The organism is Vreelandella maris (genome assembly GCF_013371085.1).
GTDB classification, from domain to species: Bacteria; Pseudomonadota; Gammaproteobacteria; order Pseudomonadales; family Halomonadaceae; genus Vreelandella; species Vreelandella maris.
The window spans coordinates 112,440-170,110 of sequence record NZ_JABWCV010000009.1 but is presented as its reverse complement, the minus strand read 5'-3'; the positions used below and the strand labels follow the sequence as shown (position 1 = coordinate 170,110).

At 54.0% G+C, this 57,671-nt stretch carries 55 protein-coding genes (2 of these 55 cut by a window edge); 36 read left to right on the top strand and 19 right to left on the bottom strand.

Annotation, left to right across the window (positions count from 1 at the left end; genetic code table 11):
* Positions 1-225, top strand: the end of a protein-coding gene (gene flgL / locus HUO07_RS10145; RefSeq protein WP_176303457.1) for a flagellar hook-associated protein FlgL. Its footprint begins 1,068 nt before the window's first position; only the last 225 of its 1,293 coding nucleotides appear in the window; its start codon lies off the left edge, out of view; the stop codon is at positions 223-225.
* Positions 226-288: 63 nt separating this feature from the next.
* Here the strand turns inward: flgL and fliR are convergent, their stop codons facing one another.
* The 13 genes from fliR to fliF all read right to left on the bottom strand — a co-directional run bounded on the left by fliR (position 289) and on the right by fliF (position 11,838).
* The gene (gene fliR, locus HUO07_RS10140) at positions 289-1,080 is read right to left on the bottom strand and encodes a flagellar biosynthetic protein FliR (protein WP_176303456.1); all 792 of its coding nucleotides are present in this window, start codon (positions 1,078-1,080) and stop codon (positions 289-291) included.
* Positions 1,081-1,084: 4 nt separating this feature from the next.
* Entirely contained in the window at positions 1,085-1,354 is a 270-nt protein-coding gene (gene fliQ / locus HUO07_RS10135) for a flagellar biosynthesis protein FliQ (protein WP_101145845.1), read from the bottom strand.
* Between the two features lie 69 nt (positions 1,355-1,423).
* On the bottom strand, positions 1,424-2,140 hold the full coding sequence (fliP, locus tag HUO07_RS10130; RefSeq protein WP_176303474.1) for a flagellar type III secretion system pore protein FliP: 717 nt from the start codon (positions 2,138-2,140) through the stop codon (positions 1,424-1,426).
* A 104-nt stretch (positions 2,141-2,244) separates the two neighbouring features.
* The gene (gene fliO, locus HUO07_RS10125) at positions 2,245-2,688 is read right to left on the bottom strand and encodes a flagellar biosynthetic protein FliO (protein ID WP_176303455.1); all 444 of its coding nucleotides are present in this window, start codon (positions 2,686-2,688) and stop codon (positions 2,245-2,247) included.
* Complete coding sequence (gene fliN / locus HUO07_RS10120; RefSeq protein ID WP_176303454.1) at positions 2,685-3,209, bottom strand: flagellar motor switch protein FliN; 525 nt, start codon at positions 3,207-3,209, stop codon at positions 2,685-2,687. Before fliN ends, fliO begins: the two co-directional genes overlap by 4 nt.
* Positions 3,206-4,261 (bottom strand): flagellar motor switch protein FliM, encoded by a 1,056-nt coding sequence (gene fliM / locus HUO07_RS10115; protein ID WP_101145841.1) that lies wholly within the window; start codon positions 4,259-4,261, stop codon positions 3,206-3,208. Before fliM ends, fliN begins: the two co-directional genes overlap by 4 nt.
* Positions 4,262-4,282: 21 nt before the next feature.
* Positions 4,283-4,759, bottom strand: coding sequence for a flagellar basal body-associated protein FliL (fliL, locus tag HUO07_RS10110; protein WP_101145840.1), 477 nt, complete (start codon positions 4,757-4,759; stop codon positions 4,283-4,285).
* 175 nt (positions 4,760-4,934) lie between these two features.
* Positions 4,935-6,404, bottom strand: a complete 1,470-nt coding sequence (locus HUO07_RS10105; RefSeq protein ID WP_176303453.1) for a flagellar hook-length control protein FliK — start codon at positions 6,402-6,404, stop codon at positions 4,935-4,937.
* 19 nt (positions 6,405-6,423) lie between these two features.
* Positions 6,424-6,876, bottom strand: a complete 453-nt coding sequence (fliJ, locus tag HUO07_RS10100) for a flagellar export protein FliJ (RefSeq protein ID WP_176303452.1) — start codon at positions 6,874-6,876, stop codon at positions 6,424-6,426.
* A complete protein-coding gene (gene fliI, locus HUO07_RS10095) occupies positions 6,873-8,279 on the bottom strand; it encodes a flagellar protein export ATPase FliI (protein ID WP_217908852.1) in 1,407 nt (468 codons plus the stop codon). Before fliI ends, fliJ begins: the two co-directional genes overlap by 4 nt.
* A gap of 11 nt (positions 8,280-8,290) precedes the next feature.
* Positions 8,291-9,061, bottom strand: a complete 771-nt coding sequence (gene fliH, locus HUO07_RS10090) for a flagellar assembly protein FliH (protein WP_176303451.1) — start codon at positions 9,059-9,061, stop codon at positions 8,291-8,293.
* Positions 9,054-10,061, bottom strand: coding sequence for a flagellar motor switch protein FliG (fliG, locus tag HUO07_RS10085; RefSeq protein ID WP_101145835.1), 1,008 nt, complete (start codon positions 10,059-10,061; stop codon positions 9,054-9,056). The genes fliH and fliG overlap by 8 nt, the downstream gene beginning before the upstream one ends.
* A complete protein-coding gene (gene fliF / locus HUO07_RS10080) occupies positions 10,054-11,838 on the bottom strand; it encodes a flagellar basal-body MS-ring/collar protein FliF (RefSeq protein WP_176303450.1) in 1,785 nt (594 codons plus the stop codon). The genes fliG and fliF overlap by 8 nt, the downstream gene beginning before the upstream one ends.
* 253 nt (positions 11,839-12,091) lie before the next feature.
* Between fliF and fliE the strand changes: the two genes are divergently transcribed.
* On the top strand, positions 12,092-12,424 hold the full coding sequence (gene fliE, locus HUO07_RS10075; protein ID WP_176303449.1) for a flagellar hook-basal body complex protein FliE: 333 nt from the start codon (positions 12,092-12,094) through the stop codon (positions 12,422-12,424).
* Between the two features lie 4 nt (positions 12,425-12,428).
* On the opposite strand, the gene HUO07_RS10070 is transcribed toward fliE, so the two are convergent.
* Positions 12,429-12,797, bottom strand: coding sequence for a flagellar protein FlaG (locus HUO07_RS10070; protein ID WP_176303448.1), 369 nt, complete (start codon positions 12,795-12,797; stop codon positions 12,429-12,431).
* A gap of 327 nt (positions 12,798-13,124) precedes the next feature.
* Between HUO07_RS10070 and HUO07_RS10065 the strand changes: the two genes are divergently transcribed.
* From HUO07_RS10065 to HUO07_RS09935, 27 genes are all read left to right on the top strand, one after another.
* The gene (locus tag HUO07_RS10065; protein ID WP_176303447.1) at positions 13,125-14,813 is read left to right on the top strand and encodes an HD domain-containing phosphohydrolase; all 1,689 of its coding nucleotides are present in this window, start codon (positions 13,125-13,127) and stop codon (positions 14,811-14,813) included.
* Between the two features lie 203 nt (positions 14,814-15,016).
* Positions 15,017-15,433, top strand: coding sequence for a flagellar export chaperone FliS (gene fliS, locus HUO07_RS10060; RefSeq protein WP_176303446.1), 417 nt, complete (start codon positions 15,017-15,019; stop codon positions 15,431-15,433).
* 7 nt (positions 15,434-15,440) lie between these two features.
* Positions 15,441-15,851 (top strand): flagellar protein FliT, encoded by a 411-nt coding sequence (gene fliT, locus HUO07_RS10055; RefSeq protein ID WP_176303445.1) that lies wholly within the window; start codon positions 15,441-15,443, stop codon positions 15,849-15,851.
* Complete coding sequence (gene fliK / locus HUO07_RS10050) at positions 15,848-17,107, top strand: flagellar hook-length control protein FliK (RefSeq protein WP_176303444.1); 1,260 nt, start codon at positions 15,848-15,850, stop codon at positions 17,105-17,107. The genes fliT and fliK overlap by 4 nt, the downstream gene beginning before the upstream one ends.
* Positions 17,091-17,384: an EscU/YscU/HrcU family type III secretion system export apparatus switch protein gene (locus tag HUO07_RS10045; RefSeq protein ID WP_176303443.1), complete on the top strand. Its 294-nt coding sequence runs from the start codon at positions 17,091-17,093 to the stop codon at positions 17,382-17,384. Before fliK ends, HUO07_RS10045 begins: the two co-directional genes overlap by 17 nt.
* 106 nt (positions 17,385-17,490) lie before the next feature.
* On the top strand, positions 17,491-17,823 hold the full coding sequence (gene flhD, locus HUO07_RS10040) for a flagellar transcriptional regulator FlhD (protein WP_101145827.1): 333 nt from the start codon (positions 17,491-17,493) through the stop codon (positions 17,821-17,823).
* Positions 17,820-18,362 carry a flagellar transcriptional regulator FlhC gene (gene flhC, locus HUO07_RS10035; RefSeq protein ID WP_176303442.1) on the top strand — a complete coding sequence of 181 codons (543 nt, stop codon included), beginning with the start codon at positions 17,820-17,822 and terminating at the stop codon, positions 18,360-18,362. The genes flhD and flhC overlap by 4 nt, the downstream gene beginning before the upstream one ends.
* A 252-nt stretch (positions 18,363-18,614) precedes the next feature.
* Positions 18,615-19,484 (top strand): flagellar motor stator protein MotA, encoded by an 870-nt coding sequence (gene motA, locus HUO07_RS10030; protein WP_176303441.1) that lies wholly within the window; start codon positions 18,615-18,617, stop codon positions 19,482-19,484.
* On the top strand, positions 19,481-20,407 hold the full coding sequence (gene motB / locus HUO07_RS10025) for a flagellar motor protein MotB (protein WP_176303440.1): 927 nt from the start codon (positions 19,481-19,483) through the stop codon (positions 20,405-20,407). The genes motA and motB overlap by 4 nt, the downstream gene beginning before the upstream one ends.
* Before the next feature lie 52 nt (positions 20,408-20,459).
* Positions 20,460-22,562 carry a chemotaxis protein CheA gene (gene cheA, locus HUO07_RS10020; protein WP_176303439.1) on the top strand — a complete coding sequence of 701 codons (2,103 nt, stop codon included), beginning with the start codon at positions 20,460-20,462 and terminating at the stop codon, positions 22,560-22,562.
* Positions 22,559-23,056, top strand: a complete 498-nt coding sequence (cheW, locus tag HUO07_RS10015; RefSeq protein ID WP_176303438.1) for a chemotaxis protein CheW — start codon at positions 22,559-22,561, stop codon at positions 23,054-23,056. The genes cheA and cheW overlap by 4 nt, the downstream gene beginning before the upstream one ends.
* Positions 23,057-23,189: 133 nt before the next feature.
* Positions 23,190-24,479: a methyl-accepting chemotaxis protein gene (locus tag HUO07_RS10010; RefSeq protein ID WP_176303472.1), complete on the top strand. Its 1,290-nt coding sequence runs from the start codon at positions 23,190-23,192 to the stop codon at positions 24,477-24,479.
* Between the two features lie 58 nt (positions 24,480-24,537).
* Complete coding sequence (locus HUO07_RS10005) at positions 24,538-26,709, top strand: methyl-accepting chemotaxis protein (RefSeq protein ID WP_176303437.1); 2,172 nt, start codon at positions 24,538-24,540, stop codon at positions 26,707-26,709.
* On the top strand, positions 26,706-27,578 hold the full coding sequence (locus HUO07_RS10000; RefSeq protein WP_176303436.1) for a CheR family methyltransferase: 873 nt from the start codon (positions 26,706-26,708) through the stop codon (positions 27,576-27,578). The genes HUO07_RS10005 and HUO07_RS10000 overlap by 4 nt, the downstream gene beginning before the upstream one ends.
* Before the next feature lie 91 nt (positions 27,579-27,669).
* The gene (locus HUO07_RS09995) at positions 27,670-28,731 is read left to right on the top strand and encodes a protein-glutamate methylesterase/protein-glutamine glutaminase (protein ID WP_176303435.1); all 1,062 of its coding nucleotides are present in this window, start codon (positions 27,670-27,672) and stop codon (positions 28,729-28,731) included.
* Positions 28,732-28,798: 67 nt separating this feature from the next.
* Positions 28,799-30,490, top strand: coding sequence for a methyl-accepting chemotaxis protein (locus HUO07_RS09990; protein WP_176303434.1), 1,692 nt, complete (start codon positions 28,799-28,801; stop codon positions 30,488-30,490).
* 68 nt (positions 30,491-30,558) lie between these two features.
* The gene (cheY, locus tag HUO07_RS09985) at positions 30,559-30,948 is read left to right on the top strand and encodes a chemotaxis response regulator CheY (protein WP_009097747.1); all 390 of its coding nucleotides are present in this window, start codon (positions 30,559-30,561) and stop codon (positions 30,946-30,948) included.
* Positions 30,949-30,990: 42 nt separating this feature from the next.
* Positions 30,991-31,686: a protein phosphatase CheZ gene (gene cheZ, locus HUO07_RS09980; RefSeq protein ID WP_176303433.1), complete on the top strand. Its 696-nt coding sequence runs from the start codon at positions 30,991-30,993 to the stop codon at positions 31,684-31,686.
* Between the two features lie 104 nt (positions 31,687-31,790).
* On the top strand, positions 31,791-32,957 hold the full coding sequence (gene flhB, locus HUO07_RS09975) for a flagellar biosynthesis protein FlhB (protein WP_176303432.1): 1,167 nt from the start codon (positions 31,791-31,793) through the stop codon (positions 32,955-32,957).
* Entirely contained in the window at positions 32,954-35,041 is a 2,088-nt protein-coding gene (gene flhA, locus HUO07_RS09970) for a flagellar biosynthesis protein FlhA (RefSeq protein WP_176303431.1), read from the top strand. Before flhB ends, flhA begins: the two co-directional genes overlap by 4 nt.
* Before the next feature lie 59 nt (positions 35,042-35,100).
* Positions 35,101-37,305 (top strand): flagellar biosynthesis GTPase FlhF, encoded by a 2,205-nt coding sequence (gene flhF / locus HUO07_RS09965; RefSeq protein WP_176303430.1) that lies wholly within the window; start codon positions 35,101-35,103, stop codon positions 37,303-37,305.
* Positions 37,302-37,880: a hypothetical protein gene (locus HUO07_RS09960; protein WP_176303429.1), complete on the top strand. Its 579-nt coding sequence runs from the start codon at positions 37,302-37,304 to the stop codon at positions 37,878-37,880. The genes flhF and HUO07_RS09960 overlap by 4 nt, the downstream gene beginning before the upstream one ends.
* 25 nt (positions 37,881-37,905) lie before the next feature.
* Positions 37,906-38,334: a flagellar protein FlhE gene (locus tag HUO07_RS09955; protein WP_176303428.1), complete on the top strand. Its 429-nt coding sequence runs from the start codon at positions 37,906-37,908 to the stop codon at positions 38,332-38,334.
* Positions 38,335-38,360: 26 nt separating this feature from the next.
* Positions 38,361-39,062, top strand: a complete 702-nt coding sequence (locus tag HUO07_RS09950; RefSeq protein WP_176303427.1) for an RNA polymerase sigma factor FliA — start codon at positions 38,361-38,363, stop codon at positions 39,060-39,062.
* A gap of 40 nt (positions 39,063-39,102) precedes the next feature.
* Positions 39,103-39,924: a motility protein A gene (locus HUO07_RS09945; RefSeq protein WP_176303426.1), complete on the top strand. Its 822-nt coding sequence runs from the start codon at positions 39,103-39,105 to the stop codon at positions 39,922-39,924.
* Between the two features lie 5 nt (positions 39,925-39,929).
* A complete protein-coding gene (locus HUO07_RS09940; RefSeq protein WP_176303425.1) occupies positions 39,930-40,601 on the top strand; it encodes an OmpA/MotB family protein in 672 nt (223 codons plus the stop codon).
* Between the two features lie 22 nt (positions 40,602-40,623).
* Entirely contained in the window at positions 40,624-42,642 is a 2,019-nt protein-coding gene (locus tag HUO07_RS09935) for a diguanylate cyclase (protein ID WP_176303424.1), read from the top strand.
* An 11-nt stretch (positions 42,643-42,653) separates the two neighbouring features.
* Here the strand turns inward: HUO07_RS09935 and HUO07_RS09930 are convergent, their stop codons facing one another.
* Positions 42,654-43,256: a hypothetical protein gene (locus HUO07_RS09930; protein WP_176303423.1), complete on the bottom strand. Its 603-nt coding sequence runs from the start codon at positions 43,254-43,256 to the stop codon at positions 42,654-42,656.
* Positions 43,257-43,472: 216 nt separating this feature from the next.
* On the opposite strand from HUO07_RS09930, the gene HUO07_RS09925 reads away from it, so the two are divergent.
* A complete protein-coding gene (locus tag HUO07_RS09925; protein ID WP_176303422.1) occupies positions 43,473-45,584 on the top strand; it encodes an adenosylcobalamin-dependent ribonucleoside-diphosphate reductase in 2,112 nt (703 codons plus the stop codon).
* 75 nt (positions 45,585-45,659) lie between these two features.
* Positions 45,660-46,445 (top strand): ribonucleoside-diphosphate reductase, encoded by a 786-nt coding sequence (locus tag HUO07_RS09920; protein ID WP_176303421.1) that lies wholly within the window; start codon positions 45,660-45,662, stop codon positions 46,443-46,445.
* Positions 46,446-46,529: 84 nt separating this feature from the next.
* Here HUO07_RS09920 and HUO07_RS09915 read toward each other — a convergent pair whose 3' ends face one another.
* Together HUO07_RS09915 and uvrA are read right to left on the bottom strand one after the other, a co-directional pair.
* Positions 46,530-47,273, bottom strand: coding sequence for a Crp/Fnr family transcriptional regulator (locus tag HUO07_RS09915; protein WP_176303420.1), 744 nt, complete (start codon positions 47,271-47,273; stop codon positions 46,530-46,532).
* Between the two features lie 159 nt (positions 47,274-47,432).
* A complete protein-coding gene (uvrA, locus tag HUO07_RS09910; protein ID WP_176303419.1) occupies positions 47,433-50,279 on the bottom strand; it encodes an excinuclease ABC subunit UvrA in 2,847 nt (948 codons plus the stop codon).
* A gap of 204 nt (positions 50,280-50,483) precedes the next feature.
* Here uvrA and HUO07_RS09905 point away from each other — a divergent pair, with 204 nt between their 5' ends.
* The 4 genes from HUO07_RS09905 to HUO07_RS09890 all read left to right on the top strand — a co-directional run bounded on the left by HUO07_RS09905 (position 50,484) and on the right by HUO07_RS09890 (position 54,247).
* A complete protein-coding gene (locus HUO07_RS09905; RefSeq protein WP_176303418.1) occupies positions 50,484-51,863 on the top strand; it encodes an MFS transporter in 1,380 nt (459 codons plus the stop codon).
* A 73-nt stretch (positions 51,864-51,936) separates the two neighbouring features.
* Positions 51,937-52,566 carry a single-stranded DNA-binding protein gene (locus HUO07_RS09900; RefSeq protein WP_176303417.1) on the top strand — a complete coding sequence of 210 codons (630 nt, stop codon included), beginning with the start codon at positions 51,937-51,939 and terminating at the stop codon, positions 52,564-52,566.
* 53 nt (positions 52,567-52,619) lie between these two features.
* Entirely contained in the window at positions 52,620-53,510 is an 891-nt protein-coding gene (locus HUO07_RS09895) for a sugar nucleotide-binding protein (protein ID WP_176303416.1), read from the top strand.
* Entirely contained in the window at positions 53,507-54,247 is a 741-nt protein-coding gene (locus tag HUO07_RS09890) for a lysophospholipid acyltransferase family protein (protein WP_176303415.1), read from the top strand. The genes HUO07_RS09895 and HUO07_RS09890 overlap by 4 nt, the downstream gene beginning before the upstream one ends.
* A 91-nt stretch (positions 54,248-54,338) precedes the next feature.
* Here HUO07_RS09890 and fabB read toward each other — a convergent pair whose 3' ends face one another.
* Both fabB and fabA read right to left on the bottom strand, forming a co-directional pair.
* On the bottom strand, positions 54,339-55,556 hold the full coding sequence (fabB, locus tag HUO07_RS09885; protein WP_176303414.1) for a beta-ketoacyl-ACP synthase I: 1,218 nt from the start codon (positions 55,554-55,556) through the stop codon (positions 54,339-54,341).
* Between the two features lie 13 nt (positions 55,557-55,569).
* Complete coding sequence (gene fabA / locus HUO07_RS09880) at positions 55,570-56,085, bottom strand: 3-hydroxyacyl-[acyl-carrier-protein] dehydratase FabA (protein ID WP_008959204.1); 516 nt, start codon at positions 56,083-56,085, stop codon at positions 55,570-55,572.
* A gap of 282 nt (positions 56,086-56,367) precedes the next feature.
* Here fabA and HUO07_RS09875 point away from each other — a divergent pair, with 282 nt between their 5' ends.
* On the top strand, positions 56,368-57,671 hold the 5' portion of the coding sequence (locus tag HUO07_RS09875; protein ID WP_176303413.1) for a putative bifunctional diguanylate cyclase/phosphodiesterase. Its footprint extends 538 nt past the window's final position; 1,304 of the gene's 1,842 nt are visible here — the first part of the coding sequence; its start codon is at positions 56,368-56,370; its stop codon lies beyond the right edge, outside the window.

The following is a 57,671-nucleotide window of genomic DNA, read 5'->3' as shown; positions in this document are numbered from 1 at the left end:
GTCTTAACCGTGCGTGCGTCTGCGGGGGCGCGGCTCAATGAGCTTGATGTCGTTGATGCCGTTGGTAGTAACCGGATGTTGAACTACGAGCAAACGCTATCCGACTTGGTAGATCTTGATTACGCAGAAGCAATTTCTGAGTACAGCCTGCGCCAAGTAGGTATGCAGGCGGCGCAAAAAGCGTTTGTCGATATTAAAGGCTTATCGCTATTTAACTATATGTAACGAGCGCCTCGTTCTTACACGGTTTACTAAAAATCCCATGCTTTACAAAAAAGCGTGGGTTTTTTAGGTTAAGGGTGCCATTGTTTCGATTAAATTCTGAAGAAAATCTAATCCTTGAGTAAATAACCGCTGCAGAAAGCGGCTAATATCGGTCATTAATACCATCATCAATATCAGACCCACGATGAGCGAGGTGGGGAAGCCGATATTGAAGACGGTGAGCTGAGGGGCGGAACGGTTCAGTATGCCCAATGCCAAGTTGATAGTTAGCAGGGAGCCCACTAGCGGCAGTGCCAATAACATACCCGCCGCGAAAATCGTCCCCGCGTAGCGGGCTAGCAAGATAAACGCATCTGGGTTGAACGTCCCAATGCCAATGGGCAGTGTTTGGAAGCTCATAATCAGGGTTTCAAGCACCATTAAATGGCCATTCATCGCCAAAAACATGAGCAGTGTGATCATATAGAGAATACGCGATAGCACCATAATGTTGGTGCCGCTCGATGTATCAAAAAAGCTCGCAAATGCTAGGCCCATTTGTAGGCCGATAAAGTCCCCGGCTGCTTGAACAACCGCAAAAATGATATGCATGACGAGACCCATCGCCAAGCCGATCAGGATCTGTTCGATCATAATGCCGATGCCTGCCCAGGACATGACGGCGATAGCCGGCATGGCCGGTAGAATCGGCGCAATCACAATGGCAATGAGGGCAGCAAGGCCGACTTTGGCTTGATTGGGAACACTGGAGTGCCCCCAAAGCGGGGAGGCAGCCATAAAGGCAGTAATGCGCGCAAACGGCCATAAAAAAGCCACTAGCCACCCTTGTAGCTGTGCGAAAGTGACTTCGACCATCGGCTTACATCACCATATTAGGGATGTTGGTAAACAGGCGATGGGTGAAGTCAGTAATTAAGCCAATCAGCCAGGGGCCAGCAAACACCAGCACCGCAAACACGGCCAGGATTTTAGGAATAAACGTCAGCGTCATTTCATTTATCTGGGTCGCGGCTTGAAACAGACTAATGATAAGGCCGGTGAATAGCGCTGCCAGCAGCATGGGGCCAGCAAGGAGAAGCGTTACACGCATGCCTTGATACGCAATGCTCATCACCATTTCAGGGGTCATCGTAGGAATCCTCTGTGGCGTATAAAACGCCACGGCCTATTTGATATAAAAAGCTATCTCACTAACACGCTATATCATGTAAAAGCTTTCAGCCATCGAGCCAATAATAAGCTGCCAACCATCCACTAAAATGAACAGCATTAGTTTAAAGGGTAACGAGATTGTTATGGGCGGTACCATCATCATCCCCAGTGCCATCAGCGTGCTGGCGACGACTAGGTCGATGATTAAGAACGGAATAAATATAGTAAAGCCAATTTGAAAAGCGGTTTTCAGTTCGCTGGTAACAAAGGCAGGCAACAAAACACGCATAGGCAACTCTTCTGGCCCTTGCATAGGGCCTACATCCGCCAAGCGAACGAATAAAGCCAAGTCGGGCTCCCGGGTTTGGGCAAGCATAAATTCACGAAAGGGGTCTTGGGCAAGTAATAAAAACTCTTCAAAATTTATTGTTTCATTAGTCAGTGGCACCCAGGCGTTGTCATAGACCTGTGCCAATACCGGCGACATAATAAAAAAAGTTAAGAACAGTGCGATCCCCAAGAGCACTTGATTGGGCGGTGTTGCCTGGGTGCCCATCGCTGTACGCAATAGGCTAAGCACAATGATGATGCGTGTAAAACTGGTCATCATCAGCAGCATTGAAGGTAAAAACGCTAGCGAGCTCAGAAAGAGCAGGGTTTGCAGCGAAAGCGACCACTGCTGCCCGCCATCCTCTAATGGCTGCGAAATAATCCCGGGTATTTGCTGAGCATGCACTGGTGCGGCGATAAAGCATAGAGCCATCGCACTAATCAGCCATAGCCAGCGCTGACCATCGCGGTTAGAAATATAGGTTTTTGAAACAGACGGCTTAAAAAAACAGGGCCAAGAAAGGTGCATCCATTGCCTCATGGCGTCTTATGGGGATCGGAGGGAGCGGCTGACCCTTTGCGCTGGCTAGCGGCTAGCGCTTTCGATAATCGTCGCGCAAAGCGCGAAGACGGTGGAGATGCGGCGATGGGAGCGCGCTCTTCTGGAGCCGGGCGTTCGTGTAACTTAGTAATACGTCCCCCGCCAACGCCAATAACCAGCCACGTATCTTCCACTTCAACGATAACAACACGTTCACGATTGCCCACCGCAGTGCTGCCCACGACACGTAAGTGAGCGCCATGACGTGTGGTGTGGTTGCTCCAGCGCTTTAAAAGCGCCGTACAAATTAAAATGATCGCAATAACGAGGGCCAAAGCGGCGGCGGTTTTACCCAGCATAGCCATGCCCACTAATGACTCGCCCCCATTGCCTAGTGCATCAAGCGAGCCATTCTGCGCCGAGGTGGTAGTAACACTCATCGGTTCAATTTGTGAATTCGTTCGGAAGGTGTGACGATTTCAGTGATACGAATCCCGTATTTATCCTCAATAACCACTACTTCCCCTTGAGCGATTAAATAGCCATTAATCAAGATATCCATCGGCTCGCCAGCGAGCCCTTCAAGCTCAATAACAGAGCCTTGTGCTAACTCCAGCAATTGCTTAATGGTTAGCTTGGTACGGCCTAACTCCACGGTGAGTTTCACCGGGATATCCATGATCATCTCAAGCTCACGCGCCTGTGAGGAACCGTTGTCTGGGCTTAACGGGCGGAACACGTCATCACTCGCGGCTTTTGCAGCGGGCGCCTTGGGCTCTGGCTCAGCAGCAGATTCTTCTGAGCTCTCTTCGGCGGCTTCTTGCTCTGCCATGGCAGCTGCCCACGGATCTTCCTCTTCGCTGGCGGCGTCGGCGCTGGAGGCCGTCTCTTCTTGCTCGGACATGGCATCCGCCCAATCGTCTTCAGAGACGTTCTGATTAGGCTTATTGGGATCAGTCATGCTTTGGATTCCTTGGCTTTCTGTCGCGTAGGCACTTTAATAAAGTCTTTGGACGATGCGCTGTTCATAGCGGCATGGTCGATCAGATGTAAGACACGCAGCGCATGCTGTTGACGTTGGCTGCCGTACTCACACTGCATAACAGGCACACCATCCACACTGGCTGTAATTGAGCTTGGAATTTCTAGTGGGAGGACATCACCCTTCTTTAGCCCCATTACATGGGCGATACGGCTGGGTATCTGCGCAAACTCTGCCACCAACTCTACTTCTGATTGACGTAGCTCACTCGCCATACGGCGCGACCAACTGCCATCTTGGTCGTGGTTACTATCGTTGATCGGGTTGGCCAATAAATCCCGCAACGGCTCGATCATGGCGTAAGGCATGCATATCTGGAAATTGCTTGATAGATTGCCAACTTCAATATTGAACTTGGTATTCACCACGATTTCGTTAGGTGAGTTAGTGATGTTGGCAAATTTTGACTGTACTTCTGAGCGCAAAAAACTCACATCAAGTGGGTAAACGACCTTCCAGGCTTCTTGATAAGCATCAATTGCCAGATTGAGCAGGCGCTGGATAATACGTTGTTCAGTGTTGGTAAATTCGCGGCCGTCCGATTTAGTGACAAAACGACCATCACCACCGAAGAGGTTGTCAACCACCATAAAAACGAGGTTAGGTGGGAACACCACAAGCGCAGAGCCGCGCAGCGGCTTCATTGACACAATATTCAGGTTCGTGGGTACGGGAACATTGCGAGAAAATTCGCTAAAGCTTTGATAGCGTACCGACTCTACTGTGATATCTGCACTACGCCGTAATAAATTAAACAGCCCGTTACGAAAGTAACGAGCGAAACGCTCATTGATGAAATCCAGCGCATGCAAGCGCTCACGAATAACGCGATGCTGAGTCGCCGGATCGTAAGCGCGAATACGCGATTCATCTTGCGTTTGGGAAGAGGAAGGCGATGACTCATCGTCTCCGCTAACACCCTTTAGCAGGGCATCAATTTCTTCCTGGGACAGTAGATCGTCCTGTGACATGAACGGCTCCAGTTCCCGAGGTTATTGCACAATAAATTCAGTGAATAAAACTTCACGCAAATCAAGCGGCGGCTGATTTTCCGTTAACGGGACGTTTAGTCGGTCAACAATCGACTGAGCAAGCTGCTGTTTACCTTCCGTTGAGGTAAGTTCATCAGCCTGCTTGCCGGAAAGCAGCATTAATAAACGGCTACGCACTTGGGGCATATGTTCTTCAAGAATGACTTTGCTTTCCTCGTTCCCAACGCGAAGGGTCACGCCTGTATAGAGTAAACGTGAGCCATAGCCGTCATCGACGAGGTTGACGGTAAAGGGTTCAATGCGCATAAAAATGGGCGTCGCGCGCTCCATCGCCTGCTGCACTTCTGCCGTTTCTGTACCATCTTTACGCTGGTCGATTACCATATAAATAGCGACCGCTGCGCCTATCGACGACAGCAGCACCAAGATAATCATTATCCAGAGCAGTTTTTTTGACCCGCCGCTTGTTTCTGCCATTTGCGATTCCTGTGAACTCCATGCGTATCACTAGCAAAGTATTATGCCTAAAGCGCATGCTGGTGATGAAATGAACAGGCTTGTTTGGCAAGCCTATCTTTTGGTTTAGTTATCTCGTGTGCTCGGCACCAGAATAATCATACAGAGTCAGGCGACCCCTATTAAGCGTAAAGGGCTAAGCGTAAAGGTCGACTCGTCCATCGATGATCAGTGGGCTGCTTTCGGCACTTAACGAGAGTTTCTCACCCTCGCCTTCATCGCCACTGTCACTGCCTATTCCTGTGCCTCGTCCACCGCCTGATTGGGCAAAGCCCTGTGCATTAGGGTCTCGCTGTTCTCCTACCGATGTCTCGCCTAGCGAAATACCTTGTTCAGCCAATGCTTCCCTTAATTGAGGAATCGCTTGTTCAAGTACTTGTCGCACCTGAGCATGGGCGGACAAAAAGTGTGCTTGCGCCCCTTGTTCACCAAATTTTAAAGAGATAGATAGCGGCCCTAGCTCTGCTGGATTCAACTGCATTTGGACGTGTTGTTCGCCCCCACGCTGTGAAATCTGCACCAACTGTTGGCCAAGCTGTTGTGGCCAGGCAGGGCTTGTAAAGGGCGTTGTTAAGGCAGCGGGTGTCGGGGCGACTGTGGGAGTAAACCCTTGTGCAGAAGGTGTTGAAGCTAACGGACCACTGCCAGCGGCTAACGAAAAGCCTGTAGGTAAGTGCTCACTGGATTGACTTCCTTTTGGTGCTCCCTCAAGCGTCATTAGAGCCCCCATTAGGGCTTCGCTGCTGATCTGTGAGGTGGCGGCAGCGCTGGTATTAACTTGCGCAAAGAAAGTATCAGGTTGAGCTCGTGGAGCAGCCTGAATGTCCATAGCCGGTGCAGGAGCGCTGGTTAAGCGAGCTGTATCAACAGGCAAGGATTGATCGCTCTGACCACCCTGGCGTTGGGCAATCAGGCCATTTAGCGCGGAGACCAACTGTGCTGCTTCAACTTGGCTAATATTAAGCTGCTCGGCGACAGTCTCTAGCGCTAGAGAGGGGCTGCCATCCTGTGTAGAAGCAGTAGCTAAAGGCTGGGCGCTTTGAGCTTGGTTCATCAGGGAATTCAATGCTGCTGCAAGCTCGTTGACTTGATCCTGATTAATATTTAACTGTTCTGTAATGATCTCGAAGGCAGCCGGAGTCATTGGTGATTCAGGCTGTGCTTGAGGGCTACTTTCAGAAAATGAAGCCATTAGGGCGAGACGAGCAGCAATCTCGTCAAGGGGCGTGGCAGATTCCGCACCCTTAAGCTCCAGCGTGTCTACTTTGATCTTTGAATTCGGCAGTTCAAGCTGAGCCAGTAGATCAGATAAGTCGCTTTCACTGAGATCAAGCCCGAGTGCTTCAAGGACGGCGTTCAAATCCTCGCTATCCATTTCTAGCGCGTCAGATAAGAGGCTACCGAGTGTATTGAGCTGTGCTTGGTGTGAAGCTGTCTGTAACGAGCCATTCTCACTAAGCGTAGGTGCCGACAAGCGTTGCGCGGCAGAAGCTTGTGAAAACGCCTGCTGGAAAAAACCGTTGGGAGAATCTTGCCGGCTGAAAGTGCCATGAGACTGCGTCTGAGGCGAGCTTTGGCTGGCTGAAAGCAACTGGTGAATAGTCATGGTCAGTTCCCTGGCACCGCTAATGCGGAGTGTCGTTATGCTGACGAGCCAAACGGCTAGTCACCAGATCATCGTTAGTTTTTTGTTCATGACGCTCGCTGCGGCGGTGCTCTTCTAACAGTCGACGCGACGCCAGTGTATCGTAGGAAGAGAGCTTGCGCTGCTCTTGTTGCCAGTTCTTTTGACTCTGCTGAACGCTTGCCTGCTGTGCCGCTAACGCTTGCCGGGCACGGCTTAGGGCTGTATCCAGCGAGGCTAGAAATTGTTGATAGTTGTACATGGTGGCAGGGTCAATGCCATCGCGCATCGCTTTCTGCAATCGCTCAGCATACTCGGCTCGGTAACTCAGCAGCGACTGTAGTTGAGCGGTCGTTTGCTGCTCTGTTTGTCTCTCTTGCGCTAGTACTTTGCCCGCGTGATCGCGAGAGTCTCTGGCTAAGTCGGTTAGCATTTCGAGTTGCGATGTACTCATGTACGCCCTCCCACCAGTGAGCGCAACGCTTGACGAGAATCGGCAAGCGTTGCGCTCTCATTAATATTTTGTTGAAGGAAGTTCTCTAATGAAGGGAACCGTTTCACCGCCTCGTCGAGCTGTGGGTCGTGACCAGGGCTGTAGGCACCGACACTAATAAGGTCCCGGTTACGCTGGTAGCGCGAAAACAACTGCTTGAAAACACGCGCTTCCTGGAGTTGCTCAGGAGCGGTGATCGAGGTCATCGCCCGGCTGATGGACGCTTCTATATCAATGGCAGGATAATGTCCTGCTTCTGCTAACGTTCTTGATAACACAATGTGCCCGTCTAAGATGGCGCGAGCAGCATCGGCAATCGGGTCCTGCTGATCGTCGCCTTCCGTAAGAACTGTATAAAACGCTGTTATCGAACCGCCGCCGCGCTCAGCGTTGCCTGCGCGCTCTACTAAACTAGGTAATTTGGCAAACACTGACGGCGGATAGCCTTTGGTGGCGGGTGGCTCACCGATAGCCAGGGCAATTTCCCGCTGGGCCATGGCATAGCGAGTCAGTGAATCCATAATCAACAGGACATCACGGCCCTCATCGCGAAATCCTTCAGCCAGGCGCGTAGCATACGCGGCACCTTGTAAGCGTTGCAGTGGCGAGGTATCAGCGGGAGCCGCTACCACCACGGCACGCCGCCGCCCCTCTGGACCCAAGATATTATCGATAAAGTCCTGTACTTCACGGCCCCGTTCACCAATCAAGCCAACAACAATCACATCGGCCTTGGTGTAGCGCGCCATCATTCCCAGCAGCACCGATTTACCCACCCCAGAACCTGCAAAAAGCCCCATCCGTTGCCCTCGCCCTACGCTTAGCAGCGCATTAATTGCGCGGATGCCGACATCAATCTGTTCTTCAATAGGGGCGCGTGAAAGGGGATTAAGAGAAGGCGTGCTGAGGGTGGCACGAGGCGTTTCTTCTATGTTGTTGAGTATGCTTTCGCGATCATCAAGCGGGTTGCCGTTGCCATCAAGCACGCGGCCTAGCAAATCTTCGCCTATTGGGAATCGCCGTGCGCTATTGCTGCCGCCTTCATCCAAAGGGGAAACGCGTGCGCCAGGCATCAACCCAGAAACCTCTTCTAGCGGCATTAAAAATAGTTTGTCACCAGAAAAACCAACCACCTCGGCTTCAGCGTGCTTGTCACTGTCGGCTAGCCGACCATCACTACCAGGTAGTTCAATTCGGCATGCGCTACCGACGGCCACCCGTAACCCGACTACCTCGATCACCATCCCTGTCGCGCGAATGACGCGACCGCTGTTTCGGTAGCGCGGCAAATGGCTGACGCGCTGCTGCGTGCGTCGCACTGCCTTATTCCAGCGATGTTGATGGGGACAGGTGGTATCTGCCATAGCGTATGGGCCTAGGATGAAGGGACGTTAGAAGGTGGTGGTGAATTGAGGCCACGTTTGCGCGACTGAGCTTGAATTGCCTGCCAGCGATTTTCGAAAGTCGCGTCAATTTCGCCCTGGGCACTGGTTACCCGGCAACCGCCACGGGCAAGTTGATCATCGGGTTGCAGCTTCCAGTTGGCAGCCCTAAGTTCATTACCTAAGTGCTCTTCTACCAAAGTGTGATCATCGGGGTTGAGCCACAGGCGCTGCTGACCTACCAAGGGCGGCTCGGTGTGTAGAAGCTCGCGCACCATCGCTAAAATCTGCTCAGGCGTTTCCTGTATGGCATCACTGGCAAGCTGTCTGCCGGTCGCTAGCGCTAACTCAACCAGGTCATGGGCGATGGTGTCGTCAATGCGCTCTAGTGCATCAGAGAATTGCTTTGCAAGGCTTTGTAGCGGGGTAACGGTTAGCCGAATTTGCTCTTGTAACTCCACTTGTGCCTGCTCAGCGGCTTCTGACAAGCCTTTTTCCATTCCCTCTTTGTGGCCCTGTTCAAAGCCTGCCTTATAGCCTTCTTCTTCCGCTTCCAGGCGAATACGGTCATGGAGTTCCTGGCGCTCTTTCTCTTCACGCTGGCGCGCCAGTTCGGCTGCCTTTTGCGCCGCCTGTACCTTGCGTTGGTGAGCCGTGGGTTCCTCGCCATCAGCAACGCGCTCAGCCGTGGTGGCCAGCTCATCCATTTGCCAGCGGCGCCAATCGCCATGGCGATCAAATTTAGGCGAGTGAGTATTAGACATACTCATCATCTCCACCTGCTAGGACAATTTCACCTGAATCAGCTAAGCGCCGCACAACCTGCAAAATGGCTTTCTGCTCGGTCTCCACTTGAGAGACGCGGATGGGGCCGCGGGCTTCCATATCTTCGCGCACTAAATCGGCGGCGCGCTGCGACATATTGCGCAGGAATTTGTCCACCAAGGCGTCCTGAGCACCTTTAAGGGCCACCACCAGCGAGTTGGTATCGACTTCCTGAAGTACCATTTGAATGGCGCGGTTGTCGAGGTCGAGCAGATTCTCGAACAGGAACATTTCGTCGATGATTTTCTGTGCCAAATCTTCGCTGTGAGAGCGAACGGTTTCGATGGCGGTCTCTTCTTGAGAAGAGTTCATTAAGTTAAGAATCTCGGCCGCTGTTCTTACACCGCCCATTTTGCTGCGCTTGAGGTTCTGGCCGTCGAGCATGCTGGTAAGCACTTCGGTCAATTCTTGTAAGGCAGCGGGCTGAACGCCGCTAAAGGTGGCAATCCTGAGAACGACATCGTTGCGTAGTTTTTCTTCAAATAGCTCAAGGATATCAGCAGCTTGATGGCGATCCAGGTGGACCAGAATAGTCGCAATAATTTGTGGGTGTTCGTCGCGAATCAACTCAGACACCATGGAGGCTTCCATGAGATTGAGTGCGTCGATGCCAGAGTTGCCGCCCGTCGTTTCGAGAATATCTTCGATCAGGCTAGTGGCGCGTTCGCTGCCCAGTGCTTTGGTCAGCACCGAGCGAATGTGGTCGCTTGAATTCAGGTTAAGCGCTACAAACTCTTCGGTTTCTTTATGGAAAGCTTCGAGCACCGCTTTCATGTCGTCATGGGAGACCTGATTCAGACGGGCCATCTCCATACTAATTTCTTGCACTTCATTGGCACCAAGGTACTTAAACACCTCAGCGGCACTGTCTTCATCGAGTGCAAGCAATAAGACGGCGCTCTTGCGGGCACCGCTCATTTCAGCAATTGAACTACTCATTAGCATTCATCCAGCTACGAATGATCATCGCGACCATGCGGGGGTCTTCTTGAGCCATTTCACGCAGGTCATTGAGGTTATGCTCATAAAGTGAGGTCTTACGCCGCCGCTTGGGCTTAGCGTAGGCCTCATCGCCCTCATCAGAGGACTCTTCACCCTCTTCGCCATCTTCTTCGTCGCCTACGCTCGCGGCCAACGTACCGCCAGGTACTGCAGTTGCCATAACCGGGGATTGGGTATAGCGCTTAATTAAGGGGCGCAAAATCAGTAGGTAGAGTAATAAGATAGCCAGCGCAACCAGCAAGTAGCGACCTACAGTGGCGGCTATTGAAAGGGTGTTGGGTTGCTGCCACCACACGACGTCAGTGGTTTCATCAACACTGCGCGCGAAGGGTGAATTGACGACTTCTACCTCATCGCCACGAAGCTGCGAAAAGCCCATTGCTTGACGAACCAAGCGCTCAATCTGGGCAACTTCTTCATCGGTTAGCGCAACGTCGACCCACTCGCCTTCATCGTTCATTTCCGAGCGGTAGTTTACGACCACTGCGGCGGATAGCCGCTCGATCTGGCCGAGACGGTGTTGCACATGCTCAATGCTGCGATCAACTTCGTAGTTGATAACGTCGTCTTGGCGTAAGTTACGCAGCGCTTCAGGGGGCGCGTCCTCTTGCTGGTCGTCAACTTCTGGGTCGCCCTCTTCCGCTGGTTCATTAATAGGGGAGGGCAGGGTGCCTGGCGGTGTATTGCTTAGCGCACCTGGAATGCCAGTGGCCAATGGGTCTTCGCCATCGAAGGCAAGGCTGAGCTGACGGCTACGCACGGCGGCTTCGTTAGGTGGCTGATTGGGGCCGTAGCGTTCAGACGTTTCCTCGCGTCGTGAGAAGTCTATTTGTGCGGCAACTTGGGCACGCACATTATCGCGACCTAAAATGGGCGTTAAAATATGTTCAATACGCTGCTGGTAGGAGCGCTCAACTTCGACAATATACTCAAGCTGCGAACCATCGAGATCGTTTCCGCTGCCTGTTTCGGCAGACAGCAAGCGACCATCCTGATTAACCACGGTGACGTCTTCAGCGGCAAGGTCGGGAACGCTGCCTGAGACCATGTGGACGATAGCGCTAACTTGCCCTTCACCCAGCACGCGGCCGGGTAATAGGGTGAGCACCACAGATGCTTTCGCAGGTTCACGATCGCGAATAAACACCGATGGTTTGGCCATGGAGAGGTGGACGCGAACGCCTTCTACTGGCCCTAGTGATTCAATTGAGCGTGCCAGCTCACCTTCCAGGCCGCGCTGATAATTAATCTGCTCAGCAAATTGGCTAATCCCAAACGCCTGGCTATCCATCAGTTCCAGACCCAAATTGCCACCACGGGGAAGGCCCTGCTCAGCTAGTTGCAAGCGCAAGGTGTGGACTTGGTCGCTAGGCACCATTAATGCTTGGCCGCCCTCGCTGAACTGATAGGGAATGCCGCGGGCATCAAGCTCGTTGATGATGCCGCCGCCATCGGATTCGCTCAAGTTGCTATAAAGAACGCGATACTCTGGGCTACTTGCCCACATGAAGAGGGCTGCCACAATGGCAATAGAGGCGGCGCCGGCAATGAGTAGCGCCACCAATGGATTACCACGCAGCTGCTTCAGCGTTCGCCCGAAGGCCGAGTCGCTGGCGGCATCACGTTCGGTACTTCCATTAGCTTTACCGCCACTGCGAGGGGCGGCTTGATTCGTACTAGTTTGACGGCCTGCCGTTGCACCGGTTTCGCTCATGTGACCCTCCTAAGGGGCAGGCAAAACTGGCGTCGGCCCAGGCGCATCACCAAAGAAGGCATAGGCTATATCCGTCGATCGCGGTTATCCGCCAAAAAGATGAAGCGGAATTGTGATGGACGCCATTATCCGGTGACTAGTCCAGCCTAAAGGAGGGATAAGCTTCGCTTTTTATGCGCATTTGTCCGTATGAGGTTAGTCGCTTCAGTGTTAGGCTTTTTGCATTGGTTTTTTTGCGAATCGAGGTAAGCGTATGAGCACTCCCGCAATACAGGCTGCGCTACAACAAATGCAAGGCTTGGCAACTCAGGCGGCATCCACGCAGCCTCTCAGCGGTGCTCAGGCCTCAACAGCGGTAGGGCAAGGTGGGTTTGGCGGTGAATTACAGGCTTCCATTCAGCGTATTAACCGTCTTCAGCAGACGGCTAACAGCCAAGCGATGGCTTTCCAGGCGGGTGACCCTAACTTGCAGCTCAACGATGTGATGGTCGATATGCAGAAAGCCAGCGTTGCTTTTCAAATGGGGCTTCAGGTTCGCAATCGCTTAGTGTCTGCATATCGTGACGTTATGAACATGCAAGTGTAGAGCTTTAGGCTTCCAAAGAGATGATCTGCCCTTGCATTGCCTCTAGTCGCTCAGCAATTTTTAGTACTTCTTCCGTGGGAATTTGGCGTATTACATCTCCTGACTCCCGATCGATTACTCGTGTAATGACGCGTGATGTCTCTTCGCTTAACTCAAACTCTAAACCTCGTGGGCGCATCGCTTCGTTAATGCGTTGAATGGGTTCGATGAGTTCGCCAGCGGAGATTTCTCGTTCGTCTTTGTCGGTATTTTTAATTTGGGCGTTTGTTGGCGCTAGCTGAGCCAGTGTGTTTTCTAGCCGTTGTCTAGGGTTTAGGGTGGTGAGAGCCGAGGTCAGCGGCTTGGTTGCTTCAGTAGGGGGTAATGAACTCATGGGGTACATTCCTCTTTAAGTTAGCTTTGGCAACCGGTTGTGGTGCAACAGCGAGAAACGGCGGCTTCAGCTTGGATTTTTACTTATCAATATACACCTCTACTTTTTTATCGGCATGACGCAGAAAAACTTTATGCTGCGCTGGGGTGGGTGGTGTCTGTTTGTTGGTGCAAGAGCCAGATACCTATTCTTCTGCCTTTGCTTCTATAGCCTTTTTAATAAGCATAGGAATGATGGCTTTTTGTGCATACGCCCCGCTGCTGGCATCTGCTATGCTTCTGCGCTTTGCGGTGAACTAATTAACGCATAAGAGTAAGTGAGGCGAGCATGGCAGCGCAGCAGGATGAGTTTGAAACAATAGCAAGCACAACGGTGATTGAATCTCTGCTGAACGCGCTAATTGAAACGGGCGGAGTATCCCTGTGTCTCGCCACGGCTGATGCGCGTCCAGAACCTATTGTATTAATGGAGCAGCATCGGGACCAAACCTTGGTGATGGATCTCTCCTCGGTTGATTATTTGCTTCACCACTTACAGGGCGGTGCTGCTTTCTACTTGCGCGGGCAGGCTCAGGGGAAAGTGATTCAGACACCTCTCTTGCGCTTGACGGAGACGCGCCATGCCGGTGGGCGTTTTTTGTGTTGCAGTGATTACCCTGCGACGTTAGACGTACTTCAGCGCCGTGAATCCTTTCGCGCCGAGCTGCGTATGGGGATGGTGGTGGCGGCCAGTTTAGGTGATGGGGATGCCGAGGTGGCTGGCGAGCTAAAAGACCTTTCCCAAGACGGCTGCCAACTTGAGTTACCGTTGGCAGCCAGTGGCTTATTGGCAGAAGCTGCTAACTCGCTAAAGTTGACGTTTACCTTCCCTGATGGCACTTATTTTGAAGTGCTTGGCGATGCCCGGCATCAAAAAACAGATGCTGAACGTCACCTGCTGCGTGTTGGTTTTAACTTCGTTGAGTGCAGCGCGGAGCAAGAGCGCCAAATTTGGTATTTTGTGTGTGAAATTGAGCGTGAGGCTGCCCGTTATAACAAAGAGCAACAGGACGAGCGCCAACCCTCTCCACTGTTTGCATTGCCGAATAAGCGTTCTGGCGCGGGTGAGCTACTTGGGCGACGAGATGTTAAGCGTTACGCCACGCCGATGGCGCGTCGGCTGGTAAAGGTAGCCGCCTATTTAGACGCGCAGCTACTATCGTTGCAGCAAGGTAGTGATATCGATGGGCGCCAGCTCTCTCGTTATGCTGATCGAATATTGGATCTTCACGATGAGGATCGTGAAGCCTTACTGTTTGCCTCCCGCTGCTTGTATCCAGAACCTTTGGTGGTGCGCCACGGCATTGCAGTGGCCATTCACTTGCTTGATTTTGTGGGTGCTAGTATGCCGCACGAATTGCGCAAAGCGATTGTCGCCAGTGGCCTTATTCATGATCTTGGCAAGGCGCTGGTTCCCCAGGTGTTGTTTAAGGCGCCGCATTTTGAGGCCAGTCATCGAAAGGTAGTCAGCGAGCATGTCCAGTTGCTGTTAGATCGCTTGCACGGTTGTCAGTGGCTGTCAGTAGCGATTGTGCAGGCCGTTATTGGTGGGATTAATGAGCGTATAGACGGCAGTGGTTACCCTGGGGGGTTAGGTGGGGCTGAGCTCAGTGAGTTAGCTAAAGCCAGTGCTGTTGTTGATGTGGTCGAGGCGATGAGGCGTGATCGCGCTGATCGTCCCGCTAAAACGGTACAGCAAATTTATCGTCATTTATTACAGCATCCACATCAATTCGATATACGTTGGATCAAGCGCTATATCGAGCATTTCAAGGGGGTGCCAGTGGGCTCGCTGGCGCGTTTTTCCAGCCAGCAACAAGGCTGGATACTGCGCCTAGATGCAAAGGGCAATCCCACTGAAGTGTTGCTTGCACCGCAAGCTGAGCCGCCCATGCGTGACAATGTAGGGGCGATAGTAAAGGATGATGTCACTGAGCGGCTTGGGCGAATGGTAGGCGAAATCGCTGTTTCTACCTGAAAGTGTAAAAGCGCTAGTGAATGGTTAGCCGTCCGTTGTAGTCAAATAGGCCTGGGTAAAAAAAAGCATTGAGAGACGTTAAAGTCCCTCTGGTTCGCGCCGATAGTTAACAGTAGCAGCGTACAGTTCGCTGTTTTATATCTTTTAATCTTCGTGGTTCCCCGCTATAGGTGATAACCAAACCACGCACAGGAGTTCCGCTTATGACTTACTCTCGCGGTGGCGCCGCCTATGGGCGTGGAGCTAACGCTTATGCGCGTATCGGCGTAGAAAGCGGAGTGATGTCGGCAGACCCACATCAACTTATTGTGCTGTTATTTGATGGCGCTCAAGCGGCTATTCGCGCTGCCCGCATACATATGCAGGCAGGCAATACGGCTGAGAAAGGTAAATCGATATCAAAAGCGCTTGATATCGTTAATAACGGTCTCGCAGCCGCGCTCGATCAGGAGAAAGGTGGAGAAATTGCCGAGCGCTTAGCGTCGCTGTATGACTATATTGTACGCCTGCTGTTGGCGGCTAATCTGCGTAACGATGAAGAGAGCTTAAATCAAGCCGAGCGTTTGCTTGAAGATATTGGCTCAGCGTGGCGTGATATTGGCCAACAGCAGAGCGCGTGAGGCAATAATGTTAGCTTCTACCACCGCTTGTGACCAAAATGCTCAGCAGTCATTGCTTGCTAGCTACGAAGCGCTATTGAGCAGCGTTGAATACATGCATGAACTCGCCAATGCTGAGCAGTGGGCCGAGCTCATTGATCAACGTACCAACTATGTTGTGTTAGTGGAGCAACTGCGTGAGTTGGATGCGACCGTGCTGCTTGACGGTGCTGCCCAACAACGTAAGGCAGAGTTGCTTGAGAGCATACTTGAGCACGATGTTGATATCCGGCGTCGCTTGGTAGCACGTCGAGATGAGCTGGGTAAGCTAATTGAGGTATCGCAACGTCAGCGCGACTTGCATCGCGCTTATGCGCCCCAGCAGGGCGCGGCAGCGTCCTATGTCGCGGATGACACTGATGCTACGGGGTCATCGTGAGCGGTATTGCACCTCTCATTGATACGCTCTTGCACCAAGTGCTAGGGCGACAAGGTGAGGTGTCGCTGCAGCGGGCGTTAGATCAGCCAGTGAAGCCCGTTGCACCTGGAGAAGGGCCGCGTGCCGTGATGCGTGACGCTAATTTGGATGGAAGAGCGCCAGCGACATCGTTGAATGATTTAAAGCGCTTGCCCCTCCCTCTTGATGGCGGAAGAGCATTACCCCGCGGCGAGCCGCTGCCTTCTCCGCCGGGGTCAACACAAACGCATTTTAGCCCCGCTGCACGGACTATTGCTGACGTGCTACTGCGTTTTCCAGCACCTCCCTCCGTCATGCGACCCGAAGCACCTCTTTTTACCAGCCCAGAAGCACCCGGGGTCAGCGCCGTCGCGACCCGCTTGGAGGCGAGCATCCGTGACAGCGGGCTGTTCTACGAGTCGCATTTAAAGCGGTGGTTCCAAGGCGCGAGTACCCGCCAGCAGTTAATGAATGAACCACAAATGCAGCCTGGGCCGCGCCCTTTGGCACCCTTATTGCCCGCTGGGTTGGGCGTCACCAATGGGTTAACGGGATTAGCGCCATTGGTCACGCCGGGGGCTCAAGCGGCTGGGCAAGGGGTAACTATCCTGCCTAACGTGCCGTTAGTACCGGTGACTCAAGAAAATGGTTTGGCGCCTCGGCAGAATTTAGTGGCTGCTGCTCCGCTTATGAATTCACCAGGTGCGGCTACCCAGGCGCCTTCAGCTGCTATGCCCAGCTCAGCGCCTGAGAGTAATCAAGCAAGAGTAGATCTAAGTCACGCAAGAGAAGTGACTGAGCTGATAGCTAACCGTCCAGCGCGGGATGTCGTGCATGAAAGCCTACAGAGCCTAGTGCGTCAGCAGCTTGAGATGTTGGTGATGCCCACTATTCGCTGGGAGGGCGATGTTTGGGCAGGTATTTTTATGGCCTTAGTGATTAATTTGCCTGCTCGTGAAGAGGGGCAAGAGAACAAGCAGCAAGAGGGTGAGCCAGAGGGTGGTTGGCGCTCAGATATGCAGCTAGACGTTCCCAACTTGGGGTCGTTCAATGCGTCGTTATGGCTCTACCGAAATGTGCTAAGTATTGATTTCACCACTGAAAACACAGAGGCGTATCAACGAATTAACGCTGGGTTACCAGCGCTAGAGAAGCGCTTGAGTGCTTTAGACCTACAGAAAGTGCAGCTTCGTGCACGCTATATCGAAGCGGAGGTAGCCCATGGCCACGCCGGGTGAGCGTCGTCGTCAAGCTGTCGCGCTGGCTTATCAAGAGAATGACCGCGCCCCTCGTGTTGTGGCGAAAGGCTATGGAGATCTGGCCGAGCGCATTATGGCAGAGGCTCAACGCCAGGGTATTTATGTACACGATGCGCCCGAGCTGGTAGCGCTTTTAATGCAGCTAGATTTGGACGCCGAAATCCCCGCCGGACTCTATCAAATTGTCGCGGAACTCTTGGTATGGGTGTTTGAGCTTTCAGAAGAAGGGCTAAGTCATCGTGAAATACCTGAGTAGCCAATTACAGACGTTGTATGCAACCATGAGGATAGGTAATAAAAAGTCATTAATGGCGCCAGTACAATGGTCAACATATCGCGCCTGAGTCATTTAATGGGACATCATGAGTCAAACCAACTTTCTCGATGAAATTCAGGAAATAAATTTAGCTTATTTACTTCTGGCGCAGCGCTTGCTTGATGAAGATCGCGAGGCCGCCATGTTTCGCCTGAAAATAGATAGCGAGGTTGCCGAGCTACTTGTGTCACTCAATGCTCGTCAGCTTACCAAGCTGGCACGCACCAGCCAGCTATTGTGCCGGTTTAGTCAAACGAGTGCCGAACGTCTGCGCCAACTCACTGACAACCCTCGTGACCAGGGCTTGGCTGGACTCCATGCTTCGCTGCTGCTGGCTAGTGAACCATTTGAGCCAATGCCGTCAGGAGAAGTGAAGTGAGCCAGAAAAGCTTGGTCGATGAAATGCACCAAGTGCAGCTGGCAATCGAATTGATTGAGCTGGGCGCGCGCTTGCAGGTGCTGGAAACAGAAACGGAATTAAGCCGCACGCGTTTGATCAAGCTGTATAAGGAAGTGCGGGGCATGTCACCCCCCAAGGGGATGCTACCGTTCTCTACTGATTGGTTTATTACTTGGCTACCCAACGTTCATTCGTCGCTGTTTTTCAACATTTATATAAGCCTAAAAGAGACCGCAGGTTGTGAACGAATTGATGCCTTCGTTAAAGCATATCGGCTTTATGACGAGCAAATGTCGTTGGAAAAGGTGGAGCCGGTGCTTGGGTTGACGCGCGCTTGGACATTAGTACGGTTTTTTGAAAGTGACTTGCTACAGTGCAATCAATGTACGCGTTGCACCGGGCAGTTTGTGGCGCATGCGCATAGCCCTGCTCAGCACTATGTATGTGGCATATGCCAACCACCTTCACGGGCGGGGAAAACACGCAAAGCACAGCAGGAGAATAGTGAAAAAATGTAACAACTCAATCTTCTACGCGCCCGTTAGCTGTAATTAAGGTATAAGACGTAGGGATAGATACTTAATAATAAAATATGAGTGTAACGGCGTAGATAGCCGCAAAAGCCAATGGTACTTTTTCATTAAACAGCAGCTTAGCCCTAGTATAATGGGACTAAATTGTGCTTTGGATGGAACATTGCTTAATCATCAGATCAGGTGGCTAAGTTTTGGTTCCCTTACTTAATACTGAATACCGCAAGGACCTTGCTTGTGCTGATACCTCTAGGCTATGTGATTGTATTGCTGTCTGTATTTGGCGGCTATGTACTGGCAGGCGGCAGTTTAGGCCCTCTCTACCAACCGCTAGAGCTACTTATCATTGGCGGTGCGGGGGTCGGCGCATTTATAGCTGCCAACAATGGCAAAGCGATCAAAGCAACGTTTAAAATTCTGCCGCGGCTCAAACGGGCGAAAAAATATAACAAAGCGCTTTATATGGAGCTCATGGCGCTGCAATACAAGCTGCTGTCCAAAATTCGTCGTGAGGGCATGCTTGGCATTGAGCGCGATATTGATAACCCGCAAGAGAGCCCTCTGTTTCAAGAACATCCAACGGTATTAGCCGATCCCCACATCATGAATTTCCTGACGGACTACCTGCGGTTAATGGTAAGCGGCGGTATGGAGCCCATGGAAATCGATGAGCTGATGCTACATGAAATTGAAGTTTTCGAGCAGGAAGCCCATATCCCTATTGATGCCATTGCAAAAGTCGGCGATGCCATGCCTGCCTTCGGCATTGTGGCGGCGGTGATGGGGGTCGTTAAAACTCTCACCTATGCTGATGCTACACCGGCTCAGATGGGCGTAATGATCGGTCAAGCGCTAGTGGGCACCTTCTTGGGTATTTTGCTGGGCTATGGCTTTGTTAGCCCGCTCTCTAGTTACATCGAACGGCAGGCTAAAGAAGCCGAAAAAATGCTGCAGTGTATTCGCATTACATTGCTTGCAAGCTTACACGGTTACGCGCCGCAGTTGGCCGTTGAGTTTGGCCGTAAGGCACTCTTTGCTGCCGAGCGCCCGAGCTTTATAGAGCTTGAAGAGTATGTGAAAGATGCAAAAAAGGCCGGTAACGCATGAGTAAGGGGGGTGACAAGCGTCCAATCGTCATTCGACGCAAAAAAGTCGTCCACGCCCATCACGGCGGTGCTTGGAAAATTGCTCTAGCAGATTTTATGACTGCTCTGATGGCCTTTTTTTTGGTGCTATGGCTTTTGAGCGTTTCCAGTGAAGAGACGCGCAGGGGCGTAGCAGAGTACTTCAGTACCCCACTGATTAGCGCCATTACGGGGGGCGATCGTTCGGGTAGTACCAGTGCGATTCCTGGCGGTGGGCCGGATCCTACTCATAGCGATGGGGAGCGGGCAATGATTGATAGCCTTCAGCGCTCTCGCCCTAGTTCGCAGGATCGACGCTTCTTTATGAATGTGCAAGAGCGTATCGAGCGAGCAATCGAGCGAGATCCCGAGCTACGCCAGTTGCGCTCTCAGATGCGCTTTGACCTAACTCGAGAAGGGCTTCGTATACAGTTATTAGATACAGATCAGCGGCCCATGTTTGAGTTGGGTAGTGACCAAGTCGCGCCTTATATGCGCAGTCTACTGCGCACTATCGCGCCACTACTTAACGAGCTACCCAATGAACTAAGTATCAGTGGCCATACCGATAGCGTTCCCTATGCGGGAGGCTATAGCGGCTATAGCAACTGGGAGCTCTCTAATGATCGCGCTAACGCGTCGCGTCGAGAGCTTATTGCCGGCGGGTTTGACCCAGGTCAATTGCTTCGCGTATCAGGCTTTGCAGACCGTGTCATGTTGCCGGAGACTGAGCCAACAGACCCCATTAATCGGCGCATAGAGCTGGTGGTGCTGCTGCCCGAAATAGCCGAAGCGATCCGTAATCCAGCCATTATGGGCCCGGGAGCTTCACTGCCGGACGATGCGGCTGAAGCGCTAATAGAATTACCACAACAAGACGAGCCTCAGGCGCAAGATCCAGAGTGACCTGAGCCTGTCAGAGCCTTTCATAAAAGCGACGTTAAGGGTGGAGCGGTGAATGGATATAGCGGATTTTTTTGACACCTTTTTTGAAGAGGCAGAAGAGCTACTGTCGGATATGGAGCAGCATTTGTTGGAGCTGGATGTTGATGATCCAGACAGTGAACAGCTCAATGCTATTTTCCGTGCCGCCCACTCGATCAAAGGGGGAGCAGGAACCTTTGGTTTTGTCGTGTTACAGAAAACCACGCATATTTTGGAAAACCTTCTCGATTACGCACGTAAGGGTGAGCTAACGCTGCGCGCCGACCTCGTGGATACCTTTTTAGAGGCTAAAGACATCATGCATGAGCAACTCGATGCCTACCGTAGCGAAGAGGAGCCAAACCAAGAGGCATTTGAGCGCATTTGCCAAACGCTACAACAGATTGCCCTGGATGAAATTGGTCAACAGTTAGATGGACCATCTATTCCAGCGGCTGAGCCCAAGTCTGCACCTGCTGCCAGTGAAAACAGCGCAGAAGCAAGCAGTAGCGAAGAGCAAGGCGCAGACGGACTTCTGTTAGTGGCCCTGCTGAATGTTGTCGATAAAGACCGCATTTTGCTGGTTGAGGAGTTAGAGCAGCTTGGCGAAGTGCAGTCCCAATCCGGCGATGCAAAGCGTTACGAGGTCATCCTTAAAAGTAGCGACAGTGCGGACGATATTGAAGCGGTCATGTGCTTTATTATCGAGCCAGATCAAATTGAGATTACCGCTGTCGAGGGCGTTGCTGCTGAGTCATCAAACGCCGCGCCAGCAACCGCTGAGCCAGAAGCTTCGGCGCCTGTAGCTCCTGCGCCGCAAGCGCCTGCGGAAAAGACAGCCTCAAAGGCGAGTCCGGCAAAAGCAGCGACCAAAGAGAAACCTAAAAAAGCCGCCGCCGAGTCATCTTCAATCCGCGTCTCTGTGGATAAAGTCGATCAAATTATCAACTTGGTGGGTGAGCTGATCATCACCCAGTCGATGCTTGATCAAACGGTTAGTGATTTAGAAGATCAGTCAGTGGGTAATAGCTCACTGCAAAATGGCATGAGCCTGCTTCAGCGCAATGCGCGTGACCTCCAAGAGGCGGTCATGTCGATTCGTATGATCCCCATGGAGTTTGTCTTCAGTCGCTTTCCACGCGTAGTGCGCGACACCGCCGGGAAGCTAGGTAAAGAGATTGAGCTGGTTACCGAAGGCAAGTCGACCGAATTGGATAAGAGCCTGGTGGAGCGGATCACCGATCCATTAACCCACTTGGTGCGCAATAGCCTTGATCACGGCGTTGAAATGCCTGATGTACGTGAAGCGATTGGCAAGCCGCGTGTAGGTAAATTAACCCTATCAGCGCGCCATCAAGGCGGTAATATTTTAATTGAAGTGCGCGACGACGGTGCTGGTATGGATCGTGACCGTCTGCTCGCTAAAGCCCGCGAAAATGGTATTAACGTCTCCGATTCCATGTCTGACGAAGAGGTTTTTCAGCTTATCTTCGCCCCTGGTTTTTCAACCGCCAAAGAGGTCACCGACGTTTCCGGCCGTGGTGTGGGTATGGATGTCGTTAAGCGCAACATTCAAAGCATGGGGGGGCGCGTCGAAATTCAGTCGAAGCTAGGTGAGGGGACCAATACGCGTATCGTATTGCCCCTTACGCTGGCTATTTTGGATGGTATGTCGATCAAGGTCGGCGGCGAGACATTTATTCTGCCGCTTTCCACGGTGCTTGAGTCGCTTCAGCCCTCTAAAGACGATATGTACGCCATGGCTGGCGACGATGTGGTCATCAAAGTGCGCGATGAGTACCTGCCCGTTATCGCTATTCACGAAGTACTGGATGTTGCCAATGCCATTACCGATCCCACCAAAAGTATTGCCGTTATTGTACAGGGCGAAGGCCGTCGTTACGCCATGTTGGTGGATGAATTGATCGGGCAGCAGCAGGTCGTGGTCAAGAATTTGGAAGACAATTACCGCAAAGTACCGGGGATCTCGGCCGCTACCATTTTAGGCGATGGCAGCGTTGCGTTAATTCTGGATATTACTGGTTTACATCGCTTAAGTCGGTACAAAAAAGAAGCAGGCAAAAAAGTAGTGAACAATCAAAACCTTTCATTTTTCAAGGAGGCTGAGCCGTTATGAGTCAAGCCAACAGTGGGGCGGTATTAGCCGCAGAAGCCGAAAACCGCGAATTTCTCGTGTTTTCATTGGGTGATGAAGAGTACGCCATTGATATTTTGAAAGTGCAGGAAATCCGCGGGTACGAAAACGTGACCCGGATTGCCAATGCGCCTGACTTTATCAAGGGGGTCACCAACCTGCGCGGCGTGATTGTGCCGATCGTCGACCTGCGTATTAAGTTTCATCTTGAGAACGTCGAATACGGTGGCCAGACGGTGGTGATTGTCGTCAACGTCGCAGACCGGGTGGTCGGCATCGTGGTAGATGGCGTCTCTGATGTGATGACGTTAATCCCCGATCAAATTAAACCGGCGCCGGAATTTGGTGTCACGCTCTCGTCTGATTTCCTGAGCGGCTTAGGTAGCTTAGATGATCGTATGTTGGTACTGGTCGATATCGATAAGCTGCTGACCAGTGAAGAGATGGCGTTAGTCGACAGCACCAGCAGCCACTAAAACTAAGAAAGTAAGGCATAGGGAAAAGGCATAGGGAACATGCCGGGTACGTTCTACCTAATGATGCATTCTCGTGCTATGGAAAGCACCGAGAGCGCCGTTTGTGCGTGGAGAAAAGGGCGTGACACAGCAAATGCGGCAATTAATGAATAATATGACGGTGCGTTTAAGTTGGGGCCTAGTGCTTGCGACCCTGTCAGTACTCGTCTTAATTGCCAGTGGTATCGGCCTTTATGCATTGCACCATGGCGCGGCAATTGTGCAAGCGTCTAACGATGTGCAGACCCAGCAAGCCGCCTTCAGTGCGTTTGCCACCACGATACGCTGGACGTTAATTGGCATCGTAGCGATGACGGTGACTACAGTTATCGTGGTGATCTGGGGAGTAACCACTAACGTGTTGCGCCCATTAGATCGCTTGGTGGGTCATTTTGAGCGCATGGCGCAGGGCGACCTAAGTCAACACATTACTGCGCCGGGTAATAATGAGATTGGGCGTCTCTACAGTGCGATGGCGCACATGCAGAGCTCTATCTCCCAAACGGTAGGCACCGTGCGCACTAGCGGCACATCGATTTATGAGCGCTCCCAGCAAATTGCCAGTGGTAATAACGACCTCTCTTCACGCACAGAGCAGCAGGCATCTTCGTTAGTAGAAACCGCTTCCAGCATGGAGCAGTTAGCCTCTACGGTAGGCCACAATGCTGAGAATGCTCGTCAAGCCAGCCAACTGGCCGGTAGCGCGACGTTAACTGCACGACGTAGCGGTGAAGAAGTCGGGCAAATCGTTGATACCATGCAAGAGATCAGTGCTAGCTCACACCAAGTGTCGGATATCATAACGGTTATCGATAATATTGCGTTTCAGACCAATATTTTGGCGCTGAATGCCTCCGTAGAGGCTGCTCGTGCTGGCGAACATGGTAGGGGGTTCGCGGTGGTCGCACAGGAAGTGCGCAGCCTGGCCAGCCGCAGTGCTGCTGCTTCAAAAGAGATCCGAACGCTGATTGAAGCCTCGCTCAATAAAGTCGATACCGGCACTCAGCGCGTCAATCAAGCCGGGCAAACGATGCAAGATCTGGTGGCGGCTGTTCAGCGCGTCAGTGACATTATGGATGATATTGCCGCCGCTTCTGCACAGCAAAGCAGCGGTATTAGCCAAGTGAATCAAGCCGTTGCACAAATGGACCAGGTGGTGCAGCAAAATGCCCAACTGGTTCAGCAGGCGGCGCGAAGTGCCAATGAGCTGGAAAGTGAAGCGGCTCGTTTACGTGAAGCAGTGGAGCGCTTCCGTGTCACTGAAACATCAAACCCTCACTCTTCTTCTGCCATGCCTACGCCAGCCCTGGCTGCAGTAGCGCACCCGCCCCTAGCGAGTCACAGACAATCAGCAGAACACAGCGAAGAGTGGGCACCGTTTTAACGTGTCTGGTAGGGCAGGCACGCTCTTAATGAATAATAAAACACTAAAAAGGTAGATCATGCGTAATAACCAGCCAGTCTCTCAGCGTGAAATCGAGTTAAAAGAAGATGATTTCTTAGTCTCACGTACCGATACCAAAGGGCGTATTACCTATGCAAACCCCGCGTTTATCGATATTAGTGGTTTTGATCACGCAGAGCTGATAGGTGCGCCGCACAACCTGATACGTCACCCCGATATGCCACCAGCAGCCTTTGAAAACCTCTGGCAAACCGTGCAAACGGGAGAAACGTGGCGCGGGCTGGTTAAAAACCGCTGCAAAAACGGTGACCACTACTGGGTGGATGCCAGCGTGACACCGATTATCGAAGATGAACACGTGGTGGGTTACACCTCGGTACGTGTTCAAGCCGCACGGGAGGCCATAGAGCAAGCGGAGCGGGCTTACGCTGACCTACGAGAAGGACGCAATAAACGGCTCTATTTGGATAAAGGACGTCTGCGTCAGAAAGGTGTGTTCAGCCGTCTGGCTCGAGTGCGACTCGATACCATTCGGGCAAAACTGGCAGGCATGATTATTGTGGCTGGTGTGCTACTGCTAATGAGTGGAGGCTTGGGGCTATATGGCTTAAATGCCTCGGGCGAGCGTTTGGCGCAGCTAAATAATGATGGTCTGCGCGATGTCATTCGCTTGCAGCAAATCGATCAAACCATCGCCCAAACCCGACAAGCGATGATTGAGCCTGAGCGAATGGATCTCATCAATCAGCGTTTTGAAATGGGCGAAAGTATTGAGGAGAGCACCGCAGAAGTCGCCGCCGTATGGCAGGAGTACTACTCTCGAAACGTCAATAAGACCGAACTCGCTGGTGAGTTTGATCAGCAGTTACAGTTATTTTTAGACAATGGCATGGGCCAAGCTGCCAGCGTTTTGCAAGCGGAAGAAACCTATCAAGCCTTTACCGGATTAGATGCAGTCATTAGCGTGATGAACAGCGATGGCCGCGACTTGTCAGGAATGGTTAATCAACTGATCGCACAGAAACAACAAGCAGCGGAATCCATGGCCGTTGACGCCCAGCAAGGGCAAGCCACCATGCTCGGTGCGCAAGCCATCGTGCTTGGTGTTGGTTTATTGTTGCTCATTTTGATTGGCGTATTGACGCTGCGTTCGATTATTCGCCCCTTAAAAAGTGCGGCGCGTTTTACGCTGCAAATTGCAGGCGGAAATTTGGCGACAAAAGTGCCTCCGCCGAGGCGTGACGAAGTGGGCCAGCTAATGGACTCGCTCAACACCATGCGCAAGAGCCTCAGCAGCATCATCGCCGACGTCAAAGGGGGTATTGATGTTGTCACTCCCGCTGCCCGGGACATTGCCAGTGGTAATGAAGAGCTATCGGCGCGCACTGAGCAGCAAGCGGCCTCTCTGCAGCAGACGGCTTCCAGCATGGAAGAAATGACCTCTACGGTGCGACAAAACAGCGAAAATGCTCAAGAAGCCCGCCGCTTAGCCGATAACAATGCTATCCAGGTGACAAATACTGGCGAGCTAATGGCACAGCTGGTCGACAATATGCAGCGGATTACCCAAAGCTCCCAGCAGATGGCCGATATCATCAACGTGATCGACTCAATAGCATTTCAGACCAATATTCTGGCGCTGAATGCTTCGGTAGAGGCGGCACGTGCAGGCGAGCATGGGCGTGGTTTTGCGGTGGTCGCCGAAGAGGTGCGTAATCTGGCGGGCCGCAGTGCAGGCGCTGCTCAAGAAATTCGTGGTCTGATTGATGGCTCTAATCGCGAGGTTAGCGCCGGTGCCAGTTTGGTAACCAAAGCTGAAGAGGCGATCGGCGAAGTGGCAGAAGCTGCACGTAGCGTGACCCAAATTATGCATGAGATTTCGGCCGCTTCTGAAGAGCAGAGTAATGGAATTACGCAGGTCAACCAAGCGGTGGCGGAAATGGATCAAGCGACACAGCGTAATGCCTTGCGTGTTCAAGAGACGGCTCGTGCGGCCGTTTCCTTAGAGAAACAGGCGGGACTATTAGCGCTATCGGTAGAAGCATTTCGCTTAAACAGCAATGGCGCTTTACGTCCACCTGCGTTAACAGCAACCAACCCCGTCGCGCAGATGCCCAGCGCACTAGCCGCTCAGCCGCCTAGTGCAACGTCGCCTCATTCGCCCGTTAAACGGCAAGCAGCCTCAGTAGAGGAGTGGGAAGCGTTTTGACCGAACAAAGTGAAGGGGTTGTAGATGCTGGTCAGTGGGCATCCAATAATCAGATTGAGCGCGATCTGATACTCACCGATGCGGATTTTAAGCGTATTCGTGAACTGATTTATCAGCGTGCCGGGATTGTGCTGGCAGAACATAAGCGTGAAATGGTCTATAGCCGCCTAGCCAAGCGGCTACGCCACCATGGCCTGACGCGCTTTACCGATTATCTGCAGCGCCTGGAGCGCCAGCCCGAGGCTAAGGAGTGGGAGGCGTTCACCAACGCACTGACGACCAATCTCACGGCTTTTTTTCGTGAAGCGCACCATTTTCCGCTGCTCGCTGAGCATATAAAAAATAAGCAAGACCCGGTCACAATCTGGTGTTCGGCAGCCTCCACTGGGGAGGAGCCCTACTCACTAGCCATGACACTTTTGGAAACGCTAGGCGCTAAAGCGTCACAAGCCAAAGTAATTGCCACCGATATCGATACGGATGCGTTGGCCAGAGCCCGCGCAGGCGTCTACCCGCTAGAACAGGTGCGCAAGCTTGATGAAGTGCGGGTAAAGCGTTTTTTCCAGAAAGGTACCGGTAATCATGCAGGCTTTGCGCGGATCCGGCCTGAAGTATCGGCCCTCGTCGAGTTTCAGCCACTTAACCTGCTGGCGCCGCAATGGCCAATTAAGGGCCTTTTTGATGCGGTGTTCTGCCGGAACATCATGATTTATTTTGATAAAGATACTCAATCAAAAATACTCAAGCGATTTGCGCCACTGATGAAGCCGGATGGGTTGCTGTTTGCCGGCCACTCAGAAAACTTCTCGTATATCAGCGACGCTTTCAAACTACGCGGCCAGACCGTCTATACCCTGGCAAAAAAATGAACAATTGTCGTGTCTTTATGATCGCTTCAGGCGCTGTGGCTCCAGCGGTTGCAATCACACATCAGGCGTCTACAGCAAGAGGAGGCGTGCTTTGAGCGCAGCCAAGATCAAAGTACTGTGTGTCGATGATTCGGCGCTAATTCGCGATTTATTAACGGAAATTATTAATTCCCAGCCTGATATGGAAGTCGTTGCGGTAGCGCCTGACCCTATTGCCGCCAGGGATTTGATCAAGCAGCACAATCCTGATGTGTTGACTCTAGACGTTGAAATGCCACGCATGGATGGCCTGGATTTTCTCGAACGCTTAATGCGTCTGCGGCCCATGCCGGTGCTCATGGTGTCGTCGCTAACCCAGAGCGGTTCGGAAATTACCCTGCGCGCGCTTGAGCTTGGTGCGCTTGATTTTGTTGCTAAGCCAAGCCTGGGTATTCGCAATGGCATGATGGAGTACGCCGACGAGATCGCCGAAAAACTGCGTGCTGCGGCGCGCTCACGACCTCGCCAGGCGCGGCATAAAAATGCCCCACCACCTGTGGCCTTAAAGGCCCCGTTAGTCACCAGCGAGAAGCTGATTATTATTGGTGCATCGACCGGTGGCACCGAAGCGATTCGATCAGTGCTTGAACCCTTGCCAGCTAACGCCCCCGCTATTTTGATTACTCAGCATATGCCTGGCGGCTTTACCCGATCATTTGCCGAGCGCTTAGACCGGCTGTGCCGGATTACCGTAAAAGAGGCAACCGATGGCGAGCGGGTTTTACCAGGGCACGCCTACATTGCCCCAGGCGACCAGCACCTTAAATTGGCGCGCAGCGGCGCTAACTACGTGGTGCGGTTAGACGACGGCCCACCTGTAAACCGCCATCGGCCATCGGTCGATGTGCTGTTTCATTCGGCGGCACAGCACGCTGGCAAAAATTCCATTGGGGTGATTCTAACCGGCATGGGCAAAGACGGCGCGGCAGGGCTGCTTGAGATGCGCCAAGCAGGCGCGCCGACCATTGCCCAGAATGAGCAAACCTGCGTGGTTTTCGGTATGCCCCGTGAAGCCATTGCGGTGGGTGGCGCGGTGGAAGTGGTGGCGTTAGACGACATTCCCACGCGCATGATGGCGCTGATCGCAGCCTCAGGCCGCGCGCAGCGTGTGTAGTGCAATTTATCAGTACTTAGCTTAAAAACTAAGCATAAAAACTTAATAAGCTCGCAAGGGAAACCCTATGAATCGTTTACTGCGCAACATGAGTATTCATGCCGCTGTGATCGCAGCGCTCACCTGCTTTGTCGCCCTGATTTTAGTGATTGCAGGTTTGGGTGTTGTGGCTGATCGCAATGCGCAAAATAACTTGGCAACGCTCAGTCAGATTAGCGATGCGCAGTTAAATGAGATTAACCGCGCCGACTCGCTATTAAACCAAGCTATGTTGGCAATGGAGACAGCTTCAAACTACTTGATGGTCGGCCAGACTCAGCAGTCCAATGCACAGGTCGATGTCGCAGCTAATCGTATTGAGCGTGCCGAGCGACGCTTTGATCGTTTTGTCGAGACCCCGCGTACATCTGCAGGAGAAGCGTTAGGAAGCGCCCTAATTGAAGATTTTCGCACCGTTTTAGGGTTGGTTAAACAGCAGCATGAAACCTTTGAATATATGAACCTCACCCGCTACAACAACCTGCGTGATGAGCTGATTGAGCCCTTAGGTAGTTTGGCTGCCAGCACAACCGCATTTGTTACTTACGGTTTTCAGCGGGTAGAGACTATTCGTTCGGACGCAGCGGCCCAGGGTAACCTCTTTACCATGATCAATGCAGGGGTAGTAATCTTTGCTCTGCTGATGACGTTGGTGATTTACGTAGGCTTGCGTCGTACCGTAATTGCGCCGCTAAGAGGCGCAATTCAGCGCCTGGATGCGATTGCAGAGGCTGATTTGACCGATCCGCTGCCGGCAGCGGGTAAGAATGAAATTGGCCGCCTGTTTGGGGCTATGGGCACCATGCAGCAGAACCTGACCAATATCGTTAGCCGGGTGCGTGAAGGCAGTAACGAGATTCACCACGGTACCCGTGAAATCGCCAGCGGCAACGCGGACCTATCATCGCGTACTGAACAGCAGGCTGCGTCGATTCAGGAAACTGCCGCCAGCATGGAAGAGATGACCGCGACGGTAAAACAGAATGCCGATAACGCCCGCCAGGCCAGTACATTGGCAGCCGACGCTTCAACCACTGCTGAGCGTGGTGGCCAAGTTGTCGCGCAAGTGGTGCAGACCATGCACGGCATCTCTACCAGCTCGAAAAAAGTCGCTGATATCACCAGCGTTATAGATTCGATTGCTTTTCAAACCAATATTTTGGCCCTCAATGCGTCGGTAGAAGCGGCGCGAGCCGGCGAGCAAGGCCGCGGCTTTGCGGTCGTGGCGGGGGAAGTGCGCAATTTGGCCAGCCGCAGTGCCGATGCTGCCAAAGAGATTAAAACACTGATTGATGCCTCGGTAACGCAGATCCAACAAGGCTCCACCCTGGTCGAGCAGGCAGGTACCACGATGTCTGATGTCGTCACCGCGGTACGCCGTGTCACCGATATCATGGATGAAATTTCGGCGGCCTCTCAAGAGCAGAGCGACGGCATTGAACAGGTCAGCCAAGCCGTTGGCCAGATGGACCAAGTCACCCAACAAAACGCCGCGCTGGTGCAAGAAGCCTCTGCCGCAGCGGCTTCGTTGGAAGAACAAGCCAATCGTTTGGAGCAGGCCGTCGCGGTCTTCAAACTGTTGGGTATGCAGGCGGCAGCGCACCAGTCGCTACCGTCTGCGTCTTCAGCCTCTCAGCCAATGCCTGCCGCCAGGGCCGACCAGCCAGCCCGTCGGCCTGCTGCGCAGCGCAGTGACCACGAAGAGTGGGAAGAATTTTAACGATGCGTTTTAACCCTGACTGTACTTACCAGTCCCCCCTGTGCCATGTACTGACGAGAGGATGACCGATGGCAGATAAGAATATGAGTTTCCTGGTTGTAGATGACTTTCCCACCATGCGTCGGATCGTGCGTAGTCTGCTTAAGGAACTGGGCTTTACCAATGTGGATGAAGCTGAAGATGGTCAAGACGCGCTCAATAAGCTGCGGGCTGGCAATTTCGAGTTTGTGGTATCCGACTGGAATATGCCGAATTTGGATGGTTTGGAGATGCTCAAGGAGATCCGCCAGGATGAGGCCTTGAAGGGGCTTCCTGTGTTGATGGTGACCGCTGAAGCGAAAAAAGAAAACATCATTGCGGCCGCTCAGGCGGGCGCTAACGGCTATGTCGTCAAGCCGTTCACTGCCGCTACCCTTGAAGAGAAGCTCAATAAAATCTTCGACAAAATGGGTAAATAAAGCGGCTAGGCCTACGGGCCTGGTTAACGAGGAGACAACATAATGAGTCAGAATGAGCAGCCCGGTTCTGCCCAGCTGTCTGAAGACGCCGCTGAAGACCTAATTCACCGCATTGGCAAATTGACGCGCATGCTGCGCGAGAACATGCGTGAGCTGGGGCTGGATAAAGAGATTGAGAAAGCGGCAGAAGCCATTCCGGATGCACGTGACCGCTTGCACTACGTCGCTACCATGACAGAGCAGGCAGCAGATCGCGCGCTCAACGCGATTGATCGTGCGCAGCCGTTACAAGATCAGATGGCGGACCGTGCCAGTGCCCTGGATAAACGCTGGGCCGAGTGGTTTGAAGCGCCCAAAGAGTTGGATGAGGCCAAGGCCCTGGTCATTGAGACACGTACTTATCTTAGTGACGTGCCCGACATGGCTGCAGCGACCAACAAAGAGTTGATGGAAATCATGATGGCCCAGGACTTCCAAGACCTGACCGGCCAAGTGATTAAGAAGATGATGGACGTGATCCAAGAGATCGAACATCAGTTGGTACAGGTGCTGATCGAAAACGCGCCGGGCGCCCATGCACGAGAAACGATGCAGCGCAAGGCCGAGGATCAGTGGAAAAGCGACAATGCACGGCGTAACGAAGAGCTTTTGAATGGGCCGCAAGTAAGGGACAATGCACCTGATATCGTCACTGGGCAGGATCAAGTTGACGACTTATTGGATGAGCTAGGCTTTTAAAGCGCGCTATTAAACGCCCTACGGGCATGCAAGTACGCCATTCAGCCGTCCCTATGGACGGCTGAATACGTGATAAGCTTCGCCTTACCTGGCCGGATGACCGCATGGCAGATAATGATAGCGACCAGGAAAAGACCGAAGAGGCCACCCCCCGGCGGCAAGAAAAAGCCCGCGAAGAGGGTCAAGTTGCCCGTTCCCGCGAGTTAAACACTTTCTTACTTCTGTTGGGCGGCGTGATTGGTCTCTATAGCATGGGCGGTATGCTCTATGACCAGTTAGGTGCAGTGATGGAGCAGGCCTTCCTTTTTGAACGTCGCCAAGCAATGGAAAGCACGCCGATGCTGGTCAATGCGCTGGATCTTGGACAGCGCACGCTATTCGCCATGATACCGCTGTTTTTGTTGTTAGTGATTATCGCGTTAGTGGCCCCAGGTCTGATGGGAGGCTGGCTGATATCGGGGAAGTCGATGCAGCCCAAGTTTTCCAAACTAAATCCGATTAAGGGCGTAAAACGCATATTGTCAACCCAGGCGCTGATTGAGTTGGCTAAAGCTATCGCCAAGTCTGTTCTGGTAGGGGGCGTCGCCGCAACTTTTTTGTATTACAACATCGGCAAGTTTATGGCGCTAATGGATCAACCTATCCAGCAAGCGCTTACCAACGCTCTAAGCATGGCGGCTCAGGCGGCTGGACTGATGGTGCTGGTGTTAATCGTGGTCATTTTGATCGATGTCCCGTTCCAGCTTTGGGACAATGCCAAGAAGCTGCGCATGAGCCAGGAAGAGGTTAAGCGCGAGCACAAAGAGTCGGAAGGTGACCCGCACGTAAAAGCACGCATTCGCCAGCAGCAACAGGCCATGGCGCGGGGCAGGATGATGAGCAAAGTACCCGAGGCCGATGTCATCATTACCAATCCCACGCACTACGCGATAGCACTGACTTATCAGGAAGGCAGCATGGGCGCGCCACGGCTGGTGGCAAAAGGAGCCGATGCGGTAGCTGCGCGTATTCGTGAAATTGGCGAAGAGGCTGGTGTACCACGGTTGCAGGCAGCGCCATTGGCACGTGCCTTGTACCATCACGTAGACCTAGATGCGGAGGTGCCCGCTGACTTATATACCGCGGTGGCCGAAGTAATGGCCTGGGCCTATCGTCTTAAGCAAGTCGCACAACAAGGAGGCGAGGTGCCCCCAACCCCTGATAACCTGCCGGTTCCCCCGGAAATGGAAAACCCCGGGCGTAGCGCCGGTGGTAATGAGGCGCAACCATGAAAGGCTTGAGTCAGCTAATAGGTAAGCGCGACTGGATGGGCGATGTGCGCATGAAGCTGCTGGTCGGGCCGCTGCTCATCCTGATGATTTTGGGCATGATGATTGTGCCCTTGCCCCCTTTCGCGCTCGATCTTCTCTTCACCTTCAATATTGCGCTGGCCATTATGGTGTTGATGGTCAGCATGTTTACGCAGAAGCCGCTGGATTTTGCGGCGTTTCCCGCTGTGTTGCTATTCACGACGTTGCTGCGCCTATCGCTTAACGTCGCCTCCACTCGCGTCGTGTTAATGGAAGGCCACCAAGGTGGTGCGTCCGCCGGTAAGGTAATCGAAGCGTTTGGGGCGTTCTTGGTAGGCGGCAATTTCGCTGTGGGTCTAGTGGTCTTCCTGATTCTGGTGATCATCAACTTTATGGTCATTACCAAAGGTGCTGGCCGTATTGCGGAAGTCGGTGCGCGTTTTACGCTGGATGCGATGCCCGGCAAGCAGATGGCTATCGATGCCGACCTTAACGCTGGCTTAATCGGTGAAGAAGACGCCAAAAAGCGCCGCGCTGAAGTTGCACAAGAGGCTGACTTCTTTGGTTCGATGGACGGTGCAAGTAAGTTTGTCCGCGGTGATGCCATCGCCGGCCTGGTGATTATGGTGGTCAATATCATCGGTGGGCTGCTGATTGGTATGCTGCAGCATGATATGAGCTTTGGCGCTGCTGGCCAGACCTATATGCTGCTGGCGATTGGTGATGGCCTAGTGGCACAAATCCCCGCCCTGGTGATCTCGACCGCAGCGGGTGTCACGGTATCTCGGGTAAGTACCGACACGAATGAAGACATTGGTCAGCAAATGCTCAGCCAACTATTCGTGAATCCCCAGGTACTGATTCTGGCCGCCGTCGTAATGGGGCTGCTGGGAATGGTGCCCGGCATGCCCAATTTTGTATTTCTATTCTTTACGGCGCTGCTAGCGGGTTTGGCGTGGTTTATTACGCGCCAAAAAGAGCACGCGCTGGTTAAAAACGAAATTGCCACTGAGCCGGTGCCTTTACAGGAGACCCCCGAAGCGAGTTGGGAAGATGTTCAGCTGGTCGATACTCTTGGGCTCGAAGTGGGGCATCGCTTAATACCGCTGGTCGATTCGCGTCAAAAAGGCGAGCTGCTTGGGCGGATTAAGAGCGTGCGTAAAAAGTTTGCTCAAGAAGTCGGCTTTCTGCCGCCAGTCGTGCATATCCGCGATAATCTGGAGCTGCCGCCCAACGCCTATGTGCTTTCCATGAAAGGCGCCGAAATTGGCCGTGCTGAGGCGCAGCCGGGTAAATGGCTGGCGATCAATCCTGGGCAGGTGTCAGGTGAGCTGCAGGGCACTCCCACCCACGACCCGGCCTTTGGCTTACCCGCTGTCTGGATCGACAGCAATCAGCGTGAACATGCTCAGGTCTACGGCTACACCGTGGTGGATGCCAGCACGGTGATCGCGACTCACTTGAACCATCTACTGCACCGTCATTCGCCTGAGATGCTAGGCCGGCAGGAAGTACAGAAGCTGCTGGATAAAATGGGCGAGGATCAAAAGGCGCTGGTCGAAGAAGTCATTCCGAAAGCCATTTCATTGACGGTACTGCAGCGCATTTTGCAAAATCTGCTTGATGAAGATGTCTCGATTCGCGACATGCGGACGATACTCGATACGTTGGCAGAGTATGCCGCGCAGCAAAAAGATCCTAACGAGCTGACGGCATTGGTACGCGTCTCCCTCGGGCGTGCAATTGTCCAGCAATGGTTTGCCGGGCAGGAGACGCTTAATGTGCTGGGGCTGGATGCCCAGTTGGAACAGGTACTGGTGCAGGCCATGAACGGTAATGGTGCGATGGAGCCCGGGTTGGCAGAGACCCTAATGACTCAGGCGCAACAAGCCTTGGAGCGGCATGAAAGTTCAGGCGAGCCACCGGTGCTGGTGGTGCAGCACTCGTTGCGAGCAGTGCTATCGCGCTTTTTACGCCGTCGTTTGCGCCATATGTCGGTGCTGTCCCAGGCTGAAATCCCCGATGACCGCACATTAAGAGTGACCACGCTGGTAGGCGGGCGTTGATAATCGCATGCCGTGGTAGGCTAACGTCATCCATTTCCAGTACAGGCAAAGGGTAAGTCATGAGCGTTAGACGTTTCGTGGGAGCCAACAGTCGTGATGTGATGCGCCAAGTGCGCGAGGCGCTCGGCGAAGATGCCCTGATAGTCGCTAACCGGCGTACCGAAGGGGGCGTTGAAATATTGGCCATGGCAGATGAAGCCATTGACCACTTCGAGCCCTCGCCCGAACCTACTCCTCCCGAAATGACTGCTCCCCAAACACCGGTAGCTCCAGCCCAGCCGGCGCAAGACCCCATGCAGGCGATGAGCGAACGCTTGCTACAAGAAATGCAGGATATGCGCGCACTGCTGGCAAACAGCCAGCCAACCAATGCCGCCGCGCCACCCCAGGCAGTGCCCACGGGCACGGTCGCACGGCTGCGACAACTGCTTTGGAATGTTGGCTTTGGCAGTGAGCTTGCCGATGAACTGCTGGCGGGGTTACCTGAACCGTTGGCTGCGTTAAGTAGTGATAGCGACGCGCCGTTGCAGTGGCTGCGTCAGCAGTTAATGGCGCGACTCTGTGTATTGAGTGATGAAGCAAGTTTTTTCGATCAAACCGGCATTGTCGCCTTAGTAGGGCCGACGGGGGTGGGGAAAACCACCACCACGGCGAAGCTAGCCGCCCGTTTTGTGATGCGGCATGGCACCCGCCCGGTGGCGCTGGTAACGACGGACAGTTTCCGGATTGGCGCCCATGAGCAGCTACGCATCTATGCGCGTTTGCTGGACACCCCCATGTACGCGCTGGATGCCGAGCAACCCATCGACGATTTACTGGGCCGCTTGCAAGGCAAGCAGTGGGTGATTATCGACACCGTAGGCATGAGCCAGCGTGACCAGCGGGTGATCGAGCAGATTGCCCACCTGCAAGGGGGGCGCTCGCGCGTGCGTCTGGTGCTGTTGCTCAATGCCGCCAGCCAGCCGGAAACCCTCGAAGAGGTCGTGCTGCGTTATCGTCAGGCTGCCCGTGCTGCAGGGGCAGAGCTAGACGACTGTATTATTACTAAACAGGATGAAGCGGGGCGCCTCGCGCCGGTCCTCGACATTGTCATGCGCCACGGGATGCGCGTGCTGTTTGGTTCAAATGGTCAGCAGGTGCCTGAAGATATGGCCATTGCTTCCCCTGAAACACTCGTGGATCAAGCGCTAAGCACGGCAACGCCGCAGCGCGAGCAGACACAAAATGCTGATGCCCCAATGGGGATGCCGCGCTGGTCGCGGGATGTCCTCGGGCAAGGGCGCCGCTTGTCGTCGTTACTGGCGCGGCTGCGCCAACGCGTGACGGGATTTACGGAATTAGAAGCGATCTGGGATTTAGCGTCACTCCCGAGCCGCCTGCAGGAAGAGCGTTTGGACGCATTGCTCGCCCACTATCCCGCCGTGAATACGACGTTGGGTATGGCCTGGTCAGCTCGGCGGAATGAGCGCGGCTGCGACTGGGCAATGCCCGATATTGGCCTGGACACAGAGGGCGCTTGGCTGGCGCTACCCTGGTTACAGCATCGCCATGCTGCTGGGTGGCAGCCGCGCTTAGCCGCGCTGACGGAATCAAGCGGCGTCGCGGTGCATTTATTGCCGCGCTTACCCGAGCCCGATGCGTTGGCGTGGCTGGAAGCCGAGCATTTGACCTGGGTCAGCCAAGTATCCCCTAGTCATCGGGTACGCTTTCACCACGAGCGCCAGTCCATTCGTCAGCTGTTTAATGACAGCGTGCTGACGCACCAAGTGGGTGTTCGTTTTCGTGGTCAATCCGTGCAGCTGTGGACCGCCTACGCCGAAGTAGAGGATGCGACGGGTTATGCCCTGCTTGCTTGGTACGGTGAAGTGCGTGATCCGGAAAGCGCCAAAGTGGTAGCGCGCCGCTACTGGCTTACCCCTGCTCGGCTGGGAGCCGAGGTGCTCTCACTACTGTTAACACAACTTCAAAGCGATGGCTTAGCGGCATTAACACGCCGCGCTTGGCAGCAGTTAAAAGAGGCCGACAGCGGCGATGTTAATGCCGAAGTGCGCCTACTCATGGCCAGCGGCGTGGCATCCGTCGCCGGGCATCTTGATGTTGCCGATGATGAAGAGGCGCAGACGCTGCGCGGCGACCTGCTCAATTTATTAGGCACGAGCCGTCGGCGTCGCGATACTGGCATGCTTGATGCGCTGGTTTACGCGTTTATGGCCCGCGATGCGATTCGCCAAATGGGCAGTGTCAGCCGAGAGGGTGTGACGTGAGCGATCAAGATCAAGCCTCAGGGCTGCGTAAGTGGGCAAACCTGCAGCGCCAGCAGCAGGCTGAAGGGGCGGCGGTTGATGTCGCGGCGGCCGAGCATGTGCCAGAACCAGAACAGAGCCCATCGTTATTAACACCTACGGCTGCAGCAGTAGAAGCCGAAGCGCCTGCGGCGACCGCGCCCCCCAGGCCCAAAATTCCGCTTATAGTGGTTGGGCTGCCCGGTAGCGGTGCCTCTCAGGTAAACAAAGTCAAAGCACGTCTGGGGCAGTGGTCAACGTTAGGTCGAAGCTGGGCCGGTGACCCTGAAGACTGGGATGTGCATATCGTGGCGGCAGATACTGCTGACCTTGCTCAGTTACACGCTCAATACAGCCGTTGGGCACTCTGGATCAATAGCGATGCCGATGCCTTTGCTGCCATGTACAGCACCTTGCGCCAACTACAGGAACGCGGTGGGCCGCGTCGTTTGCTAGCGCTTCATGAACCGCATTTGCCGCGCCAGGGATTGCTCGACAACTTGCGTGGTGCAGCCGAATACTACTTAAATATGGAACTACTGGTACTTGCACGATGAGCATACTCCGCCAAGGTGACTAAGCATGCTAAGCTTGCGATTAAGAAGGGCGCTGCTGCTGGTGGCGCTACTGCTAACAGGGTGGTTACTGGCAGGATTAACGGCGAGTGTCCAGGCCGCTACCGGCAGTTGGAGCACCCAGGTTCCTGGGCTGATGGTGGCGATGAGTGATCGGGCAAGCGCTAGTCAAAACGCTTCCCCGCCCGCCGCGGTTAACCTTCGAGCAAAGCAGCTTGAGCGTATTCAGTGGCAGTTCAGCCATCCTCCCGGTGCACTGTTAAACGCTTGGTTGTGCCATCCTGAGCAGTGCGTTGCGTTGACCGGCATGCGCGGGTCCACTACCGCATTGGCAGGGCGCACGGCAGATGAGCCATTGCATTTTCGCTTCGCCTTACGCCCAGGCCAACGGCCGGTTCGAGTGCAGGGGCTGCAAATGATTGTGAACTATCAGTGAAGGCTGTATAGCCGCGAGGCGAAAGGATGTACACAGCACAAGGTAGGATCAAACAGAGTGAGCTGTTGACGCAATATATGCCACTGGTACGACGCCAGGCCTTGACGCTTCAGGTCCGCTTACCAGCCAGCATTGAGCTCGATGACCTTATTCAAGCAGGGATGGTAGGGCTGCTGGAAGCGCTCGGTCGCTTTGATGCTACTCAAGGTGCGACCTTTGCGACGTTTGCTAGCCAACGAATTCGCGGTGCGATGATGGATGAATTGCGCACCCGTGATTGGCTGCCCCGCAGTGTGCGCCGTTCAGCGCGAGCAGTAGACAATGCCGTTCGCCAGTTAGAACAACAGTTAGGGCGAGCACCGGAAGAGAACGAAATTGCCCACCATCTTGAAATGCCGTTGAGTGAATATCAGCAGCTCCTCAATGATACCAACAGTGGCCAATTGCTGCCGTTTGAAGAGTTGGTGGCCGATGGCGGCGAGCCGGTCAGTAATGAACTGAGCCACTCACCGTTCGAGCAGCTGCTTGATGGCCAGCAGAGGCAAACGCTGATTGATGCGATTGACGCACTGCCAGAGCGTGAAAAACTGCTCATGGCACTGTATTACCAGGAAGAACTCAACCTCAAGGAAGTAGGGGCTGTGTTGGGCGTAACGGAATCACGCGTTTCTCAACTACACAGTCAGGCCGTCAGCCGTTTACGTGCGCGTTTACACGACTCGGCATAACACCTCTTTTTACTCACTTGTGACCGGCAAGGAGCCGTGGATGAATCCTTCGACGCTGATAGGCATATTTGCCAGCATATTGCTGCTGGTCAGTGTACTGTTTTTGACCGCAGAGTCCCCTTCAAGCTTTATCAATTTGCCGGGTCTGGCCATTGTGGTAACTGGTACGTTGGCGGCCACTTTTATCAGCTATCCGCTGAGAGAAGTCCTCCGTGTGGTGCGGTTGGTGGGGCTAGTATTCCGGCGCGAAAACACCTATATGCGTGACGATATCCGGGAGCTGGTCGATATGTCACGGCTGTGGTTTAAAGGCGACGTGCGGGCGGTTGAGCGCGAGCTAGAACATACCCGCAATCCGTTTTTACGCACTGGCATTCAACTGGTGATCGCCAACACCAAAGAGGATGAAATTTTTGACATGCTGCGCTGGCGCATTGCCCGCCTGAAAGCGCGTGAACATGCTGAAGCACAAATATTTCGCACCATGGCTACCTATGCGCCTGCGTTTGGCATGATCGGCACCCTGGTGGGGCTGGTGAACATGTTGGAAGTCATGGATGCTGGCGACCTGCAGGTCATTGGTCCACGCATGGCGGTGGCACTACTGACCACCTTCTACGGTATTTTACTCGCCAACTTGGTGTTCAAGCCGATTGCTGTGAAGTTAGAGCGCCGGACCGAAGAGCGCTTAATCACCATGAACATGGTGTTGGAAGGCATCTCACTGATCACTAAACGCCGTCTGCCCTCGTTCATTGAAGAGACCCTTAACTCGTTTGTGGCTAATTACCACGATGAAATTCGTGATAACAGCGTCAAACCAAGACCAGACTCCTCGGTTAGTTCGGCGGCGAAGGGATAGCTATCATGTTAGACCGTGATACCCGTCACGCCCTGGAAATACCGGTCTCGCCTGGGGAGGGCGAAGAGGGATGGCTAACCAGCTATCTTGATGTGCTGACGCTGCTCATCACGCTCTTTGTCCTACTGCTTTCACTCACGCCACCGGGGGGTGGTGAAGCGGCGGATACGGCTTTCATGCGCTCGGCTAGCGCTGTATCATCGCTGCCGCTAGCGTCACTTGCCACCGGTATTAAGCCTCGTCACCAAGGGCTGCAGCCGCAGTTTTCCGGGCTCAATATTCCTGGAGTGAGCGTGTCGCAAGGGCGTGAAGGGGTCACACTGCGTATTGATAACAGCCTATTATTTTCCAGTGGCCAAGCAGTGTTGACGCCTCAGGGGCGCGGCGTGGTTGAAAGCCTTATCGATGTATTAGCCAGTTTTGATGGGCAGATTTCGGTGGAAGGTCATACCGATAGCGTACCCATTTCGACAGCGCGTTTTCCCTCTAATTGGGAGCTTTCATCTGCGCGGGCTATTGCCGTCGTGCGTCATTTAGAGCGCCAAGGGTTCAATATTTCTCATATGCGGGCCGTCGGCTATGCTGATACCCAACCCATGGAAACGAACGCAACCTCGGATGGCCGAGCGGCCAACCGGCGCGTAGAGCTGTTGTTGAGGCAACCGCTCGAAGGGTGAATAGATTGTCGAGGCCACTTGTGTGTCCAAGAAACAGTACCACCCACTATTGCAGTCGTTTGGTGTCCTGCTGGTATTAGATGCCGATAGCCGGTGCATCCAAGCCGCTAGCACTAATTTAACCCACTTGATCGGTGTTGAGCGCCCTGAAAATGGGCAGCTCAGCCTTGCCTGTGTGCTCGGCAAGCGCCTGAGTCAGCGCGTGCGCCGCGAGCTTCGGGGGCACCAGCGGCTCCCAAGCCCACTCACGTTTATGCGTTCTAAGCACAGCAATGTGCGTTTTCAGTTGCATGCGTACCGAGTGGATGAGCAGGTCGTTGTTGAGATTGAGCCACTCAAAGCCCTGGGTAAGCGCCGTCTACTGGGTACGGTGAATGAGCGGTTGATGCACTTGGCTGAAGCGACGCATCAGGAGGAACTGCTTGATTACCTGGTGAATGCGATCCAGCAATTGACAGGCCATGACCGCGTTACCGTGTGTCATTTCGATAGTGATTGGCATGGCTTGATGGTCGCTGAAGCACCGGGCAAAGAGTTGCCCTCGCTGCTAGGTCAACGCTTTCCTGCTAGTGACTTCCCCGCCCCCTTGCGGCAAAGCTACGAAAATTATCCCATGCGTCTAGTGGAAGATGTTAATGCGCCCCCCGAAACGCTGGCGCCCCCCTGTCCAACGGCTAACCTAAGCGGCAGCTTTTTACGCGCCCCGGCCCCGGAAAGGCAGCGCTATTTAAAGCGCCTGGGGGCGCGCGGCGCGCTCAGCCTGGCAATGCAGGGCGACTCTGGCCTGTGGGGATTAGTGTTTTGTCATTCGGCCACCCCGCATTCGGTGGAGCCGCCCGTGCGTGATGCTGTGCGCACCTTGGTGCAAATGGCTACACAGCGCATGCTGCTACTGCGAGCGCGTCAAGAAGCGCGCTACCTGCAACGCGTTCAGGATAGTCTGGTGCTGAGTGCTGGCGCACGCAGCGAGCCGCAAAACCCTCAGCAATTACTCCATGAGCAGGCGGCTACCTGGATGAAGTTGTTTCGTGCCCATGGCGTGGTGCTCTGGCTGAATGGTGGTGCTTATCAAGCGGGCGTGACGCCTACCCCGGAAGCTATAAGCCAGTTTGTGCTACGTCTAGAGAGAGCCCACGTACATAGCGGACCGTGGTGTACGCGTGAACTTGCCAAGGATCCATTAACTTGCTCGTTAGCGATGCCAGAACAGTGCGGTGCCTTAGCCGTACCGCTGCTCATGAACTCGACCCAGCGCGCTTGGTTGCTCTTTTTTCGTCCTGAGCAGGTGGAAACGTTGTATTGGGCGATGCAACCTGCCACTGAGCAACAACCGACGGCGATAGCGGTCCCGTCGGTTGCTTGGCATGAAGAAGTGATGGGCAAGAGCGAAGCGTGGCAATGGGTAGAGCGGTTAGCCGCGGTAGATTTGGGAGAAGATCTAACGTTGGCCATTTCAGCCTATGAAATCAGTTCCCTGAATATGCACTTAGAGCGTGAGCGCAAAGCCCTGGCGGAGGCCAATCAACGGCTTGAGCAATTAGCGCATTTTGATCCCTTAACCAAAGTGTGGAACCGTTACCGCATCGAAGAGGCGATCAATGCCGAGCTGGTGGCTGCCAAGCGCTATGCGGCCGCCTTTGCCCTGTTGCTGTTTGATGTGGACAATTTTAAGCAGATCAACGACACCCACGGTCATAGCGTAGGTGACGATGTGCTGGTGGCTTTGGCGCGCTTGGTAGAAAGCTCATTGCGTGGCTGCGACCACTTGGGGCGCTGGGGAGGCGAAGAATTTATTGTGCTGGCGACCCACTCGGACATTAATGCCGCCCTTGGCTTGGCCGAGCGGCTGCGCTCGCTAGTGGCTGAGCTGCATATAGAGGGGCTTAAGCAAACGGTGACGGTAAGTATTGGTGTGGCCGTTTGGCAGCCGGGCGACAGCTGTAAAACCATTATCTCGCGGGCAGACGATGCTATGTACCGCGCTAAACATGGCGGGCGTAACCGCGTTGAAATGGCGCTTGAGCCTGAGGTGCCGATCTAATCATTCGCACCTTAATGGGTTCCACCACCTTCACACTGGGTGAGCATCCGGTTAATCGCCGCGTCGGCGCCTTGCAGGCTAAAGGTCATATACCAAGGCTCGCGCTCTTCCTGGTCAAAACCCAGAAACAACTGCTCGCCCTGGCGCATGTCGGCCATCAGCGCCGCCAAGTCGCTTAAGTAAAAGTGGGCATAAAAACCGTCGTCGCCGCGTTCGGTAATAAACTCCGCCATGGTATCAATCACGGGCTGCTCATCAATGCGTAGCCTGGCGGGTACCAAGTTCACCGCACGGCTTTCCCCTTGCTGCTGCTCAAGCGTGACGCGCATCTCCAGCCAGGGTAAATCACAAACGCCTGCGGTGGCGTTCAGGCTTAGGGTGGCATCAGAATAGCTGTGAGTTTCTATCGCCCGGTAGTGTCGTTCACCCCCCAATGACAGTGTCATCGACTGCCAGTGTTCGTGGGTAGCCACGTCGTCGGTATTAAATGTTGCTGCGCTAGCCATTGGCGTTGCAACCATTAATGAGATGACCATTGCCGCCGTAACGAACATAGGGGCTAACATTGACGCGTAAAAACGCAAGGCGAGCGTCGCCGTGATGATGTGAGCCATGTAACCAAAATTCCTAGATGATTAACCGAAAAAACAGTCTATAGCGTGTTTGAGATTGTCAAAAGAGTAACGCGCTGATTTTTCTATATATGGTAGAAAATAGTTAAAAAAGTGCCTCATATGGTGGAAAGTCAAGTCTATACTTCACTCCGATGCCACGTATAATCGCCCCATTTGAGCGCTATATTCACCCCCGTTGTGAAGGAGTTTTGCGACATGAGCACCGCTGCTAAGGCTATCAAGACCTCTAATGACGTCCCGATGCAGGCCCCCTCGCGGGAGATCTGGGATGCCAAGTACCGCCTCAAGGATCGTCATAGCCAGCCCGTCGACCAAGATGTCGGTGCTACATTTGAGCGTGTTGCTCGCGCCCTTGCAGCGGTGGAAGGAGACAAGGCAGAAGAGTGGTTGCCGAAATTCCGCTGGGCGCTGGAGCATGGCGCTATTCCTGCCGGTCGCATTCTTTCCAATGCTGGCGCAGAGGCTTACAAGCCAGCAGTAAGCCTGATCAACTGCACCGTCTCGCGCACCATTCGCGACTCCATGCGCGATATTCTCGACTCCGTCGTGGATGCGGGTATGACGCTAAAATCCGGGGCCGGTATCGGCTACGACTTCTCAACGCTGCGCCATAAGGGCGCGTTCGTGTTCGGTGCTGGCGCAGGCACCAACGGCCCGCTGGCATTTATGGATATCTACGACAAGATGTGCTTCACCGTCGCCTCTGCCGGTGGTCGGCGTGGTGCTCAGATGGGCACCTTTGATGTAGGACATCCGGACGTACGTGAGTTTATTCAGGCCAAGCGCGAAGCGGGGCGTCTGCGTCAGTTTAACCTTAGCTTGCTGATCACCGACGAGTTTATGGAAGCGGTGAAAAACAATACCGACTGGCCGTTGGCCTTTCCACTGCACCCTGGTGAGAAAGAGGACGTTAAAGCGGAAGACTTGATCTACCGTGACTGGCCGGTAGTGGAAGAGGGCTACACGGTGGATGCCGAAGGTCGCGTCGCCTGCCGTATTGTGGAAGTGATCAAAGCGCGCGAATTATGGGACACCATCATGTCCTCTACCTATGACTACGCCGAGCCAGGTTTCATCCTGATCGACCAAGTCAACCGCATGAACAATAACTGGTTCTGTGAGGATATCCGCGCCACTAACCCCTGTGGCGAGCAGCCGCTGCCGCCGGAAGGCGCCTGCCTGCTGGGCTCCGTCAATCTGACCAAGTTCGTGATCGATCCTTTTGGCGCCGAACCGCGCTTTGACTGGGAGCGTTACCGTAAGGTCGTCGCCATCTTTACCCGCATGCTCGATAACGTGGTCGAGATTGCCGGCCTGCCGCTGCCCCAGCAGCAGCGTGAAATCGAAGCCAAGCGCCGCCACGGCATGGGCTTTTTGGGCCTGGGGTCGACGCTCACTATGCTCAAAATTCCTTATGGCTCCAAGCAGTCACTGGTGTTTACCGATGAAGTGAGCCGCCACCTGGCGATTGAGGGCTGGAAGCAGGCGCTGGAACTCTCTAAAGAGAAAGGCATGGCGCCGGTGCTTGAGCAGGAGCACACCATTACCCCCAAGATGCTGCGCGAGCGCCCACAACTGGCCAAAGATGGTTATGAAGTGGGCGATCAAGTACCGGGGCGTATTCTGCACGCCCGTTACAGCCAGTACATGGCCCAAGTGGCCGAGCTTGAGCCCGAACTGGTCGCACAGCTGGCCGAGTATGGCGCACGCTTTACTCACCACAGCTCGATCGCGCCGACCGGCACGATCAGCCTGTCGATGGGTAACAACGCCTCCAACGGTATCGAGCCCTCTTTCTCGCACCGCTACTTCCGCAATATTATTCAGTCGGGTAAGAAGACCAAAGAGCAGGTCGAAGTCGTCTCCTTTGAGCTCGCCGCCTACCGCCACTTTATTGCTGCCGATGCAGTGGACAGCGACCTGCCTGACTACTTCGTTACCGCCGATGCGATCTCACCCGAGCAGCACGTCGCCGTTCAGGCCGCCGCCCAGCACTGGGTGGATTCAGCGATCTCGAAAACGGTTAATGTGCCTACTGAGTTCCCGTTTGAGCAGTTCCAGAACCTCTATTTGCAGGCCTATGAAAGCCGCTTAAAAGGCTGCACCACTTTCCGCTTTAACCCTGAGGCCTTCCAGGGCGTGCTGGTGCGTGAGGATGATCTTAAAAACACCACCTATGTATTTGAGCTGGAAAATGGCGAAACCCTCGAACTGACCGGGGATGAAAAGGTGGTTTACGACGGCGAAGAACATAACGCTGCCAACCTGTTTGATGGCTTAAAAGAGGGCACCTACGGCAAATGGTAGCGGCGGGGGCTGCGCCCTTGCTAGCAGCGTCCATGAAAAGAACCGCCCGATTACCTTTGCTAAGTGGAGAACACCATGGCTGTAGAAATTACCTCAAAAATCGTTGGTTACCGCATCAAGCAGCAGGAGCAGGCCGCGCCCGTTCCTGAGCTACAGGATGAAAGCCCGCTGACGGTGCGGATTCCGTCACGCCCGGAAGGCACCCTAGAAGCCGTATCAGAGAAGATTTCGTACGTGGGCGCGGAAGGTCGCAAGAAAGTCTATCTGCTGGTGTCGTTTATGCCGGTGGAAGGCGTGATTGGCGGCAAACGCGTGGTGATTGAGCGTCCGGTAGAGTTCTTTTTCCCGTCGGGCCAGCTCTCCAGCGAGCACCAGTGGATCACCGCCACCATGCGCAGCCTCTCGCTGGCGGCCCGCGGTGGTTATGTCACCCAGGCAGTGGCGGATTTGCGCAAAGTGGCGTGGGACAAAGGCCTGGTGCGCTGCGGTATGAACCGCTGGAACAAGCCGATGTTTCACGATTCAGAGGTCGCTGCGATTGCTTGGTCGATACAGCAGATTCTTTATCGTCGCGGTTTCCTGGATCGGGATGGCAATCAAGTGCCGGTTGAGAAGCTGGTTGAGCGCTATGCCCACCGCATGACCCATGGCCATGCTTGGCAGCCGGATGAGGAGACGGGCGATGCGCCTGTTGAAGCGGGTGCGGTAGAGCCGATCGGCGAAAAGACTACTGCGGAAAAAAAGCCTAAAGGCAGTGGCCCGGCCACAGTGGGTAACTGCCCTGAGTGCCGCGGCGAGCTCATCATGATGGATGGTTGCCCAACCTGCTATGCGGGTTGTGGCTGGTCTAAATGCGGTTAATGTACTGTCGTCTTAGCGGCTGACGGCGTAACAACACTACCGCGTGCTTTATAGCACGCGGTTTTTTTATGTTGATCGCCTAACTTATGCAGTATCACCTAACAGGGGGCGGACGTTGTCGGTAAGATAACAGTCATCAAATTGGCCTTCGGCGCATAACGCCGCTAAGTCCGGAATGGTGAGGTGATGACGATCACGGAATACTAACTCGCTTTCACTGAGTGCGGTAAACGTTCGGCTCACGTGAACGGGACTGAGGCCAAGTATATCGGCCAACTGTTCTTGAGAGAGAGGCAGGCGAAACTGATTGCTAATATCGGGATTAGTTTGGCGTAGCCGCAAATACATCTCGTAGAGAAAATGCGCCATTTTCTGGCGGGCACTGCGCCTTGCCAAGGTGACCAGCCGCTCTGTCATCAGCGCCTGTTGGCGACTACCAATAGCAAACATTACTGATGTAAGGGGAAGTGACTGGCGGAAAATATCCAGCATACGTTTATGCGGGAAGTGACAAACCACGCCGTCATCAATCATGCGCACATTCTCGAGGCGCTCGGAGAAAGCAAACTCGCGCAGGCCAATAATGTCACCAGGCAAAAACACTTCCAGAATCTGCCGATCACCATTTTCTAAGTGGCGGTAGGAATAGGCCCAGCCGCTTTTCAGCGTGCAGAACTCATTAGCCGCATCGCCCATTTCCCATAGGATCGTGCCGGATTTTATATTGCTTGGACTCTCTTCAAGCGAGAGAAGTAATTTTTTCTCCTCCTCCGTCAACGAGCAATAGTGACTGAAGTGCTTGATAATACAGCTTTTTTCTTCGTTCATGGCCTATCCCTCTAAGAGAGGTTTACTTAATGTAACTAACTATTATCTGCTCGCCGCACTACACAATAAGGCGGCGTACTGCGTTGTTCAATGCGTAAGGCAGTGGGCTCCTTTAGTCAGGGGCGCGTGCGCGCCCATCTCCGAAAAAAGACCTAAAGGTTAGCGCTTGGTTGCTCGTTTACCGCGCGCTAGCAATGGTGCCAAGAAATGCCCGGTATGCGAGACTTTCTGTTTTGCGAGCTGCTCCGGCGTGCCTTCAGCGATAATCTGCCCGCCACCTGAGCCGCCTTCGGGGCCGAGATCAACAATCCAATCGGCCGTTTTGATCACATCCAGATTGTGCTCAATCACTACGATAGTATTGCCATGATCACGCAGGCGGTGGAGCACCGTCAGCAATTGGCGAATATCTTCAAAATGCAGGCCGGTGGTTGGCTCATCGAGAATATACAGCGTTTTGCCGGTATCGCGCTTGGCTAACTCACGGGCGAGTTTGACCCGCTGCGCTTCGCCACCCGACAAGGTGGTAGCGCTTTGCCCCAGGCGGATGTAGGAAAGCCCCACGTCGAGCAAGGTTTGCAAGCGACGGGCAATAGCGGGCACCGGGCTAAAGAATTCCAGTGCATCTTCCACGGTCATGGTCAGCACTTCGTGGATCGTTTTGCCTTTGTAGTGAATATCCAGCGTTTCACGGTTATAGCGCTTGCCCTTACAGACGTCGCAGGGCACATAGATATCCGGCAGAAAGTGCATCTCCACTTTGATCATGCCTTCGCCCTGGCACGCCTCACAGCGACCGCCCTTCACGTTAAAGCTGAAACGGCCTGGCTTGTAGCCTCGCGACCGAGCTTCCTGGGTGCCCGCAAACAACTCGCGAATCGGCGTGAAAATACCGGTATAGGTAGCCGGGTTGGAGCGCGGCGTTCGCCCAATGGGACTCTGATCAATATCGATCACTTTATCGAGCTGATCGAGCCCTTCAATTTTTTCATAAGGCGCGGCGGTCAGCGTTGTCGCGCGGTTTAATTCGCGAGCCGCAATCGGCATTAGCGTGCCGTTAATCAACGTCGATTTACCCGAGCCGGAAACGCCGGTAATGGCGATAAACAGCCCCAGCGGCAACGTTAGCGTCACGTCCTGCAGGTTATTGCCGGTGGCGCCGCGTAGCACTAATTGCTTTTCTGGATTGCCGGGAATGCGATAAGGCGGTACGGCGATTTCTCGCGTGCCGGAAAGATACTGACCGGTCAGCGAGTTGGCATTATCCATTATGTTTTGAGGCGTGCCCTGAGCGACGATTTCACCGCCATGCACGCCTGCACCGGGGCCGATATCCAGTACGTGGTCGGCGGCACGAATAGCATCTTCATCGTGCTCTACCACAATCACGGTATTGCCCAAATCGCGCAGCCGCTCAAGGGTTTTCAACAGCCGGTCATTATCGCGCTGGTGCAAGCCAATCGACGGCTCATCAAGAATGTACATGACCCCGACCAGGCCTGCGCCTATCTGGCTGGCCAGGCGAATACGCTGGGCCTCGCCGCCAGAAAGCGTGTCGGCGCTGCGCTCCAGGTTGAGGTAATCCAGCCCCACATTGACCAGAAACTCTAGTCGGGCGTGAATTTCATGAACGATTTTATCGGCAATTTCGCCTTTACGGCCGGGTAGTGTTAGATCGGCAAAGTAGCGCCACGCTTCGCCAATTGGGAAGCGGACGATGTCGGCGATGTTGTGATCATCCACATAAACATGGCGCGACTCTTTGCGCAGCCGCGAGCCATTACAGGTGGCGCAGGGCTGTACCGCGATGTATTTGACCAGGTCATCGCGCACCATGTTGGATTCGGTTTCCCGATAGCGGCGCTGCATATTAGGCAGCACGCCCTCAAAGGCATGTTCGCGGGTCACTTTACGGCCGCGGTCGCCCACGTAGACAAACGGAATCTGCTCGTCGCCGCTGCCGTTTAAGATAACCTCTCGCTCGTGGCGGGCAAGCTCTTGCCAGGGCGTTTCCAGCTCAAAGCGGTAGTGCTTGGCCAGCGCCTGGAGTTGGGTAAAGTAGTAAATATTGCGCCGATCCCAGCCTTTGATGACGCCTTCGGCAAGCGAAAGCTCCGGATGGCTAATCAGCTTGTCCGGGTCAAAATACTGCTGTACGCCCAGCCCATCGCAAGTGGGGCAGGCGCCCGCCGGGTTGTTGAACGAGAACATGCGTGGCTCAAGTTCTGCCAGCGAGTAGCCACATACCGGGCAGGCAAAGCGCGACGAAAAGGCAATATCGTCGCGCTCACCGTCCATAAAGTGAATCATGGCGGTGCCGTCAGCGAGGTTTAGCGCCGTTTCGAACGACTCTGCTAGGCGCTGGGCGAGATCATCGCGTACCTTAAAGCGGTCAACCACCACGCTGATATCGTGTTTTTTGCGCTTATCCAACGGTGCGATGTCGTCCAGTTCCAGCACCTGACCATCGATCAGTGCGCGTACGAAACCCTGGGCACGCAGTTCTGCTAATAACTGTAGGTGTTCGCCTTTGCGGCCTTTGACCACCGGTGCCAACAGCATCAGCTTGGTGCCTTCGGCGAGATTCATGACCTGATCGACCATCTGCGAGATCGTCTGGGCTTCAAGGTCTTCGCCGTGCTCGGGACAGCGGGGCGTGCCTGCACGGGCGAACAGCAGACGCAGATAGTCGTAAATTTCGGTGATGGTGCCCACGGTCGAGCGTGGGTTGTGGGAGGTGGACTTCTGCTCAATGGAGATCGCAGGTGACAGCCCTTCGATGTGATCTACATCGGGCTTTTCCATCATCGATAGGAACTGGCGCGCATAAGTGGAGAGCGATTCCACGTAGCGGCGCTGCCCCTCGGCGTACAGGGTGTCAAACGCCAACGATGATTTACCTGAGCCGGAGAGGCCGGTAATCACAATCAGCTTGTTACGGGGCAGTTCCACATCGATCTGCTTGAGGTTGTGGGTGCGGGCACCCCTGACCAGAATGCTGTCCATCAACACCTCGAATCGCGCGGCAAAAGCGTGATTATACGTTTGTCTGACCCCTCCCGGCAAAACCGCTTTAATAACCTGCGTCAACTCGCGACGTTTCCAGCGACCGCCCAAACCGCTAGAATAGGGGTTTATCGCAAGCTGTTACGCTTACTCACCACATGCTTATCCACCAGATAGTTATTTTTCATCACACACAAGGGCATTATGCGCAAGGTTTCTGCACTGTTGCTGGCCTCTGAACGTCGTGCGATCAGCGGTTTGGCCGGGCTCTATGCATCGCGCATGCTGGGCCTATTTATGGTGCTACCCGTGCTGGCGCTCTATGCCGATACGCTGGCGGGGGCGACGCCTCTGCTGGTGGGCGTCGCACTGGGCATCTATGGGTTGACCCAGGCGACGCTGCAAATTCCGTTTGGCCTACTCTCTGATCGCATTGGCCGCAAGCGAGTGATCGCCATGGGGCTGGTCATTTTTGCACTCGGCAGCGTGGTCGCGGCGCTCTCCGATAGCATTGCTGGCGTAATCGCCGGGCGAGCGTTGCAGGGCGGCGGCGCCGTGGCTGCGGCGATTATGGCACTACTGGCGGATCAAACCCGTGAGGAGATTCGCACCGCCGCGATGGCCACCATTGGGCTTTCGATTGGTGTGTCGTTTGCCATCGCCATGGTGCTGGGGCCATGGCTTGCCGCCTGGGCGGGGCTGGCTGGCGTGTTCTGGTTTACCGCGCTGCTGACGCTGGTAGGGTTGCTGGTACTGTGGCGCTGGGTGCCTGCCGCGCCACGGCGGCGTCGTCACCGTGATGTAGGCATGGATCGCCAGCAGTTTAAAAGCGTGATCACCCGCCCCGATCTATGGCGGCTGGATTTATCGATTTTTGCTCTGCATCTAGTGCTGATGGCGATATTTGTGGCGGTCCCGTTTCGCTTGCTAAATGCTGGCGTGGCGATTGAGTATCACGGGCTGGCATATCTTGGCATTATGGCGCTATCGTTTGTGGCCATGGTGCCGCTGATTATTGTGGCCGAGAAGCAACAGCGCATGCGCTTGATGTGTCTGGGGGCGATCGGCGCTATTGTGGTTAGCCTAGCGGGGCTGGGGTTGCCATTATCGCCAGGTTATTGGCTATTTGTCTGGCTGTTTGTGTTCTTCACGGGCTTTAACTTGCTGGAAGCGACGCTACCTTCCATGCTCAGTAAGCTGGCCCCGGCGGGTGCGAAAGGAACCGCCATGGGCGTGTATTCCACCAGTCAATTTTTAGGCGCTTTTTTAGGCGGTACACTAGGCGGTTTACTGGCGCATTATGGTGGCCTCAACGCGGTCTTTATTGGCTGTGCTGGGCTTGCGCTATGCTGGTGGATCGCCATGTGGCGGATGCCTTCACCACCACCGCTCTCCAGTGAAGTGGTGGCGCTGCACGAAACTCAGGCAGACGCGCTCGACCTGTTGATGGAACATTTAGCCGATGTGGTCGGCGTAGAAGACGTCATGGTGGTGCCGGAAGAGCGGTTGGTCTATTTAAAGGTGAATCGTCAGCAGCTTGATCAGGCAGCATTAACTCGGCTGATGGCGCCACCCAAATCTTAATCCAGCCCGGCCGGTAAAAGCGTGACGGCGGTTGGCAGTAAACTCTACATGACATCTATTAAAGGAGCGCCTTATGGCTCGCGGCATTAACAAGGTCATTTTGATTGGCAACCTCGGGCAGGATCCAGAGGTGCGTTTCACACCCAGCGGCACCGCCGTGGCTAACTTGAACCTGGCGACCACTGATACCTGGATGGATCGCCAGAGCGGTCAGCGCCAGGAGCGTACCGAATGGCACCGCGTGGTGATGTTCAATAAAACCGCCGAAATTGCCCAGCAGTACCTGAAAAAAGGCTCCAAAGTCTATATTGAAGGGCGTCTGCAAACCCGCAAATGGCAGGATCAGAACGGTCAGGATCGCTATTCGACAGAGATTGTCGCCAACGATATGCAGATGCTTGATGGTCGCAGCGGTGATTTCCAAGGCGCTGGCGCTGGGCAAAACAGCTATCCCCAGAACGCTCCTCAGAATGCGCCCCAAAATGCGCCGGCCCCCAATAACCAAGGCGGCGGTTATCCGCAGCAGGGTGGTGCTCCTCAGGGCGGAAACTACTCAGGCGGGCAGAGCCCACAGCAGCCTCGCCCCGCACAGCCAGCGCCCCAGCAGGGCAACCAAGCACCGCCGCCCAACCAGCAGAACAGCAGCTACGGTGCGCCTGACCCGGGTAACTTCGACGACTTTGACGATGAGATACCGTTTTAAGTGCACTATTCACCCAATAGTGTAGAGCTGAGCGTGAGTAAGGGGAAAGCGTCTTGAAATTGCTTATATTGGATGCCGGACACTGCTTAAGCTTGGCACTGGCCCGGGAAGCAAGCCGTCGCGCCGATACAGAATTAGTCATTGAGCAAGGGACAACCATCACGCCGTCGCGCCTTGAAGCGATTGCGCCTGACGCAGTGGTTATTCCACCGTTGGCACATCCCTTAAATATGGCGCCAGCGGATGTCACTGCTCATGCGGATGCAGTCGATAGCTGCTTAGATGCTTGCCTATCTCAAAATGTAGCGTTGGTATGGTGTGTGTCTGATCAGCTCTACGAAGATGGCCTGGAAGTCCCTATTGATGAGCATGTAGTGCCTGCACCACGAGACGACAGCCTGCGCCGTCTGGTACAAACCGGTGACCGTATACGGGCGGAGTATCAGCGGCATTTGATTGTGCGTCTAGGCCCGCTGTTTGCTTTGGAAGGTAGTCATGCGTGGCTCAATGACATCATCGGTAACTTAGTACTCGGGAAGCCAGTGCGGGCTGCAGAAGACGTGATCTTTTGCCCGACATCGGCGGATGCCGTCGCCATGGCGCTGATTGGTATGTTACAGCAGCAGGCCAGCGGCGCGGGTGCATGGGGCGCCTATCATCTCGCTGGCACCGAGCCGGTCAGCGCCTTTACCTTTACCTCCATGGTGCGGACCCAGCTGTTAACCCATCTTGAAGGCCGCGGTGAGCAGATTACTCTCGGTGAGGTCCAGCCGCTTAAGCACCATCATGATGCCAAGCTTCGGCGCGTCTTAAATTGTCGCCGTGTGTTGGATGTCTTTGGTGTCCATCAAAAGCCATGGCGATTAGAGGCTGGGCGTATGTTGGATGCGTGGTGTTTGATCCGTGAGAATAATCGTGTCAGCGATACAGGAGCATCGGCTTGATAAATGTGGTTCGCAGCCTGGTATTTTATGCTGGCTATTTTTTTGCCATGCTGATGATTGGCATTCTGTTTTTACCCATTGCGCCGTTTCTTCCGCTCTCTGGCCGCTACCGCTTACTCAATCTGTATAACTACTTTTTGATGGTGTGGTTTCGTATCGCCTGTGGCGTCCGCTATGACATCCAAGGGCGTGAAAATCTACCCAGCGGCCCCTGTGTCATTCAAGCCAACCACCAGTGTGAATGGGAAACGGTGTTTCTGCAGGTGATGAAGCCGCCTGTGTGTACCGTACTGAAGCGAGAGTTACTGCGCCTGCCCATCTTCGGTTGGGGATTACGTTTGCTACGCCCGATCAGCTTGGACCGCTCTAAACCGGCGCGGGCGATGAAGCAAGTGCTTACGCAAGGCGTAGAACGTCTTGGTACCGGCTTGTCGGTACTGATTTTTCCAGAGGGAACGCGGGTAGACCCAGGCATTCGCAAACGCTATAACAAAAGCGGTAGCGTAGTGGCGTGTCGTGCGGGGGTGCCGGTATTGCCGGTAGCTCACAACGCTGGTGAGCGTTGGCCAGGGCGTCATTGGGTTAAACGGCCAGGCGTATTGCGGGTGCGTATCGGTAAGCCTATTGAGACGGCGGGGCGCATGCCCGATGAAGTGCTCGCAGAAGTGGAAGTGTGGATCGAAGCGCAGTTACAGGAAATTTCTGATGTGCCGCGGCCTACCACTCGTCAAAGCTGACGCGATATACCGAGCTAGTTAGACTATTAAGCAACAATGGCGCCCACTGGGCGCCATTGTTGTCTTCAGCATGCCTGTTGTCTTATCAGCGTTAATCGTTAAAGCGCTGGAAGACTAAACATGCATTAGTGCCGCCAAAGCCGAAGCTATTAGACAAGGCACGCTCTATTGTCACGTTATCTCGACGTTTGGTGACAATATCAAAGCCATCGGCCTGCTCATCCAAGTTGGCGATATTCGCCGATGCAGCGACAAAGTTATGTTGCATCATCAGCAGCGAATAGATCGCTTCCTGTACACCGGTAGCGCCAAGGGAGTGGCCGGTCAGCGATTTGGTTGAGCTCATCGCGGGTGTCGTATTACCAAACACTTCACGTATTGCTTTTAGCTCGGCCACATCGCCCACGGGGGTAGAGGTACCGTGCGTATTAATGTAATCGATCTTACCCTCTACGGTAGCCATTGCCTGATGCATGCAGCGCATAGCACCTTCGCCTGAAGGAGCCACCATATCGTGGCCGTCAGAGGTGGCACCGTAGCCAACTAACTCGCCGTAGATCTTGGCACCACGCGCTTTAGCGTGCTCAAGCTCTTCCAACACCAGCATGCCGCCACCGCCTGCAATCACGAAACCGTCGCGGGCGTTGTCGTAAGGGCGCGAGGCTTGCTCTGGGGTATCGTTATAGTGTGTTGAGAGCGCGCCCATGGCATCAAACAGGCAGGAGAGCGTCCAGTGTTCCTCTTCACCGCCACCTGCAAACACTACATCCTGCTTGTTAAGCTGGATTTGCTCCATCGCGCTACCAATACAGTGCGCTGAAGTAGCACAAGCAGAGGAGATGGAGTAATTCACGCCCTTGATTTTAAAGGGTGTCGCCAAACAGGCGGAAACGGTGCTGCCCATTGTCCGCGTCACGCGATAAGGGCCAACGCGACGCAGGCCTTTTTCACGCAGTATGTCGGCAGCTTCAACTTGGTTGGCGCTTGAAGCACCGCCGGAGCCAGCAATAAGCCCTGTTCTCTCGTTGGAGACTTGCTCCTCAGAGAGCCCCGCATCTTCAATGGCCTGGGCCATTGAAACATAGGCGTAGGCAGCTGCATCGCCCATAAAGCGGCGCAGTTTGCGGTCGATGAGTGCGTCAAGATCGATATCGACGCTGCCAGCCACATGGCTACGGAAGCCACGCTCGGCGTACTCTTCCTTAAAACGAATACCGCTACGCCCAGTTTTGAGCGCGTCCAGGACCTGTCGTTGGTCGTTGCCAAGGCACGATACGATGCCAAGGCCGGTGACTACCACTCGTCGCATGGGAGCCTCCTGTTCAGAAATTCGCAGTGGAGGTGAATAGGCCAACGCGCAGATCATTAGCCTGATAAATGTCGCGTCCGTCGACGGATACTGTGCCGTCGGCGATACCCAAGATGAGTCGTCGGGTAATAATACGCTTAATATTAATACTATAGGTCACTTTTTGTGCATCCGGCAGGATCTGCCCGCTGAACTTGACCTCGCCACAGCCGAGTGCACGTCCGCGCCCTGGGTGGCCTAACCAGCCCAGATAGAAGCCGACTAGCTGCCACATGGCATCTAGACCTAAACACCCAGGCATAACGGGGTCTCCAGGGAAGTGGCAGTCAAAGAACCACAAGTTAGAGCTGATATCCAGCTCGGCGATCAGTTCGCCCTTGCCATGCTCTCCGCCTTCTTCATGAATGTGCTTAATGCGATCAAGCATCAGCATATTAGGCGCTGGGAGCTGTGCATTACCGGGGCCGAATAGCTCGCCGCGTGAGCAGGCCAGCAGTTCTTCGCGATCAAAGGAGTGTTGCTTGGTCACTGAATCGTTCCGAATATCAAAATGGTTGTTAGGCTAGTCTACTTCCCGAAACCGCTGAATGCACGTAACTGGCTATTTATCGCTTATATCTGAAGATTTTAGCATTTTGGCCGATAGCACTATAGTCGAAGACTTTATTCAAAAGCTGTCGTTTATGCACAATAAATGTCGCATTGCCGTAATATAGAGTATCCAAGTTTTTGATTAGGCGGCATGATCAACATGGCTCCTAGCGCTAAATTTTTTATCTAGATTAATTTGTATAGGGTATAGCGAATTGCCATGTGGCTTCCTGTTTCTCTCAATCGTCCGTTAGTTTGGGTCGCGCTGACGGCGCTCCCTGCCTGTGTTTGGATACCCGATGCGACGCTGCGTCTAGTTGCCGCGACGTTGGTCACGTTAGGGCTATGGGATGCCTGGAACCAAGTGCGTCAGCAGCGGCTACGCCTGCGTCTGTCCCAAGATACGTTAGGGCTCACCAGCGATGCCATGGTGATTACCGATGCGCAAAATCACGTCATCGTGGTTAATCCCGCCTTCACCGAAGTGACCGGTTACTCGAGCCAAGAGATTCAGGGGCTGAAACTGGAGACGCTGGCAGCGCCACGGCACGATAAAAACTTTTATCAAACGTTTTGGAGCACGCTGAAAAGTACCGGCCGCTGGGAAGGTGAAATGTGGAGCCGCCGTAAGCACGGCGATGAGTATCCTGAGTGGTTAAAAGTACGCGCCGTGACCGACAAACGAGGCAACATTACTCATTTTATTAATCTGTTTACCGATATTTCGGCACAAAAAGCCCGCGAGCGTGATTTGCGCCGTATCGGCTATGAAGATCCGCTCACAGGGCTACCCAATCGTCGTCGCCTTCACGATCTGCTGGCTTCCCGGCTGCGCCATCTGCGCGCTGGAGAGAGCTTGGATATGGCGCTGGTCGATATTGATGGGTTGAAATCCGTCAATGATAGTTTGGGGGTGGAACAGGGTGACCGTTTGTTGGCGCGCTTTGGTCAACGTTTAACCAGCTATGTGGCGGGCAGTATTGTGGGTCGCTTGGGCGGCGATGAGTTTATGGTGATCCGCACCACCACTTTTGACGATCATGACCAGTGGGTTGCCACCCTGCGTGAGCATATGAGTCGGCCATTTGAAATTAACGACCAATCGCTGCGCTTAGGACTGTCGATCGGTAGTTGCCGAGTGCCCGAGGATGGTAACGACTCAGGCGTGCTCTTCCAGCGCTTAGAGTCGGCGCTTTACAGCGCTAAACGGCTGGGGCGTAACTTAAGCCAGCGCTTTCGTCCGGCGCTGGATAAGCAGGACAATCCTCAACTGGCGCTGGTCAGTGATTTACGCGCCGCGCTTATTTCAGGTGACCAATTGGAGCTGCACTATCAAACCCAGCATGAGCCTGCTAGCGGCGAGTTGGTGGGTATGGAGGCACTGCTGCGCTGGCGTCATCCCACTGATGGCATGATTTCCCCTGGCGAATTTATTCCGTTGGCCGAGCGGCACGGTTTAATGAGCCAGCTGGGCACCTGGGTGATCGAAAAAGCCTGTGCCCAACAGGCGCACTGGCGTAATAG

Excerpts from the sequence above, each read along its gene's own strand:
- fliF (WP_176303450.1), bottom strand. The coding sequence starts at position 11,838 with ATGAGCGAAACCGGTGCAACGGCAGGCCGTCAAACTAGTACGAATCAA.
- cheA (WP_176303439.1), top strand. The coding sequence starts at position 20,460 with ATGGATATAGCGGATTTTTTTGACACCTTTTTTGAAGAGGCAGAAGAG.
- HUO07_RS10005 (WP_176303437.1), top strand. The coding sequence starts at position 24,538 with ATGCGTAATAACCAGCCAGTCTCTCAGCGTGAAATCGAGTTAAAAGAA.
- fliQ (WP_101145845.1), bottom strand. The coding sequence starts at position 1,354 with ATGACCCCTGAAATGGTGATGAGCATTGCGTATCAAGGCATGCGTGTA.
- cheY (WP_009097747.1), top strand. The coding sequence starts at position 30,559 with ATGGCAGATAAGAATATGAGTTTCCTGGTTGTAGATGACTTTCCCACC.
- HUO07_RS09915 (WP_176303420.1), bottom strand. The coding sequence starts at position 47,273 with ATGAACGAAGAAAAAAGCTGTATTATCAAGCACTTCAGTCACTATTGC.
- fliN (WP_176303454.1), bottom strand. The coding sequence starts at position 3,209 with ATGACTGATCCCAATAAGCCTAATCAGAACGTCTCTGAAGACGATTGG.
- fliE (WP_176303449.1), top strand. The coding sequence starts at position 12,092 with ATGAGCACTCCCGCAATACAGGCTGCGCTACAACAAATGCAAGGCTTG.
- HUO07_RS10010 (WP_176303472.1), top strand. The coding sequence starts at position 23,190 with ATGCGGCAATTAATGAATAATATGACGGTGCGTTTAAGTTGGGGCCTA.
- HUO07_RS10065 (WP_176303447.1), top strand. The coding sequence starts at position 13,125 with ATGGCAGCGCAGCAGGATGAGTTTGAAACAATAGCAAGCACAACGGTG.
- HUO07_RS09900 (WP_176303417.1), top strand. The coding sequence starts at position 51,937 with ATGGCTCGCGGCATTAACAAGGTCATTTTGATTGGCAACCTCGGGCAG.
- fliI (WP_217908852.1), bottom strand. The coding sequence starts at position 8,279 with ATGGCAGATACCACCTGTCCCCATCAACATCGCTGGAATAAGGCAGTG.
- HUO07_RS09920 (WP_176303421.1), top strand. The coding sequence starts at position 45,660 with ATGGCTGTAGAAATTACCTCAAAAATCGTTGGTTACCGCATCAAGCAG.
- HUO07_RS09955 (WP_176303428.1), top strand. The coding sequence starts at position 37,906 with ATGCTAAGCTTGCGATTAAGAAGGGCGCTGCTGCTGGTGGCGCTACTG.
- HUO07_RS09945 (WP_176303426.1), top strand. The coding sequence starts at position 39,103 with ATGAATCCTTCGACGCTGATAGGCATATTTGCCAGCATATTGCTGCTG.
- fliO (WP_176303455.1), bottom strand. The coding sequence starts at position 2,688 with ATGAGTGTTACTACCACCTCGGCGCAGAATGGCTCGCTTGATGCACTA.
- cheW (WP_176303438.1), top strand. The coding sequence starts at position 22,559 with ATGAGTCAAGCCAACAGTGGGGCGGTATTAGCCGCAGAAGCCGAAAAC.
- flhA (WP_176303431.1), top strand. The coding sequence starts at position 32,954 with ATGAAAGGCTTGAGTCAGCTAATAGGTAAGCGCGACTGGATGGGCGAT.
- uvrA (WP_176303419.1), bottom strand. The coding sequence starts at position 50,279 with ATGGACAGCATTCTGGTCAGGGGTGCCCGCACCCACAACCTCAAGCAG.
- fliT (WP_176303445.1), top strand. The coding sequence starts at position 15,441 with ATGTTAGCTTCTACCACCGCTTGTGACCAAAATGCTCAGCAGTCATTG.
- HUO07_RS09930 (WP_176303423.1), bottom strand. The coding sequence starts at position 43,256 with ATGGCTCACATCATCACGGCGACGCTCGCCTTGCGTTTTTACGCGTCA.
- HUO07_RS09940 (WP_176303425.1), top strand. The coding sequence starts at position 39,930 with ATGTTAGACCGTGATACCCGTCACGCCCTGGAAATACCGGTCTCGCCT.
- HUO07_RS10105 (WP_176303453.1), bottom strand. The coding sequence starts at position 6,404 with ATGACTATTCACCAGTTGCTTTCAGCCAGCCAAAGCTCGCCTCAGACG.
- fabB (WP_176303414.1), bottom strand. The coding sequence starts at position 55,556 with ATGCGACGAGTGGTAGTCACCGGCCTTGGCATCGTATCGTGCCTTGGC.
- fliS (WP_176303446.1), top strand. The coding sequence starts at position 15,017 with ATGACTTACTCTCGCGGTGGCGCCGCCTATGGGCGTGGAGCTAACGCT.
- fliJ (WP_176303452.1), bottom strand. The coding sequence starts at position 6,876 with ATGAGTACATCGCAACTCGAAATGCTAACCGACTTAGCCAGAGACTCT.
- fliP (WP_176303474.1), bottom strand. The coding sequence starts at position 2,140 with ATGGCTCTATGCTTTATCGCCGCACCAGTGCATGCTCAGCAAATACCC.
- cheZ (WP_176303433.1), top strand. The coding sequence starts at position 30,991 with ATGAGTCAGAATGAGCAGCCCGGTTCTGCCCAGCTGTCTGAAGACGCC.
- motB (WP_176303440.1), top strand. The coding sequence starts at position 19,481 with ATGAGTAAGGGGGGTGACAAGCGTCCAATCGTCATTCGACGCAAAAAA.
- HUO07_RS10045 (WP_176303443.1), top strand. The coding sequence starts at position 17,091 with ATGGCCACGCCGGGTGAGCGTCGTCGTCAAGCTGTCGCGCTGGCTTAT.
- fliR (WP_176303456.1), bottom strand. The coding sequence starts at position 1,080 with ATGGTCGAAGTCACTTTCGCACAGCTACAAGGGTGGCTAGTGGCTTTT.
- HUO07_RS09990 (WP_176303434.1), top strand. The coding sequence starts at position 28,799 with ATGAATCGTTTACTGCGCAACATGAGTATTCATGCCGCTGTGATCGCA.
- flhD (WP_101145827.1), top strand. The coding sequence starts at position 17,491 with ATGAGTCAAACCAACTTTCTCGATGAAATTCAGGAAATAAATTTAGCT.
- fliM (WP_101145841.1), bottom strand. The coding sequence starts at position 4,261 with ATGTCACAGGACGATCTACTGTCCCAGGAAGAAATTGATGCCCTGCTA.
- flhF (WP_176303430.1), top strand. The coding sequence starts at position 35,101 with ATGAGCGTTAGACGTTTCGTGGGAGCCAACAGTCGTGATGTGATGCGC.
- flhB (WP_176303432.1), top strand. The coding sequence starts at position 31,791 with ATGGCAGATAATGATAGCGACCAGGAAAAGACCGAAGAGGCCACCCCC.
- fliH (WP_176303451.1), bottom strand. The coding sequence starts at position 9,061 with ATGTCTAATACTCACTCGCCTAAATTTGATCGCCATGGCGATTGGCGC.
- HUO07_RS10070 (WP_176303448.1), bottom strand. The coding sequence starts at position 12,797 with ATGAGTTCATTACCCCCTACTGAAGCAACCAAGCCGCTGACCTCGGCT.
- fliG (WP_101145835.1), bottom strand. The coding sequence starts at position 10,061 with ATGAGTAGTTCAATTGCTGAAATGAGCGGTGCCCGCAAGAGCGCCGTC.
- HUO07_RS09925 (WP_176303422.1), top strand. The coding sequence starts at position 43,473 with ATGAGCACCGCTGCTAAGGCTATCAAGACCTCTAATGACGTCCCGATG.
- fliL (WP_101145840.1), bottom strand. The coding sequence starts at position 4,759 with ATGGCAGAAACAAGCGGCGGGTCAAAAAAACTGCTCTGGATAATGATT.
- HUO07_RS09905 (WP_176303418.1), top strand. The coding sequence starts at position 50,484 with ATGCGCAAGGTTTCTGCACTGTTGCTGGCCTCTGAACGTCGTGCGATC.
- HUO07_RS09950 (WP_176303427.1), top strand. The coding sequence starts at position 38,361 with ATGTACACAGCACAAGGTAGGATCAAACAGAGTGAGCTGTTGACGCAA.